Genomic DNA, 55,570 nt, shown 5'->3' with positions numbered 1-55,570 from the left:
CACAACAAGCAGGCCAAGGGCGACCACTACCTGCTGGAGGTCGACAAGCCGCTGGTGCTGCCGACCGGCGCCAAGGTGCGCTTCCTCGTCACCTCCGCCGACGTGATCCACTCCTGGTGGGTGCCGGCCTTCGCGGTCAAGCGCGACGCCATCCCCGGGTTCGTCAACGAAGCCTGGACACGCATCGACAAGCCCGGCCTCTACCGCGGCCAGTGCGCCGAGCTGTGCGGCAAGGATCACGGCTTCATGCCCATCGTGGTCGACGTGAAGGAGAAGGCCGACTACGACAAGTGGCTCGCCGAGCGCAAGGCCGAGGCCGCGCAGCTCAAGGAGCTGACCAGCAAGGAATGGACGCTGGACGAGCTCAAGGAGCGCGGCGACAAGATCTACCACACCACCTGTGTGGCCTGTCACCAGGCCGAGGGCCAGGGTCTGCCGCCGATGTTCCCGGCGCTCAAGGGCTCGAAGATCGCCACAGGCCCCAAGGAGGCGCACCTGAGCCTGGTGTTCCACGGCAAGCCCGGCACCGCCATGGCGGCGTTCGGCAAACAGCTGTCGGAAGTCGACATCGCCGCCGTCGTGACCTACGAACGCAACGCCTGGGGCAACAACAAGGGCGACATGGTCACGCCCAAAGAAGTGCTGGAGCTCAAACAGGCGGAAAGCAAATGAGCCGCGCCGCCGCGTCCTCCCGCCAACGTCCGGGGCTGCGCGCCCCGCACGGCCCTGCCCGTCCGCTTGAAGGAGAAAGGCCATGAGCGCCGTTATCGATGACCACGGTCATGCCGACCACGCCCACGGCCCCGCCAAAGGCCTGATGCGCTGGGTGCTGACCACCAACCACAAGGACATCGGCACGCTGTACCTGTGGTTCGCGTTCTGCATGTTCCTGCTCGGCGGCTCGTTCGCCATGGTTATCCGCGCCGAGCTGTTCCAGCCCGGCCTGCAGATCGTCGAGCCGGCGTTCTTCAACCAGATGACCACCATGCACGGCCTGGTGATGGTGTTCGGCGCGGTGATGCCGGCGTTCGTCGGCCTCGCCAACTGGATGATCCCGCTGATGATCGGCGCGCCGGACATGGCCTTGCCGCGGATGAACAACTTCAGCTTCTGGCTGCTGCCGGCGGCGTTCCTGCTGCTGGTCTCGACCCTGTTCACCCCCGGCGGCGGGCCGAACTTCGGCTGGACGTTCTACGCGCCGCTGTCCACCACCTACGCGCCGGAAAGCGTGACGTTCTTCATCTTCGCCATCCACCTGATGGGGATCAGCTCGATCATGGGCGCGATCAACGTGATCGCCACCATCCTCAACCTGCGCGCCCCCGGCATGACCCTGATGAAGATGCCGCTGTTCGTCTGGACCTGGCTGATCACCGCGTTCCTGCTGATCGCGGTGATGCCGGTGCTGGCCGGCTGCGTGACGATGATGCTGATGGATATCCACTTCGGCACCAGTTTCTTCAGCGCCGCCGGCGGCGGCGACCCGGTGCTGTTCCAGCATGTGTTCTGGTTCTTCGGCCACCCCGAGGTGTACATCATGATCCTGCCGGCCTTCGGCGCCGTCAGCGCGATCATCCCGACCTTCGCGCGCAAGCCGCTGTTCGGCTACACCTCGATGGTCTACGCCACGGCGAGCATCGCGTTCCTGTCGTTCATCGTCTGGGCGCACCACATGTTCGTGGTGGGCATCCCGCTGGTGGGCGAGCTGTTCTTCATGTACGCCACCATGCTGATCGCGGTGCCGACCGGGGTGAAGGTGTTCAACTGGGCCAGCACCATGTGGCAGGGCTCGATGACCTTCGAGACGCCGATGCTGTTCGCGGTGGCGTTCGTGATCCTGTTCTCCATCGGCGGCTTCTCCGGGCTGATGCTGGCCATCGCCCCGGCGGACTTCCAGTACCAGGACACCTACTTCGTGGTCGCCCACTTCCACTACGTGCTGGTGCCGGGGGCGATCTTCGGGATCTTCGCCTCGGCCTACTACTGGCTGCCGAAGTGGACCGGCCACATGTACGACGAGACCCTCGGCAAGCTGCATTTCTGGCTGTCCTTCATCGGCATGAACCTGACGTTTTTCCCGATGCACTTCGTGGGACTTGCGGGCATGCCCCGGCGGATCCCGGACTACAACCTGCAGTTCGCCGACTTCAACATGGTGTCGTCGATCGGCGCGTTCATGTTCGGCGCCACGCAGATCTTCTTCCTGTTCATCGTGATCAAGACCATCCGCGGCGGAGCGCCGGCGCCGGCCAAGCCTTGGGACGGCGCCGAAGGACTGGAGTGGAGCGTGCCGTCGCCGGCGCCGTACCACACCTTCACCACGCCGCCGGAAGTCAAATGAACACCGGCCGCCCTGCAGGCGCGAGCCTGCTCGCAAAGAACGATGACGCGCTGTGCCTGCAGCACCGGGTCGTCCGCTTCGCGAACAGGCTCGCGCCTGCAGGGGGCTCGGTGAGGAGCTGAAACCATGGCTGACTCGGTCTCGATGAAAAAACTGGTCACCCGCCTGCTGAGCGTGGTGGTGGCGATGTTTGTCTTCGGCTTCGCCCTGGTGCCGCTGTACGACGTGATGTGCAAGGCCTTCGGCATCAACGGCAAGACCGCCGGGCAATACGAGGGCGAGCAGACCGTCGACACCTCGCGCCAGGTGCGCGTGCAGTTCCTGTCGACCAACACCGCCGACATGCCGTGGGACTTCTACCCCAAGCATGACGAGCTGACGGCCAACCCCGGTGCGGTCAACGAGATGATCTTCATCGCCCGCAACCCCACCGACAAGCCGATGAGCGCCCAGGCCGTGCCGAGCATCGCGCCGAGCAACGCGGCGGCGTATTTCCACAAGACCGAATGCTTCTGTTTCACCCAGCAGGTGCTGCAGCCCGGTCAGCAGATCGAGATGCCCGTGCGCTTCATCGTTGACCGCGACATGCCCAAGGATGTGAAGCACCTGACGCTGTCCTACACGCTGTTCGACATCACCGCCCGTCATCCACCGGTAGCCGCAAGCACTGGCGGTTAAGCGTGCCCGATAAGGAGAACAATAAATGGCGACTCATGAGCACTATTACGTTCCGGCCCAGAGCAAGTGGCCGATCGTGGCGACCGTCGGCATGGTCACCACGGTGTATGGGCTGGCGACCTGGTTCAACGACCTGAAGGCGGCGCGCCCGGAATCCCACGGCCCGCTGATCTTCTTCATCGGCGGCCTGCTGCTGGCGTACATGCTGTTCGGCTGGTTCGGCGCGGTGATCAAGGAAAGCCGTGCGGGGCTGTACAGCCCGCAGCTGGACCGCTCGTTCCGCTGGGGCATGAGCTGGTTCATCTTTTCCGAGGTGATGTTCTTCATCGCCTTCTTCGGCGCGCTGTTCTATGTGCGGCACGTGTCGGGGCCGGCGCTGGGCGGCGAAGGCACCAAGGGCATCGCCCACATGCTGTGGCCGAACTTCGAGTTCGTCTGGCCGCTGCTGAACAACCCGGACTCCAAGCTGTTCCCGCCGCCCAAGGAAGTCATCAGCCCCTGGGGCCTGCCGCTGATCAACACCATCTTGCTGGTGAGCTCCAGCGTCACCGTGACCATCGCCCACCATGCCCTGAAAAAGGGCCACCGCGGCGCGCTGAAGCTGTGGCTGGCGATCACCGTGCTGCTGGGCTGCGGGTTCCTCGCGCTGCAGGCCGAGGAGTACATGCACGCCTACCACGAACTGGGCCTGACCCTGGGTTCGGGCATCTACGGCGCGACGTTCTTCATGCTCACCGGTTTCCACGGCGCCCACGTGACCATCGGCACGATCATCCTGTTCGTGATGCTGGTGCGCATCATGCGCGGGCATTTCGACGCCGAGCACCAGTTCGGCTTCGAGGCGGCGAGCTGGTACTGGCACTTCGTGGACGTGGTGTGGATCGGCCTGTTCGTGTTCGTTTACGTGCTCTGAGGCTCACCAGGGCGCATGCGAGACCAGTTGGCCGCTCCAGAAGCCCCAGGCGATCAGGCCGACGGTGGCGGCGGCCAGGGTGACCCGAACGCTCAAGGCGATCACCAGACGGTTCGAGCCGCTGTCGTCCTTGACCAGAAAGAACAGGCCGCTGAACAGGCTGATCACCGTGGCGATCAGCATCAGGACGATGGCTGCCTTGAGCATCATGGCAAGACTCCGGGGGGACAGGCGATGCAATTGAGTATAGCGGTCGCACGCACCGGCTCCGGGGCACGGCCATGAAGCGCTTCCGGCCCGGCGTCGTGCCGACGGTGGCGGTGGTTCTGCTGCTGCCGCTGATGGTGTCGCTGGGTGTCTGGCAGCTGGGCCGCGGCGCGGAGAAGACCGCCTTGCTCGCCAGCTACGCCGAACGCCGCGCCGCCGAACCGATGGCCGCCGCCGAACTGCTGCACAGCGCCGATCCGGCCTTCCGCCGGGTGCACCTGCACGGCCGCTTCGATGCCGACCACAGCCTGCTGCTCGACAACCGCCAGCGCGACGGCAAGGTGGGCGTCGAGCTGCTGCAGCCGCTCCAGGACCGGCGCACCGGCCAGTGGCTGCTGGTCAACCGCGGCTGGCTGCCGTGGCCGGATCGGCGCCTTGCCCCACAGTTCACGACCCCGGCCGACGCGGTGGACATGGATGCCTGGGTCTACGTCGCCCCCGGGGCGACCTTCCAGCTGCATGCCGATCCGGTCAGCGACGCCTGGCCGCAGACCGTCACCGCCGTCGAGCCGGCGCGGCTGTGGAAAACCCTCGACCGCGACGGCTTCGCCTATGAAGTGCGCGCAGAACCCGGCCCCGCCAGCTACGTCACCGACTGGCCGGTGGTGGCGATGGGCCCGGAAAAACACCTCGGCTATGCCGTGCAGTGGTTCGCCATGGCCACCGCCCTGCTCGGCCTTTACCTGTATCTCGGCTGGCACAACGCAAAGGAGAAACACCATGGGAGCGGCCATGAATCCACCCAGCATGTCTGAAGCCAAGCCGGCAGCCGGTCGCCGCCGCGGACGCATCCAGCTGCTGCTGATCGTGCTGGGCGTGGTCGGCCCGATGATCCTCGCCACCGGCATGTACAAACTGCAGTTCTGGGTACCGGAAGGCCGCAGCTACCACGGCGAGCTGATCGGCAACGGCCAGACCCGCGCCGACCTCGGCGTGAAGGCCGACGAGGAGCGCTGGCAGATGCTGGTGACCGCCCCCGGCGATTGCGCCGCGGACTGCCAGCAATTGGTGTACCTGGCGCGGCAGATCCAGATCGGCCTGGGCCGCGACGCCGGGCGAGCCAGCCACGCCCTCGCCGCCGCGCAGCCGCTGGGCGCCGACTACGAAGCCCGGCTGGCCCGCGACTACCCGCAACTTCAGCGCTACCCGCTGGACACCGCCGGCCTGCGCAAGACCGCCGGGGACGCGTCCGCGCCGCAGCTGTGGATCATCGACCCCCACGGCAACCTGGTGCTGCGCTACGGCCCGGACGTCAACGGCAAGGATCTGCTCAACGATCTGCGCCACCTGCTGAAACTGTCGAACATCGGATAGGGACATCGTCATGGCCAAACCCGGATTTCGCCTTGCGCTGTTCGCCACCCTGCTGGCGCTGATCGTGGTGCTGCTCGGCGCCTACACCCGCCTGACCCACGCCGGCCTCGGCTGCCCCGACTGGCCGGGCTGCTACGGCTTCATCAGCGTGCCCAAGAGCGAAGCCCAGCTGGCCCATGCCGAGCTGCACTTCCCGGACTCGCCGGTGGAGGCGCACAAGGGCTGGAACGAGATGATCCACCGCTATTTCGCCGGCACCCTGGGCATGCTCATCGCTGTATTGGCCGGGCGGGCGTGGGTCGATCGCCGGCACCCGGGGCAACCGCTGAAGCTGCCGCTGTTCCTGCTGGCGGTGGTGTTCGCCCAGGCGGCGTTCGGCATGTGGACGGTAACGCTGAAACTGTGGCCGCAAGTGGTCACCGGGCACCTGCTGGGCGGCTTCGCGACCTTGAGCCTGTTGTTCCTGCTGACGTTGCGGCTGTCCGGCGTGCTGCCGGCCCTGAGCGTGCCGCGTCGCCTGCAATATTGGGCGACCGCAGGCCTGGTGCTGGTGATCGGCCAGATCGCCCTCGGCGGCTGGGTCAGCTCCAACTACGCGGCGGTGGCCTGCATCGACTTCCCCACCTGCCACGGCCAATGGCTGCCGCCGGCGGACTTCGCCAACGGCTTCCACCTGACCCAGCACATCGGCCCCAACTACCTGGGCGGGCAACTGGACAGCGACGCCCGCACCGCCATCCACCTGACCCACCGCATCGGTGCCCTGCTGGTGACCCTGGTGCTGCTGGGGCTGGCCTGGCAACTGAAGGCGGTGGGCATGACCCGCCTCGCCGGGCTGGTGCTGGCCGCCCTCGCCGCGCAGATCACCCTGGGCGTCAGCAACGTGCTGTTCCATCTGCCGCTGCCGGTGGCCGTGGCGCACAACGCCGGCGGCGCCGCGCTGCTGCTGACGATGGTGCTGGTCAACTATCACGCGCGCACCGCCCTGGTGCGGATCAAGCGGCCGATGCCGGCCGGCTGGCGCCTGAACCCGCGCAGGCACCCTGCCGCGCCGGTCACCCTCAAAGGAGAGACGCCATGGCGATTCTGATCGGCGAACGCCCTGCCCAAGCGCTGTGGCGCGACTACCTGGAGCTGACCAAACCGAAGGTGGTGGTGCTGATGCTCATCACCTCGCTGGTGGGCATGTTCCTGGCGACCCGGGCCGGCGTGCCGTGGACCGTGCTGGTGTTCGGCAACCTGGGCATCGCGCTGTGCGCCGGCGGCGCGGCGGCGGTCAACCATGTGGTGGACCGGCGCATCGACGCGGTGATGGCCCGCACCCACAAGCGGCCGCTGGCTGAAGGCCGGGTGGCGCCACTGGCGGCACTGACGTTCGCCCTGGCGCTGGCGCTGGCCGGCCAGGCCCTGCTGCTGGCCTTCACCAATGCCCTGACCGCCTGGCTGACCCTGGCCTCGCTGCTCGGCTACGCGGTGGTCTACACCGGTTTCCTGAAACGGGCGACCCCGCAGAACATCGTCATCGGCGGCCTCGCCGGCGCCGCCCCGCCGCTGCTGGGCTGGACCGCCGCCACCGGCCACGTCAGCGCCGAACCTCTGCTGCTGGTGCTGATCATCTTCGCCTGGACGCCGCCGCACTTCTGGGCCCTGGCCATCCACCGCAAGGAGGAATACGCCAAGGCCGACATCCCGATGCTGCCGGTCACCCACGGCGAGCACTACACCAAGGTGCACATCCTGCTGTACACCTTCGCCCTGCTGGCGGTCAGCCTCCTGCCTTACGTGATCCACATGAGCGGGCTGCTGTACCTGATCTGCGCGCTGGGGCTGGGCGCCCGGTTTCTGCAATGGGCCGTTGTGCTGTACCGTGGCACTCGGCCGCACGCGGCGATCAACACCTTCAAGTACTCTATTTATTACTTGTTCCTGCTGTTCATCGCCCTGCTCGTAGACCACTACCTATTGTTGAACCTATGACTCGAACCCAGAAAACCGTCTTCATCCTCGTCGCCGTGATCGCGCTGATCCTCGGCCTGACCGTCAACAAGGTGCTGAGCGGCAAGGGCCAGGGCGACCCCACCGCGCTGATCGACGCCGGCATCATCCTGCTGCCGCAGAGCCGCAGCCTGCCGGACGTGACCATGACCGACCAGGACGGCAAGGCCGTCACGGTCAACGAGCTCAAGGGCAAATGGAGCCTGCTGTTCTTCGGCTACACCTTCTGCCCGGACATCTGCCCGACCACCCTCGCCCAACTGCGCCAGATCAAGAGCGAACTGCCCAAGGACGCGGTCGACAAGCTGCAGATCGTCCTGGTCAGCGTCGACCCCAACCGCGACAACCCGAAACAGCTCAAGCAGTACCTGGGCTATTTCGATCCGCAGTTCATCGGCCTGACGCCCAAGTCGGTGGAGGAACTGCAGAAGGTCGCCAACGCGGTGAGCATCCCGTTCATCCCGGCTGACACCAGCAAGCCGAACTACACCGTCGACCACAGCGGCAACCTCGCGGTGATCGGCCCGGACGGCACCCAGCGCGGCTTCATCCGCGCGCCGCTGAACAACGCCAAGCTGGTGGCGCAGTTGCCGGTGATGCTCAACCGGCCGTGAAGCAGGCACAAAAAAAGGGACGCCCGAGGCGTCCCTTTTTCATTGCCGCAGCGATCAGAACGCCGGCAGCACCGCACCCTTGTACTTCTCGGTGATGAATTGCTTCACCTCCGGGCTGTGCAAAGCGGCCGCCAGTTTCTTCATCGCGTCGCTGTCCTTGTTGTCCCCGCGGGACACCAGGATGTTCACGTACGGCGAGTCGTTGCCTTCGATCACCAGCGCGTCCTTGGACGGATCGAGCTTGGCTTCCAGCGCGTAGTTGGTGTTGATCAGCGCCAGGTCGACCTGGGTCAGCACGCGCGGGATGGTCGCGGCTTCCAGTTCACGGATCTTCAGGCCTTTCGGGTTCTCGGCGATGTCCTTGACGGTGGACAGGATGTTCTTCGAGTCCTTGAGCTTGATCACGCCGGCCTTGTCCAGCAGCAGCAGCGCACGGCCGCCGTTGGTGGCGTCGTTCGGGATCACCACGTTGGCGCCGCTCGGCAGCTCGTCGAGCTTCTTGAACTTGCTGGAGTAGGCGCCCAGGGGTTCCAGGTGCACGCCGGCCACGGCCACCAGGCTGGTGCCCTTGGCCTTGTTGAACTCATCGAGGTACGGCTGGTGCTGGAAGAAGTTGGCGTCCAGGCGCTTCTCGGCCACCTGCACGTTCGGCTGAATGTAGTCGGTGAACACCTTCACCTTCAGGTCCACGCCTTCCTTGGCCAGCGCCGGTTTCACGAACTCGAGGATCTCGGCGTGGGGCACCGGGGTCGCGGCCACGGTCAGGGTTTCGGCGGCGTGGGCCGAGAAAGCGGCGGCGGCAGCGAGGGCAACGAACAGTCTTTTCATTCAGCTAACTCCTTGTGGGTATCCGCCGGCGGCGCCTTGACGCCTGCCGGGGAAGGCCGGCTCATGTTTTTCTGTGACAGGATCGATTATTTGCGCGAGAAGTGGACGACCAGCCGGTCGCCCGCCATTTGCAGCACTTGCACCAGGATCAACAGCAGCACCACGGTCACGACCATCACGTCGGTCTGGAAGCGCTGGTAGCCGAAACGGATCGCCAGGTCGCCCAGGCCGCCGGCGCCGACCACACCGGCCATCGCCGTGTAGGACACCAGTGTAATCGCTGTCACCGTAATCGCCGCGAAGATGCCCGGACGGGCCTCCGGCAGCAGCGCGTTGACGATGATCTGCCGGGTGGTCGCGCCCATCGACTGGGTGGCTTCGATGATGCCGCGATCCACCTCGCGCAGGGCGGTTTCCACCAGCCGCGCGAAGAACGGCGTCGCGCCCACCACCAAAGGCGGAATCGCACCGGCCACGCCCAGCGACGTGCCGGTGATCAGCACGGTGAACGGGATCATCACGATCAGCAGGATGATGAACGGCAGCGAACGCAGGATGTTCACCACCAGCGACATGATCGCGTAGACGCCGCGATTCTCCAGCAGCTGGCGCGGGCTGCACAGGAACAGCAGCACGCCCAGCGGCAGACCCAGCAGGACGGTGAACAGCAGCGAGCCGCCGAGCATCATCAGGGTGTCGCCGGTGGCCAGCCAGATTTCCAGCCAGTCGATGTTTTCGAACAGGGACTTGAGCAGTTCCATCAGCGGAGCACCTCCATGTGAACGTCGGCGGCGGTGAAGCGGGCGAACGCCGCGTCCATGTCGCCGCCGGTGACGGCGAGGGTCAATTGCCCGTAGGGAACGTCTTTGATGCGGTCGATGCGGCCGGCCAGGATGCTGTAGTCCACCCCGGTCTCCCGGGCGACGGTGCCCAGCAGCGGCGCGTAGGTCGCGTCGCCCTGGAACGTCAGGCGCACGATGCGGCCCGGCACGTGGGCGAAGTCATCGCGTTGTTCGTTTTCGTCGATCTGCTCGTCTTCCTGGACGAAACGCTTGGTCGTCGGGTGCTTCGGATGCAGGAACACGTCCGCCACCGGGCCTTGCTCGACGATCGTGCCGGCGTCCATCACCGCCACCTGGTCGCAGACGCGGCGGATCACGTCCATCTCGTGGGTGATCAGGACGATGGTCAGTTTCAGCTCGCGGTTGATCTCGGCCAGCAGTTGCAGCACCGAGGCGGTGGTCTGCGGATCGAGGGCGCTGGTGGCCTCGTCGCACAACAGGATCTTCGGCTTGGTCGCCAGGGCGCGGGCGATGCCGACGCGCTGCTTCTGGCCGCCGGACAGTTGCGCCGGGTACTTCTTGGCATGGTCGGACAGACCGACCCGGGCCAGCAGTTCGGCCACGCGGCGGTCGATCTCGCTGCGCGACAGTTCGCCGGCCAGGGTCAGCGGCAACGCGACGTTGTCGGCCACGGTCTTGGACGCCAGCAGGTTGAAGTGCTGGAAGATCATCCCCACCTGCTGCCGGAAACGGCGCAGGCCGTTGGCGTCCAGCGCGGTGATCTCTTCGCCGTCGACGATGATCTTGCCGCCGCTGGCGTCCTCCAGGCGATTGATCAGACGCAGCAGGGTGCTTTTGCCCGCGCCGGAATGGCCAATCAGGCCGAACACCTGACCGTTCTCAATCGACAGACGGGTCGGGTGCAGCGCAGTGATGTCCTTACCGGCGACGCGGTAAGTCTTATGGACGTTTTGAAACTCGATCACGTAGCGAACCTTGTGGGGCGCGTTGAAAAGGGTCAGCGGTTAGCCGGGCGCGCATTTTAGCCTGTCCGTATAGAGGTTCTTAGCATTTATTTCGCAAACAACCTTTCTTTTGGCAATAACGCGATCAAAGGTCATAAAAAAGGAACGGTCCGGCGTCTCGGTCAGTCACTCGAATAACCCCTGGAAATGCCCCATGGCTATCGGCACCGCGCCGGAAAACCTGACGGGCCCCGACCCAAACGAGGAGTTCAAGCCTGATGAGCACCAAAAAACCCGCTGCCGAGAAGAGCCGACTGGCCGGAACGGACACCCCCGACCGCGCCAACACCAACGCCAAGCTCGACCGTCTGGAGCCGTTCCGCTCCGACGCCACCGGCCAGGCCCTGCGCACCAACCAGGGCGTCAAGGTCGCCGACAACCAGAACACCCTCAAGGCCGGCGACCGCGGGCCGTCGCTGCTGGAAGACTTCATCATGCGTGAGAAGATCACGCACTTCGACCATGAGCGCATCCCCGAACGCATCGTTCACGCCCGCGGCGCCGGCGCCCACGGCTTTTTCCAGAGCTACGGGAACCATTCGGCGCTGACCAAGGCCGGTTTCCTGCAGGATCCGGCAAAGAAAACACCGGTGTTCGTCCGTTTTTCCACCGTGCAGGGGCCGCGCGGCTCCGGCGACACGGTGCGCGACGTGCGCGGCTTCGCCGTGAAGTTCTTCACCGAGGAAGGCAACTTCGACCTGGTGGGCAACAACATGCCGGTCTTCTTCATTCAGGACGCGGTGAAGTTCCCCGATTTCGTCCACGCGGTGAAACCCGAGCCGCACAACGAAATCCCCACCGGCGGCTCGGCCCACGACACCTTCTGGGATTTCGTTTCGCTGGTGCCCGAGTCGGCGCACATGGTGATCTGGGCCATGTCCGACCGGGCGATCCCGAAAAGCCTGCGCAGCATGCAGGGCTTCGGCGTGCACACCTTCCGGCTGGTCAACGCCGAGGGCACCTCGCGCTTCGTCAAGTTCCACTGGCGCCCCACCGCCGGCACCTGCTCGCTGGTGTGGGACGAGGCCCAGAAGCTCGCCGGCAAGGACACCGACCACCATCGCCGCGACCTCTGGGAAACCATCGAGACCGGGGACTACCCGGAGTGGGAACTAGGGGTGCAGGTCATCGAGGAACAGCACGAGCACGACTTCGAGTTCGACCTGCTCGACCCCACCAAACTGATTCCCGAGGAGATCGTGCCGATCACGCCGCTGGGCAAGATGACCCTCAACCGCAACCCGGACAACTTCTTCGCCGAGACCGAGCAGGTCGCGTTCTGCCCCGGCCACATCGTGCCGGGGATTGACTTCTCCAACGATCCGCTGCTGCAGGGGCGTCTGTTTTCCTACACCGATACGCAGATCAGCCGACTCGGCGGGCCGAACTTTCACGAGCTGCCGATCAACCGTCCGCTGGCGCCGTTCCACAACGGCCAACGCGACGCCCAGCACCGTTCGACCATCGACAAAGGCCGCGCCTCTTACGAGCCGAATTCGATCGACGGCGGCTGGCCGAAGGAAACCCCGCCCGCCGCGCAGGACGGCGGTTTCGAGAGTTATCCGGAGCGCATCGACGCAAACAAGATCCGCCAGCGCAGCGAATCCTTCGGCGATCACTTCTCCCAGGCCCGGCTGTTCTTCAACAGCATGAGCCCCCACGAGCAGGAACACATCATCGCGGCCTACAGCTTCGAACTGGGCAAGGTGGAGCGCGAGACCATCCGGGCGCGGGAGGTCAACGACATCCTCGCCAACATCGACCTGGAGCTGGCCAGGCGCGTCGCGGAAAACCTGGGCCTGCCGGCGCCGGCCAAAGGCACGGTGGCGGTGCGCAAGACCTCGCTGGAGCGCTCGCCCGCGCTGAGTCAGGCCAACTTGCTGCCGGAAAACATAAAAACCCGAAAAGTGGCGATTCTGGCCGCGAACGGCGTCGATGGTGCAGCCATCGACGCCATGAAGAAAGCACTCAAGGCCGAAGGCGCCCACGGGAAGCTGCTCGGCCCGACCTCGGCGCCGCTCAAGGCCGCCAACGGCAAGACCCTGGCGGTGGACGCGTCGATGGAAGGCATGCCGTCGGTGGCCTTCGACGCGGTGTTCGTGCCGGGCGGTGCGGCGTCGGTCAAGGCCTTGGGCGGTGACGGGGTGGCGTTGCACTACCTGCTGGAGGCGTACAAGCACCTGAAGGCAATCGCCTTGCAGGGCGAGGCCGAACAATTGCTGGACATGCTGAAGCTGGAAAAGGACGCGGGACTGGTGACGGGCAAAGACGCCGGGGCGCTGACCCAGGCGTTCTTTGCCGCGATCGGGCAGCACCGGGTCTGGGAACGGGAAGCCAAGGCGAAGGCGGTTCCTGCATAAGGGATCCCCGGTGCCCATGAGGACGCCATCGCCAGCAGGCTGGCTCCCACAGGATTCGGAACGCCGCAGATCCCTGTGGGAGGCCAGCCTGCTGGCGATGGACTCCGGACTTGGCGCTTAAGGCTTGCGCGGGCTCAAGACCATCTGCGCAGGTACGGTGCGCACGGTCTGCTTGCGGATCTGCAGGTCGAAGCCCGGATCCAGCTTCTTCACGCGCTTGGTCAGCAAGGTCGCCAGCCACGGGTAGTCGGCGGTGCGCGGGGCCTGCAGGGTCACTGCGCAGTCGTAATTCACCACATCGGCGGCGATCGCATCCAGTTGCCGACGCAATTTGCGGCTATCGGTGATGTTCAGCGCCACCGTGGTGCTTTCCGCTGTCGGGTCGATCACCCGCGCCTTGGGCTTGGACTCCGCCGCCTGCAGCGCCGCTTCAGCCTTTTCCAGCTCGGCCTTGCGGGCTTCGGTGATGGCGCCGTTGACGCCGCCGGTCAGCGCCGGGGCCTTGGGCATCAGGGCCCGGGCACGGCTCAGGGCCATGGCGGCGGCGTTCACGTCGCCCTTCTGCAGCACGATCTGGCTGCGGCGCAGGTAGGCTTCGGCCAGTTGCCTCTGGTACTGCTCAAGGGACTGGTCGTTGGGGGTTTCCGCCTGCAAGGCCGCCAATTGGTCTTCGGCGGTGGCCAGTTCGCTGCTGGCCAGGCTTTGCTCCAGTTGTGCGATGGCCGTGGCCCGCGCGTCGGGGGCTTCGGCCACCGGCGGCGTGCTTTGGCAAGCGCCCAGCAGCACGGAAAATGCGACAAGGAGCAGATAACGGGAGGCGAACGGCTTCATTCCTGCGACTCTCTAATTGCGCAAAAAGCGAGCAAGTCTACACCCCTCGACGGGGCAGGACAAAACTGAGCAGAAACAGTGCGGCCGCCGTCACAACGATCGAAGGGCCGGCCGGGGTGTCCTTGAACCAGGACAGCGCCAGCCCGCCGCACACGGCCAGCATGCCCAACAGGCTCGCACCCAGCGCCATCTGCTCCGGGGAGCGGGCGTGACGCTGTGCCGCAGCCGCCGGGATGATCAGCAGCGAGGTGATCAACAGCACGCCGACGATCTTCATCGCCACCGCGATCACCACCGCGATCAGCAGCATCAGCGCCATGCGCAGCCCGGCCACCGGCAGGCCTTCGACCTTGGCCAGCTCTTCGTGCACGGTGATCGCCAGCAACGGCCGCCACAGCGTCACCAGCAACGCCAGCACCGCCGCGCTGCCGCCGAGGATCCAGGCCAGGTCGGTGGGGCTGATCGCCAGCAGGTCGCCGAACAGATAGGCCATCAGGTCGATCCGCACTTCATGCATGAAGCTTAGTACCACCAGGCCAAGGGAGAGCGTGCTCGGCGCGAGAATTCCCAGCAGCGTGTCGGAGGCCAGCGGCTGGCGCTGCTGCAGCGTCACCAGCACCACCGCCAGCAGCAGGCAGCCGACAGTGACCGCCACGGTCGGACTGACATCCAGCAGAAAGCCCAGGGCCACGCCCAACAGGGCGGCGTGGGACAGGGTGTCGCCGAAGTAGGCCATGCGCCGCCAGACCACGAACGAGCCCAACGGCCCTGCGACCACCGCCAGCGCCAGACCTGCAAGCAGGGCGTAGAACAGAAAATCAGCCATGCTTGCAGCCATCTCCGTGAACATGGGGTTGGCCCGCCGGGGCCGCCTTGACCACCGAACCGTGCAGGTCGTGGGCGTGGTCGTGATGGTGGTGATAGATCGCCAGGCTCGGCGCGTTGTTGCCGAACAGCTCGACGAAGGCCGGGTCGCCGCTGACCTGCTCCGGATGCCCGGAACAGCAGACGTGGCGGTTGAGGCAGACCACCTGGTCGGTGGTGCTCATCACCAGGTGCAGGTCATGGGAGACCATCAGCACGCCGCAGCCGTGGCGGTCGCGCAGCCGCGTGATCAGGCTGTACAGCTCGGCCTGGCCGGCCACGTCGACGCCCTGCACCGGCTCGTCGAGCACCAGCAGCTCGGGCTCGCGCAGCAGGGCCCGGGCCAGCAGCACGCGCTGCATCTCACCGCCGGAAACGCTCTGCACCGGGCTGTCGATGACGTGCTCGGCGCCGACTTCCTTGAGCGCCGCCAAGGCCCGCGTGCGGTCGACGCCCGGCACCAGGCGCAGAAAGCGCAGCACCGACAGCGGCAAGGTCGGATCGACATGGAGCTTCTGCGGCATGTAGCCGACCCGCAGCCTCGGCTTGCGCCAGACGCGGCCGCTGTCCGGCTTGAGCAACCCGAGCACGGCGCGCACCAGGGTGGTCTTGCCCGCGCCGTTGGGGCCGATCAGGGTGACGATCTGCCCCGGCTCGACGCTCAGGTGAATGTTGTCCAGCACGCTTTGCCCGGCGAACCGGACCGCGACCTGCTCGAGACGGATCAGCGTGTCGCTCATCAAGCCCCCCGGCAGCCGGAGCAGAGGCCGACCACTTCCACGGTCTGGGCCTCGACGACGAAGCCGACATCCTTGGCGCTGTGGATGATCGCGTCGCTGATGGCCTTCTGCTCAAGCTCGATGGCGGCGTGGCATTGGCGGCAGATCAGGAACTGGCCCTGATGCGCGTGCTCCGGGTGGACGCAGCCGATGAAGGCGTTGAGCGAGGAGATGCGGTGCACCAGGCCGTTCTCCAGCAGGAAATCCAGCGCCCGGTACACGGTCGGCGGCGCGGCGCGACGGCCGTCCTGCTCGCTCAGCACCGCGAGGATGTCGTAGGCGCCCAGCGGCTTGTGGCTCTGCCAGACCAGTTCCAGCACCCGCCGACGCAGCGCGGTCAGGCGCAGGCCCTTGCGTGCGCACAGGGCGTCGGCCTCGGACAAAGCGCTGTGCACGCAATGAGAGTGGTCGTGGGGGCGGCTGGCAATCGGTGTAATGGGCATGAGCGGCGACGAGTTTGGCTAGAGACGTTATTATGTTACCCGTTCTCGCCTCCTTGAGTGGTCATCGTGTCCCGACTTTTTTCTGTTTTTGTCGCATTCGTCACCGGTTTCCTGCTGATCGGCACGGCCCAGGCCGAGGTCAAGGTGCTCACCAGCATCAAGCCGCTGCAACTGATCGCCGCCGCCGTGCAGGACGGCGTGGCGATTCCCGAAGTGCTGCTGCCGCCCGGCGCCTCGCCGCACCACTACGCCCTGCGCCCGTCAGACGTGCGCAAGGTGCAGTCGGTGGATCTGCTGTACTGGATCGGCCCGGACATGGAAGGTTTCCTGCCCCGGGTGCTGAACGGCCGCACGCTGCCGAGCGTCGCCGTGCAGGATCTGCCTGGCCTGAAGCTGCGCCGCTTCGCCGAGGACAGCCACTCGCACGCCGAAGAGGCCGACGAGCATGACCACGACCACCGTCCGGGTACCCTGGACGCGCATTTGTGGCTGTCTCCGGTGAACGCACGGGTGATCGCCGACAAGATGGCCGCCGACCTGAGCGCCGCCGACCCGGCCAACGCCCAGCGCTACCAAAGCAACGCCAAGGCGTTCGACGGGCGCCTCGATGCGCTGGACGCGCGCCTGAAGAAACGTCTGGCCGGCATCGAAGGCAAACCCTACTTCGTGTTCCACGAAGCCTTCGACTACTTCGAAGACGCCTACGGCCTCAAGCACGCCGGCGTGTTCAGCGTCGCGGCGGAGGTGCAGCCGGGCGCACAGCACGTGGCGGCGATGCGGGCGCGACTGCAGGAAGTCGGCAAGACCTGCGTGTTCAGCGAACCGCCGCTGCGCCCACGCCTGGCGGAAACCCTGGTGGCCGGGCTGCCGGTGAAACTGGCGGAACTGGATGCGCTCGGCGGCTACACCCCGGCGACCGCCCAGGGTTACGAGCAAGTGCTGGAAAAGCTGGGCAACGACCTGGCGGGTTGCCTGGAGTCGCTGTAAGCGATCCTGTGGCGAGGGATCTTGCTTCCGTTTAGCGCTCAAGGTTCCGTCGACTGCCCGGAACCTTGAAGGGGCATGGCACCCGATGCGAGCACGTTCGCCCGCCACCCGGTCAGAGCGCGAACGGCAACTGGACGCTGACGGCCTGGCGCTGCGCCAGGCGCTGCTCGAATTCCTTCGGATCGTGGATCAGCACGTCCTGCCCGGCGAACGACTCCGCCGCGATCAAACGCGACAGCCAGAACCGCACGCACGCCACCCGCAGCATCACCGGCCACAGTTCGGCTTCCGCCGCCGTGAACGGACGCAGCGCCGCGTAGGCCCCCAGAAACGCCCGCGCCCGCTGGCCGTCGATCTGCCCGGCGTCGTCGGAGCACCAGTCGTTCAAGGCGATGGCCACGTCGTAGAGCATTGGCCCCGAGCAGGCGTTGTAGAAGTCGATCAGCCCGGTCAGGTGCGTGCCTTCGAACATGGCGTTGTCGCGGAACAGGTCGGCGTGGATGTTCGCCCGCGGCAACGCGAGGATCTTCTCTTTCTGCACGGTGATTTCGTCCAGCGCCTTTTGCAGCAGCGCCCGCGGCTCGTCGCCCAGATGCGACAGGAACTGCGTCCCCTCCTCCAGCATCCAGTCCAGGCCGCGGTCGGTCTTGCGCTTGATCATGTTGGCGCCCTGGGTCGCCAGGTGCAGATGGGCCTGCAGCGCGCCGACCTGCGCGCAGTGCTGGGCGTTGGCCTGCTTGATGTGCTTGCCGGCCAGGCGCGGCTGCAGCAGCGCCGGCTTGCCCTTGAGCTCGCGCAGGGCCTCGCCGTCGGTGGTGCGCAAGGCGTACGGCACCGGCAGGTCGGCCTTATGCAGCACGTCGAGCAGGTCGATGAAGAACGGCATCTCCTGCACCGGGCCGCGCTCGACCAGGGTCAGGACGAACTCGCCCTGTTCCAGGCTGATGAAGAAATTGGTGTTTTCGCTGCCGGCGGCGATCCCCTGGAAATCGAGCAGACGGCCGAGCCCGTAAGGGGCGAGAAAGGTTTCCAGCTCGGGCCGAGCCAGGGGGGTGAACACAGACATGGTCAAAAACTGCTCAGTTCTGGCGCCGGGGTCGGGCCGGCGCCGGGTGAAATTAAGGAACTACTTCCATTCAAAGATCTTCCATGACGGAATCAGCATATCCGGCTGGTCCGAACGGATGAAGTTCGCGTCGGTACCGTCGGCACGCACCAGAAAGTACGGCGGCGCGCCCTTCACGGTGACTTTGATCGCATACAGGAACCCGTTCTGGCGGTACTCCTGGATCGTCCTGTCGCCCTCCGTGCGAATGGTGACCTCCGGATCCGCCGACGGCGCATCATCCGCCGCGATCGCGGCCAGCGGTGAGACAGCGATCAGACTGACCAGCAGCAAGCGATTTAACGTACGCATGATAACCTTGTCCCTTTGTCGTCAACGGTCCCGCTATTCTAGCGCCGGACCCGCCGAAAAGGTTGATCCTGCACATGAGCCAAGCCCCCCTCGTCCTGGTGGACGGTTCGTCCTACCTTTACCGCGCCTTTCATGCGCTGCCGCCGCTGACCACCTCCAAAGGCATGCCGACCGGCGCGGTCAAAGGCGTGCTGAACATGCTCAAGAGCCTGCGCAAGCAATACCCGGACAGCCCGTTCGCCGTCGTCTTCGACGCCAAGGGCGGGACGTTCCGCGACGAAATGTACGCCGAATACAAGGCCAACCGGCCGAGCATGCCCGATGACATGCGCGTGCAGATCGAGCCGCTGCACCAGAGCGTGATCGCCCTCGGCTTCCCGCTGCTGTGCGTCGAAGGCGTCGAGGCCGACGATGTGATCGGCACCCTGGCCCGCAGCAGCGCGGCCGCCGACCGGCCGGTGATCATCTCCACCGGCGACAAGGACATGGCGCAACTGGTCGACGGGCACATTACCTTGGTCAACACCATGTCCGGCAGTTCGATGGACGTGGAGGGCGTTAAGGAGAAGTTCGGTGTCGCACCGGAGCAGATCATCGATTATCTGGCCCTGATGGGCGACTCCTCCGACAACATCCCCGGTGTGCCCGGCATCGGTCCGAAAACCGCTTCAGGCCTGCTGGTGGGCGTCAACGGCGGCCTGACCGAACTCTACGCGCAGCTCGACATCGTGCCGACCCTGCCGATCCGCGGCGCCAAGACCCTGCCGGCCAAGCTCGAAGAGCACAAGGAGATGGCGTTCCTCTCCTATCAGTTGGCGACCATCAAGGTCGACGTGCCGCTGGACATCACTCTCGACGACCTGCACATGGGCGCCGAGGATCCGGCCAAGCTCCTTGAGCTTTACACGCTGATGGAGTTCAAGGGCTGGATCAACGACCTGGAGCGCGACGCCAAGCGCGTCGAACTCAAGGCCGCGGCCGAGCCTGAGCCGGCCGCCGACCTGTTCAGCGCCGCCGAGGCCGAAGCGCCGCAAGCGACCGGCGCAACCCGCTACGAGACCGTCCTCGACCAGGCGCGTTTCGATGTCTGGCTGGAAAAGCTCAAAAGCGCCGAACTGTTCGCTTTCGATACCGAAACCACCGGCATCGACGCGCAACAGGCGCAACTGGTCGGCCTGTCGTTCGCCGTGCAGGCCAACGAAGCGGCCTACGTTCCGCTGACCCACTCCTACATCGGCGTACCGGATCAGCTCGACCGCGACACCGTGCTGCGCGCGCTCAAGCCGATCTTGGAGGATCCGAACAAGCTCAAGGTCGGCCAGCACGCCAAGTTCGACATGAACATCCTCGCCAACTGCGCCATCGGCGGCGACCCGGCCAACGGCATCACCGTGCGCGGGATCGCCTTCGACACGATGCTCGAATCCTACGTGCTGAACTCCACCGCCACCCGCCACGACATGGACAGCCTGGCGCAGAAGTACCTGGACCACACCACCGTGAGCTTCCAGGACATCGCCGGCAAGGGCGCCAAGCAACTGACCTTCGACCAGATCGCCCTGGAACAGGCCGGCCCGTACGCCGCCGAAGACGCCGACGTGACCCTGCGCCTGCACCAGGCCCTGATCGAAAAGCTCAACGCCATCCCGAGCCTGGCCAGCGTGCTGACCGACATCGAGATCCCGCTGGTGCCGGTGCTGGCGCGCATCGAGCGTCAGGGCGCGTTCGTCGACGCCGCCCTGCTCGGCGTGCAGAGCATCGAGCTGGGCGACAAGATGGTCGCTCTGGAGCGCGAAGCGTTCGAGATCGCCGGTGAGGAATTCAACCTGGGCTCGCCGAAGCAGCTGGGCGTGATCCTTTACGAGAAGCTCGGCCTGCCGGTGCTGAAGAAGACCGCCACCGGGCAGCCCTCCACCGCCGAAGACGTGCTGGCGCGGCTCGCGGAGGACGACTACCGGTTGCCGAAGGTGCTGATGGAGTACCGCTCCATGAGCAAGCTGAAAAGCACCTACACCGACCGCCTGCCGGAACAGATCAACCCGCGCACCGGACGCATCCACACCTCCTACCATCAGGCGGTGGCGTCCACCGGACGGCTGTCCTCCAGCGACCCGAACCTGCAGAACATCCCGGTGCGCACCGCCGAAGGCCGCAGGATCCGCCAGGCGTTCGTCGCGCCGGCCGGCTACAAGCTGCTGGCGGCGGACTACTCGCAGATCGAACTGCGGATCATGGCCCACCTGTCCCGCGACGAAGGCCTGATGAACGCGTTCCGCAACAACCTGGACGTGCACACCGCCACCGCCGCCGAAGTGTTCAAGGTCGAACTCAACGAAGTGACCTCCGATCAGCGCCGCAGCGCCAAGGCGATCAACTTCGGGCTGATCTACGGCATGGGCGCGCAGAAGCTGGGCAAGGACATCGGCGTCGACACCAAGACCGCCAAGGCTTACATCGACACCTACTTCGCCCGTTACCCCGGCGTGCGCGAATACATGGAGCGCACCCGTAAGCAGGCGGCCGACCAGGGCTACGTGGAGACTTTCTTCGGCCGCCGCCTGTACCTGCCGGAGATTAACTCCAACAAGCCGCAGGAACGCGCCGCCGCCGAACGCACGGCGATCAACGCCCCGATGCAGGGCACGGCGGCGGACATCATCAAGAAGGCCATGGTGGCGGTGGACAACTGGCTGCAGGCGTCGGGACTGGATGCCAAGGTGATCCTGCAGGTCCACGACGAACTGGTGCTGGAGGTCCGCGAGGATCTCGTCGGTCAGGTCAGCGAAGAAATCCGCACGCACATGAGCGGCGCGGCGAAACTGGATGTTCCGCTGCTGGTCGAAGTGGGTATCGGCAACAACTGGGACGAGGCTCACTGAGCCTTCTGGGACGGGCCTTCGCTGCGGCATGGCGTCGCGGCGAACGCCCGGGAACGGGCTTAGTTCCGATCGCTCTTGGAATTATTCCAAAGCTTTTTGAAAAAAATCTGAACTAATCTTGCGAAGGGCCACTCAGAGTTACTGAATGGCTGGTGAAGCCCTTCGATGCTCCTATGTTGTGTTAAGTGTTGGCAGATATCTGAACCCCGCCCTAGCGGTTCGGAACTTGAACCCCGGAACTTCTCCCTCCCCATATGAAGTCCGGGGCTTTTTTTGCCCGCGATTTACTCGGCCGCCGCTTCGGCGCCCTTGTCCGCAAGCTCCATCCAGCCCGCCAGCACGGTGTAAGCCTCTTCCAGGCCCATGCGCTTGGGCGCGGAGAACAGCTGGATCGAGACCGTATCGCCCCACCCCTTGCGGATCTCCGACTGCACCTTGAGCAGCGTGTTCTTGGCGGCGCCGTAGGTCAGCTTGTCCGCCTTGGTCAGCAGGATGTGCATCGGCATGCCGGCGGCGACGGCCCAGTCGAGCATCAGCCGGTCGAAGTCGGTCATCGGGTGGCGGATGTCCATCAGCAGGATCACCCCCATCAGACTCTCGCGACCGCCCAGGTAGGCCTCGAGGTGGCGCTGCCAGTGCTGCTTGAGCGGGATCGGCACTTTCGCATAACCGTAGCCCGGCAGGTCGACCAGACGGCGTTCATCGTCTAGCTTGAAGAAATTCAACAGCTGCGTGCGGCCCGGGGTTTTCGAGGTGCGCGCCAGGCTGGCGTGGGTCAGGGTGTTCAGCGCGCTGGACTTGCCGGCGTTGGAGCGGCCGGCGAAGGCCACTTCGTAGCCCTGGTCGCTGGGGCATTGATCGACTTTGGCGGCGCTGAGCATGAAGGTGGACTGTTGGCACAGGCCGAGGATGGGGTTCTTGAGCTGCATGGGATTTCCGATGTGGACGGCGCCGGGAATGGGCGCGGCAAGCGAGGTCGCTTCCGTTTCAGTGACGCCAGTATATAATGCCGCAGATTTTGTGTGCGCTTTGTCCCAGCGTAGGATGAAGTTCACGAGAGCGACAGACCTTGATTGCGCAACAGAACGCAGAACGCTCTCAACCCTGAAAAGGTCGTTTTATGACGAAATGGCTGCTGGCTGCCGGGCTTCTGATGCCGCTTCACAGCATTCAGGCCGCACAGGATCCGGAAGCCGTGTACAACCGTGTCTGTGGTGCCTGTCATTCCGGCCAGCTCCCTACGGCGCCCCGCAAGGGCGATCGGGAAGCCTGGACGCCGAGATTGGCCAAGGGCATGGAGACGCTGGTGCAACACGTGACCCAGGGTTTCAAGGCGATGCCGCCGCGTGGTTTGTGCATGGACTGCAGTACCGAGGATTACCGAGCCATCATCCTATGGATGAGCGAGTAAGCCCGGTCCATAACTCTTAACCCTTAGCCGTAGTTGGATTAGCTGATGAACAAACTGATCGTGAGTCTGCTGTTGACCGTGGGAATCTCAGGCTTCGCCCATGCTGCAGGCGATGCCGCCGCAGGCCAGGCCAAAGCCGCCGTATGCGGTGCCTGCCATGGCCCGGATGGCAACAGCATGGCGCCAAACTTTCCGAAACTGGCGGGCCAGGGCGAACGCTACCTGACCAAGCAACTGCACGACATCAAGTCGGGCAAGCGCACCGTCCTGGAAATGACCGGCCTGCTGACCAACCTGAGCGATCAGGACCTTTCCGACATCGCCGCCTACTTCGCCAGCCAGAAAGGCAGCGTCGGCGCCGCCGATCCCAAGATCGTGGCCCGCGGCGAAGCGCTGTTCCGTGGCGGAAACCTTGAAAAAGGCCTGCCGGCCTGCACCGGCTGCCACTCCCCGAACGGCGCCGGCAACGCGGCCGCCGGGTTCCCGCACCTGGGTGGCCAGCACGCCCAGTACATCACCAAGCAGCTGACCGATTTCCGCAAGGAAGAAGCCGGACGCACCAACGACGGCGACGCCATGACCATGCGCACCATCGCCCGCAAGCTGAGCGACGAGGACATCGCCGCCGTCTCCAGCTACATTCAAGGCCTGCACTGAGGCCAGGCTTGCCGGCGTGATCCGGGCGTTGCGCGCAAGGGAATCCCCCGCTACGTTAACGCTCGATTAATCCGCTCAAGCAAGTATAAAAAGGGTGGCCTTGGCCGCCCTTTTTTGTGGCCGCTGCCGTTACACTACAGGACTCATGCCCGCCACGACCTGTCCGCAGACAGGCTGCGCGAGGCGACCCATTTGCCCAGGAGTAAAGCATGCGTAATCTGATCATCAGCGCCGCCCTCGTCGCTGCCAGCCTGTTCGGCGTGACCGCCCAGGCCGCCGAGGCCCCTGCCGCCCCTTACGTCGAACTGAGCAATCCGGTGCCGGTCGCCGTGCCTGGCAAGATCGAAGTGGTGGAGCTGTTCTGGTACGGCTGCCCGCACTGCTACGCGTTCGAGCCGGTGATCAACCCATGGGTCGAGAAGCTGCCGGCCGACGTCAACTTCGTGCGCATCCCGGCCATGTTCGGCGGCCCGTGGGACGCCCACGGCCAGATGTTCCTGACCCTGGAAGCCATGGGCGTCGAGCACAACGTCCACGCCGCCGTGTTCAACGCCATCCAGAAGGAACACAAGAAGCTGACCGACAAGAACGACATGGCCGACTTCCTCGCCACCCAGGGCGTGGACAAGGACAAGTTCCTCGCCACCTTCGACTCCTTCGCCATCAAAGGCCAGATCGTCAAGGCTCGTGAACTGGCCAAGAAATATGAAATCTCCGGCGTTCCGACCATGATCGTCAACGGCAAGTACCGCTTCGACATCGGCTCTGCCGGTGGTGCCGAAGAGGCCCTGAAACTGGCTGACCAACTGGTCGCCAAAGAGCGAGCGTCCAACAAGGCCGCCGCCAACTAAGCGCGGCGACCGCCATGCGCCGCTGGAGAGCCGAACGCCTCGTCGGCCTGCACGATCCGCAGGTCAACGAGCATCACCTGGAGTCCACGGGCCTGCCCGCAGACAGCCGTCTGCGCTTGCTCAGCTTCAACATCCAGGTCGGCATCTCCACCGAGCGCTACCGGCACTACCTGACCCGCAGCTGGCAGCACCTGCTGCCGCACAACGGGCGCTCCGGCAACCTGCAGAAGATCGGCAGCCTGCTCGGCGATTTCGATCTGGTGGCCCTGCAGGAAGCCGACGGCGGCAGCCTGCGCTCGGGCTACGTCAATCAGGTCGAGCACCTGGCCCAGCTCGGCGCTTTCCCCTACTGGTACCAACAGCTCAACCGCAACCTCGGCCGCCTGGCCCAGCACAGCAACGGCGTGCTCAGCCGCTTGCGGCCGTGGGCGATCGAAGACCATCCGCTGCCCGGGCCCAAGGGCCGCGGCGCCATCCTGCTGCGCTTCGGCGAAGGCCCGGAGGCGCTGGTGGTGGTGATGATGCACCTGGCCCTCGGCCCCCGCGCACGCACGCTGCAACTGGCGTACATCCGCGACCTGATCGGCGACTACAGGCACCAGGTGCTGATGGGCGACATGAACACCCACGCCAGCGACCTGCTGCAGCACTCTCCGCTGCGCGACCTCGGCCTGCTGGCCCCGCAGCTTGAAGCGACTTTCCCCAGCTGGCGCCCCCAGCGCTGCCTGGACCATATCCTGCTCAGCCCGACCCTGACCCTGGAAAAGGTCGAAGTGCTGCCGCAACCGATTTCCGATCACCTGCCGGTCGCGGTAGAGATTCGTCTGCCGGGTTCGCTCACGGCCGATGCATTGCCCGCGTTGAGTCCTGCCCTTCGCGGAAGCCCTGAATGAGCGACGAAGCCCAGCGCTGGAAAGAGAAATACCTCAAAAGCATCGAACAGCAGGAAAAGCTCGAACGTCGTTGGGACGCCCGGCTCGACCTGCTGCGCCGCGGCCTGGTGCGCAGCACCCTGGCGGCCGAAGGCACCGACCGGGTGGTCGACCAGTGCATGAAAGAGATGCGTGATGTGGTGCGCACCGACGACATGGACGCCGGCCTCGCCGCCCTGCTGCCGCGCCTGGAAAAGGCCGTGCTCGACTCCGAGCAGCGCCGGGAGACGCGGATCAACCAGGTCAGCACCGCGCTGAATGCGCTGGTCACCCAGTTGCAGGCCTTGCCGCTGCCGCGGGACGTCGCCCGGCCGCTGAAGAAGTTCGCCAAGCAACTCGACGACCGGGTCGGACAGGCCCGGGAAATGCCGCTGCTGCTCAGCGAACTCAGCGGCTTGCAGGGCAAGGCCCTGAGCCAGTTGGAGACGCCGGCGGAACCGGGCCGGCCCGGACTGCTGCAGCGCCTGTTCGGCCATCGCGACAATGACGAGCAGCCGGAGCCGGTGCTGCCGATACCGACGGCTCCGGCTTCCGAGCACACCGAACCGACGCACGCCCCACCGGCCGACCTGCGGCAAGAGACCGCCCCCAGCCCAGTCGCCGAGCCTGAAGAGGCCGCACCCGCCGGCCACCTGCCGGGGGCCAGCCTCGCCACCGAAGCGACGGCGCCCGCACCGCTGCCGAGCCCGGCCAGCCTGCCGGAGCCGGAGCCGGAGCCGGAGCCGGAAGTATTCGCCTTCACGCCGCAGCCACCGGTCGCCGAGCGCACGCCCCAGGCACCCGTTGCGGCGATCACCGAACCGGCCACCCCCGAACCGGTTCCGGCTGCACCAATGCCCGCGCCGGTCGCGGTCAATCCGGACGAGCTGATCCAACCCGGCGAAAACACCGCCGCGATGATCCTCGACAGCCTGCCCCTGCCCGAGCCCATCGCCCTGGCATTGGCGGCCATCGACCCCGAACAGGCCGAGCACGACATCCTCTACGCCCTGCCGGATTCCCCTGAGCCGTCCTACAGCTCGGTGGCTCGGCACATCGAAGACACCCTGATCGGCCTGCTGGACGACCTGACGCTGCCCGAGCGCCATCGCCCGCAAGCCGAGGCAATGCGCGATCGGTTGAAGAACGGCTTGAACTGGTACGAACTGTTGCCGATCCTCGACGATCTGGCGACGTTGATGCTGGCCATCACCGACAGCGGCCAACACGAATTCGAGGTGTACCTGCAACAGCTCAACGAACGCCTCGAAGCGTTCCAGAGCAACCTCAAGGCCGCCAGCGAGGGGCACGCCGACAACAGCTCCGCCGCCCGGGCCATGGACACGCAGATCCGTGAGCAGGTCGACGGCCTGCAGAACAGCGTGCAGGAAGCCGCCGACCTGGACGACCTCAAGCAAGTGCTGGAAAACCACCTGGAAGGCCTGCTCGGCACCATGGATCAGCACCAGAAGCAGCGCGACGCCCGCGAGCAGGAAGTCGCCGCACGCCTCAAGAGCCTGGCCGAGCGCGTGGCCCACATGGAGCAAGAAGCGCTCGGCTACCGCGAGCACCTCGAAGAGCAACGCCAGAAGGCCCTGATCGATCCCCTCACCGGCCTGCCTAACCGCGCCGCCTGGAGCGAGCGGCTCGAGCAGGAAATGACCCAGTGGCAGCAACACGGCAACACCTTGAGCCTGGCCATGCTCGACCTCGACCACTTCAAGCGGATCAACGACAACTACGGCCACCTGGCCGGCGACAAGGTGCTGAAGATCATCGCCACGGTGCTGCGCAAACGCCTGCGCGGCACCGATTTCATCGCCCGCTTCGGTGGCGAGGAATTTGTCCTGCTGCTGCCGGCCACCACCCCGGCGGTCGGCGCCCGGTTGCTGGAGACCTTGCGCGCGGCCATCGAGGCGTGCCCGTTCCACTTCAAGGGGGAGCGGGTCACGATCACCATTTCCATGGGGTTGGCGTCGTTCAGACCGGGAGAACGCAGCGATCAGGTGCTCAAAAGAGCCGATCAGGCGCTGTACCGGGCAAAAAACGCCGGACGCAACCGGGTGGAGATCGGCTGAGGCAATTGTTCCATTTTGTTTAAATCGGGCCGATGGCCGTCTGCGGGCCGGGCAGTACGTTACACTGTTGCATTATTGTCTTGCGTGTACTGCCCTAAACCATGAAATTCCTTGCTCTCCTCGTGTCGCTGCTCGTGCTGGCCGGTTGCGCCAGCGGCCCGCGATTCGACACCAGCCACCCTTCAGCCAACCACGACAGCCGCATCCAATACGTGGTGGTGCACTACACCACCGCCTCGCTGGAGCGCTCGCTGCAACTGCTGACCCACGGCGAAGTCAGCAGCCATTACCTGATCGGCGACGACAAGAAGGCGACCATCTACAAACTGATGGACGAAAACCTGCGTGCCTGGCACGCCGGCGAAAGCGAGTGGCAGGGCCGCACCTGGCTGAACTCAAGCTCGATCGGCATCGAAATCGTCAACCCCGGCTTCCGGGACACCCCGAACGGCCGTGTGTGGTATCCGTACAGCGAAGCCCAGGTGCAGTCGCTGATCGTGCTGCTCAAGGACATCAGCAAACGCAACGGCATCAGCCCGCGCCACATCATCGGCCACAGCGACATCGCGCCGCTGCGCAAGCTCGATCCGGGCCCGCTCTTCCCCTGGAAGCGCCTGGCCGCCGAAGGGCTGGGCCTGTGGCCGAACGAGCAGGCGGTCGCCCAGCGGCAGGCGCAGTTCAATGCGCAGCTGCCGGACATCGGCTGGTTCCAGATGCAATTGGCGCGGCTGGGTTACGCCACCCCGCAGACCGGCGAGCTGGATGTGGCGACCCGCCACGTTCTCGCGGCGTTCCAGATGCATTACCGCCCTTCGCGCTTCGACGGCACGCCGGACGCGCAAACGGCAGCGTTGCTGGTGGTGCTGAACCAGACAAAATAATGACGCCCGCCCGACGGTCAGGGCGAAATCGCAATCAGCAGCTATAACTCATTGGTAATTCTTCGGATATCCATGATGGTAGCTACCCGAGAGACGTTGCGTGGCTGGTTTTATCGCCCGTGGTTTTTGGCGATGCTCGCGGCTGTCCTCAGCGCAAGCCTTTTGATCACCGGCGGGCTGTTCGTGGCGGTGCGCCAGGTCGAACAGAACGAAAGCCAGGAGATGAACGCCCAGGGCGCACGCTTCCTCGCCCGCCTCGAGCAACTGTTCGGCCAGCTGCGCGAAAGCCTCGACGACCTGGAGGCCCAACCCCTGCGCAGCTGCGACGAGGAAATGATCGCCACCCTGCAGCAGGTCACGTTCAATTACCGCTTCGTCTACGAAGCCGCCTACATGGACGCTTCGCGGATCTGCTCCAACCGTCCGCGCCAGGATGCCCTCTCGGTGGTGCGCCCGCCGGACATCAAGGGCCCGACCTACAGCTACTGGCTCAACACCACCACCGAACCCGACGAAAACCGCGCCGCCCTGATGCTCGGCCGCGGCAACTTCCGCGTGGCCACCTCCCGCGGGCACCTGACCGACATGGTCGACCTGTCGCCCGGCAGCAGCCTGCTGGTGGTGCTCGATCACGGGTCGCGGGCGATTCCGGTGCTCGGCGTGCCGCAGGCCTGGCCGCCCACCGACCATTGGCCGCCGAAGAACCCGGACGCGCTGCAGGTGACCCAGACGCGCCTGATCTATCGCATGCCCACCGACAACCCGGAGTACCAGCTGGTGCTGATCACCCCGCGCACCGGCATGCACATCCCGGAGCTCTGGTGGTGGATGGTGCCGCTGTGCCTGATGCTCGGCGCCTTCGTCGGCCTGCTGGTGTTCTGGCTGGTGCGCCAGCGGCAGTCGCTGGACGCCGAGCTGCACGGCGCGATCCGCCGGGGCGAGCTGCAGGTGCTGTACCAGCCGATCTTCGACCTCGACAGCCGCAACTGCGTCGGCGCCGAGGCCCTGTTGCGCTGGCGCCGGCCGGACGGCACGCTGACCAGCCCCGATCTGTTCATCCCGATGGCGGAGAATACCGGGCAGATCCGGCAGATGACCGACTTCGTCCTGCAGCGCCTGCTGGAGCAGCTGGGCCAGCTGCTGCGGGCCAATCCGCAGCTGTACATCTCGGTGAACTTGGCGGCCTGCGATGTGATGGTGCCGCGCATCGGCCAGGTCATGGCCCGGCTGCTGGCCCTGCACCGGGTCGCGGCGCGGCAGATCGCGTTCGAGGTCACCGAACGCGGCCTGATCGACGTGGTGGTGGCGCGGGAGAACCTGCAAGCGCTGCGCGACGTGGGGCATCAGGTGCTGATCGACGATTTCGGCACCGGCTATTGCAGCCTCGCCTACCTGCAGACCCTGCCGGTGGACTGCCTGAAGATCGACAAGGCGTTCATCGATGCCCTCGGTCACGACGCCGCCAGCAGCGGGGTCGCGCCGCACATCATTCACATGGCGCAGGCGCTGGATCTGAAGGTGATCGCCGAGGGCATCGAGCTCGAATCCCAGGCGGCGCTGCTCAGCAGCGAAGGCGTGAAGTTCGGCCAGGGCTGGCTGTTCGCCCACGCCCTGAGCGCTGTGCAGTTCATCGAGCTGATCACCCGTGGCCGGCGCCTGGCCGGGCGTCGGATCGACGACGAAGCCTAGACTGCCAACGCCATGTAGAACTGCGTGCCCTGCCCCGGCCGCGAATAGACGCCCATCCGGCCACCGTGCAGCTGGACGATTTCCTTGCACAGCGCCAGGCCCAGCCCCGCGCCGCCCTTCTTGCGCCCGACCTGAACGAACGGTTCGAAAATCCGTCCCTGCTGACCGTAGGCGATGCCTTCGCCGTTGTCCTCGACGCTGATGATCACCCGCTCGCCGTGGCGCCGGGCCTGAAGGCGGATCAGCCCGTCCCGGGCGGTGTGGCGCAAGGCATTGTCGATCAGGTTGTCCAGCACCCGGTCCAGCTGCGCCTGATCGGCCTGCAGCCGCGGCAACGGCTCCTGCACCTCGACGCTCAGGGTGACGCCCTTCTCGGCCGCCGCGCCGGCAAAACGCGATTGCGCCTGCTCCAACAGATCCCCGATCGAGCACGGCGCCAGCGACAGCTTCTGCAGACCGCTCTGGTAGCGCGAGAAGTTGAGCAGGTCGTTGATCAGTTGCATCAGGCGCTGCATCTCTTCGTTGACCGTGTCCAGCAGATCGGATTCCCGGGAGTCCTCGGCGAACTTCGCCCGCTCGCGGAACAGGCCGAACGCCATGTGCATGCCGGTCACCGGCGTGCGCAGCTCATGGGACGCGCGCAGGACGAATTCACTGCGGACCCGTTCGAACGCGCGCTGCTCGGTCACATCGTGCAGCACCATCACCGCCCCGAGGATATGGCCCTGGGTGTGGCTGACCGGGGTCAGGCTGAACGTCAGCAGCCGCGCCTCGCCGTCGACTTCGACACTCAGATCCTCCGGTGCCCGCTCCAGCGAGCCGCCCCGCAGCACCGATTGCAACTGGACATCCAGTTCGGGCCGGCCCAGCGCCGCGCCCAATCCTTGCCCGCACCGGTCGCTGTCCCAGCCCAACTGCCGCTGGGCCACCGGGTTGAGGTGTTCCAGGCGCCCTTCGCGGTCGATCATCAGCAGGCCGTCATCGATGCTGTCGAGCACCGCCTGCAAGCGCTGCTGGCCGGCCAGCAGCTCGTCGACGTTGGTGGCCTGGTGCTCGCGCAGGGCTTCGGCCATCAGGCCGAAACGCCGGGTCAGCTGGTTCATTTCCAGGGCGGGGGAAATCGGCAGGGTCACCTCGAAATTGCCTTGGCCGATGCTGTCGGCCGCTTTGGCCAGGGCCTCGATGGGGGCGCCGAAACGCCGGGCGATCCCGTGGGCGGTCACAAAACCGATGATCAGCACCGCCAGGCCCACCAGCCCGAGCAGGCCGGCGATCAGCAACGCCCGTTGGCGGGCGGCCTGCTGCACCGCATTGATGTTGTCGAGGGCGCGCTTGTGTTCGGTGACCAAACCGTTGCGCAGAGTGTTGAAGCGTTCGCGCAACTCACCGCTGTCGCTCAAGGAGGTGGCCGACCGGTCATAAGCCTCCATGAAACGCTGGTAATCGTCCTTGGCCTGCTTGAACCCGTACGGGTTGTCGTCGCCTTGGGCTTCGTGGGCGATGCCCTCCTCCAGCAGTTCGCGGTAATGCTGTCGCGAGGCTTCGAACGCCGCAGGGTCGGGCTTTGCCGACAGCATCATGATCAATTGGTCGCCCAGGGTCTGGCGCAGCTTGAGCCCCAGGTCGAGGGTGACAAAGTTGTTGCGCACCAGCGCTTCCTGGCTGCCGGCCATCTGCATGACGCTGACCAGGCCCAGCAGCAGCCCCAGCAGGGCCACGGTGATCAGCGCGGAAATGCTCAGGAACAACCGGGTACGCAACTTCATTGCCAGCTTCATCGTCACCCGCTCACAGGTTGTATTGCTTGCGCTTGCGGTACAGGGTCGAGGCGTCGATGCCCAGTGTCTTGGCCGCCTGGTCGAGGGTGCCGGCGGTGGCCAGCACCGCGCCGATGTGGGCCCGCTCCAGTTCGTCGAGGCTCAGGGCGGCGCCGATCCGCGGCGTATTGGCGGCCGGTTGCTCGGCCATGCCCAAGTGGCTGATTTCCACCCGCTCCTGAGGGCAAATGATGCTGGCGCGCTCGACCACGTTGCGCAGCTCCCGGATGTTGCCCGGCCAGCGGTAGCTGAGCATCGCCTCGCGGGCCTCGTCGCTGAACACCCGGGCCGGACGCGCGTATTCCTTGACGAAACGGGCCAGGAAACGCTCGGCCAGGGTGAGGATGTCCTCGCTTCGTTCACGCAGCGGCGGCAGGTGCAGGGTGATGACGTTCAGGCGGTACAGCAGATCCTCGCGGAAACGCCCGTCACGCACCATGTCTTCCAGGTTGAGGTTGGTGGCTGCCAAGATCCTCACATCGGCGCGCCGAGTGACCGGATCCCCTACCCGCTCGTATTCCTTGTCTTGAATGAAACGCAGCAGTTTCGGCTGCAAGGTCAGGGGAAAATCGCCGATCTCGTCGAGAAACAGCGTGCCGCCGTCGGCCTGGTTGACTCGCCCGAGCGTGCTCTCGCTGGCGCCGGTGAACGCGCCGCGGCTGTGCCCGAACAGTTCGCTTTCCATCAGTTCGGCGTTCAGCGACGGGCAGTTGACCGTGACGCAGGACTTCTTCTCGCGCTTGCTCCAGCCATGGATGGCCCGGGCCAGCTCGCCCTTGCCGGTGCCGGACTCGCCCAGGATCAGGATGTTGGCATCGGTGCCCGCCACTTGGCGCGCGGTCTCCAGCACCACCTTCATTGCCGGGCTGTGGGAGTCGAGGCCGTCCTTCGACTGGCGGATTTCGCCTTCGAGGGCTTCCAGGCGTGCCGAGAGCCGGCGCACTTCCAGTTGCTTGGCCGTGGCCAAGCGCAACTGATCGGGGCTGCACGGCTTGACCAGGTAATCGGCGGCGCCGGCCTGGATCGCATCCACCGCGGTGTCGACCGCCGAATGGGCGGTGACGATCACCACCCGCATCCACGGCGCCTGAACGCGCATCTGCGCCAGGACGTCCAGACCGTTGTCCTCGCCCAGGCGCAGATCCAGAAAGCACAAGTCGAACACCTGCCGCTGCAGCAGCGCATCGGCCTGGGCGGCGCTGGTGGCGGTGGCCACCGTATAGCCCTCGTCTTCGAGGCAATAGCGGAACGTTCGCAGGATGGCGGATTCATCGTCCACCAGCAGAATGCGGCCTTGATGCTCAGTGGCTGATTCCATTTTTCCTACGCTCCATAAGTGAATGTCTTGGTTTAGTCCCGGAAAAATCGGGCAAGTTGCATGGTCGATTCTGATCGATTCCAGTCATGGCAGGGTAGCTCCCTCCTGCCCTTACGGCTAATCCGCTGATTTTTCTGACTTTTGCGGTCGATCACGGATTTCGCCATTACCTCCCGCCTCATTTCTGACATCCGCGCCCCGCCATCCATTCAAAAAGAATGAAATGTCTGTCGGAGCGGTCGTGCAATTCGCACGACGGTGACAGGCGGCATCGTGCAGGATGCGTCGTCATTTTCCTTGATTGATTTTATAACTTATTGATTTTATTGATTATTTTTGATCAAAAAAAGCTGGCATGCGCTCTGCAAAGACTCCCTCAGACCGGGCAGACATCGATCGCCCCAACGAATAAGAGTGAGGACACCAGGATGACTCGCCCAAGCGCCACCACCGCTCGCCTCTCGTCCCTGCAGATCCAGCAAGGCCTGTTCGGCCTGCTCGCGCTGTTGGTCACCCTGATCGCGTGCCAGCAATACCTGCGCTGGGAACAGAGCCAGACGCCTGAACCCCTGATCTCGATCCAACACCCCGTACAGACCCATTTCAGCGCGGCCGCCAGCCGCCAGGCCGAGGACGTCGCGCTGCGCATGGTCGATGTCGACCAGCCGCAGCCGCTGGACCAGGCGCCCCGCGAAGAACGCTGGATCTTTTGAATGAATCTGGGCGTCGAACGCCGAGACGGGCAACACCCTTAAAACAGAAGTGAGGAGAATCATCATGTTGAGCTGGGCAATCACCTTCCTGATCATTGCCATCATCGCCGCCGTGCTGGGCTTCGGTGGTATCGCGGGCACTGCCACGGGCATCGCCAAGATTCTCTTTGTCGTGTTCCTGGTGATGTTCATCGCTTCCTTCATCTTCGGCCGCCGCGGCCGAGGCTGACCATGAGCGTCGTGAAGACACTGGCGGCCGCCCTGCTCATGGGCGGCTGCGCCATGGCGATGGCGGCCAATGATGGCCAGACGCGCGTCAACGAGCTGCTCAATGCCGACCCCCAATACCGGGACACCTGGCAAAAAGTGGTGAAGAAAGAGGAACGCCTGCCGGAATGGGTGATGAACCTGTCCGGAGCGCCGCAGCAGCAAATGAATGCCGTCGAAGAGGATGGCGACCAGTACCTGGTGGGGCCGCTGTGCGAGACCGAGCAGACCTGCCTGAACCACCGCCTGATCGTCGCCTTCAGCTTCGACAAGAAGCAGGCCTACGCCCTGCTGGTCGATGTGCCGGAGGGGCTGCCGGCGGACAAGTCGCCGACGCGGCATGCCACTTACCGATTCCTGGGCAAGCCCGATGAAGGCATGCAGGGACTGCTGACCGAAACGCTGAGGAAGGATCCGAACTGGTATTGAACATGAGGGCAGCGCCAAGCTGCCCTTCATTGCGCCCGCCCGAGGAAGGCCGGCGCATGGCCAAGGGGCCGGGACGTTCTGACTGTTGCAGGGTCGGAGTGACCTACGGGTACAGGGAGTGCCTGCGATGAGGGCCGGGCCAGGGCAATGAAGCTGCGCGCAAGTTCGCCGGCCCGTCCGAGGTCCGACGGACTTGCCGAAAGCTTCGAACGCGCCAAACGTTGATCTAGAGCGTCCTGCTCACCGTTGAATCGTTCAGACTGTGGCGAAAACCGTTTCGCCGTGTTTCGCGGCGACCGTATATCGATAAAGAACCCGATTTCACATCGGGCCTTTTCGTTTTCCGTTGTAGGTTTTTTCCCAAATTTTCTTCCGATTCAGGACACCGTAAAAACAAGCCAGCTACGCTGAAATGGCCGGTTCACGGCGCTTATGCCTGCTTGAATGTCGCAATCGAACCGCTTGGGACGCCAGTTTCAATTGAAAAATCTCATGCCGATTCGGCATAGGGTAGTCGCTTACGGCATTAGACGGCGCAACCCCGCATCGGAATAGTTGCGCCTTTTTTCGCCTGCCGGAGAGCGTAATCATGCGCTCCGGAGCACCTTATACGGAGGCAGATGCACAGACTTTTGCGCCGAGCGCGTTCCAGTTCCTGCATGTGCCTGAGTCAAACGCAAGTAAGGGTAAAAATAATGAAGAAGGCAAAGCTCAGCCTCGCCTGGCAAATCCTGATCGGTCTCGTATTGGGGATTGCCATTGGCGCGTTGCTCAACCACTTCAGCGCCGAAAAGGCCTGGTGGATCAGCAACGTCCTGCAACCGGCAGGCGATATCTTTATCCGTCTGATCAAGATGATCGTGATCCCGATCGTCATTTCCTCCCTTATCGTCGGCATCGCCGGCGTGGGCGACGCCAAGAAGCTCGGGCGCATCGGCCTGAAGACCATCATCTACTTCGAGATCGTCACCACCATCGCCATCGTCGTCGGCCTGCTGCTGGCCAACGTGTTCCATCCGGGTGCCGGCATCGACATGAGCACCCTGGGCACCGTGGACATCTCCAAGTACAAGGCCACCGCCGCCGAAGTACAGCATGAACACGCGTTCATCGAGACCATCCTCAACCTGATCCCGTCGAACATCTTCGCGGCCATGGCCCGCGGCGAGATGCTGCCGATCATCTTCTTCTCCGTGCTGTTCGGCCTCGGTCTGTCGAGCCTGCAGTCGGACCTGCGCGAACCGCTGGTGAAGATGTTCCAGGGCGTCTCGGAAAGCATGTTCAAAGTCACCCACATGATCATGAACTACGCCCCGATCGGCGTGTTCGCCCTGATCGCGGTGACCGTGGCCAACTTCGGTTTCGCCTCGCTGCTGCCGCTGGCCAAGCTGGTGATCCTGGTTTACGTCGCCATCGCGTTCTTCGGCTTCGTGGTGCTGGGCCTGATCGCTCGCCTGTTCGGCTTCTCGGTGATCAAGCTGATGCGCATCTTCAAGGATGAGCTGGTGCTGGCCTACTCCACCGCTTCGTCCGAAACCGTGCTGCCGCGCGTGATCGAGAAGATGGAAGCCTACGGCGCGCCGAAGGCCATCTGCAGCTTCGTGGTGCCGACCGGCTACTCGTTCAACCTTGACGGCTCGACCCTGTACCAGAGCATCGCGGCGATCTTCATCGCCCAGCTGTACGGCATCGACCTGTCGATCAGCCAGCAGCTGCTGCTGGTGCTGACCCTGATGGTCACCTCCAAAGGCATCGCCGGCGTGCCGGGCGTGTCCTTCGTGGTGCTGCTGGCCACCCTGGGCAGCGTCGGCATTCCGCTGGAAGGCCTGGCGTTCATCGCCGGCGTCGACCGCATCATGGACATGGCGCGCACCGCCCTGAACGTGATCGGCAACGCCCTGGCCGTGCTGGTCATCGCCCGTTGGGAAGGCATGTACGACGACGCCAAGGGCCAGCGCTACTGGAACTCCCTGCCGCACTGGCGCAGCAAGGACAAGGTTCCGGCGGCCCAGGCCACCAAGAACTGACACACGCCCTGCTGGCTTCCTGCAGTCAGCGGCCGCACAAACAAACCCCGGATCATTTCCGGGGTTTGTCGTTTTCGGCAGCCCCGCTATCATTCGCCGCATCTTCCGGGGGAATTTGACTGATGCTTAACGGCCTGTGGCTTGGCTTCTTCATCGTGGCGGCCGTGTCGGCGCTGGCGCAGTGGCTGGTGGGCGGCAACGCCGGGATCTTCGCGGCGATGGTCGAAAGCATCTTCGCCATGGCCAAGCTGTCGGTCGAGGTCATGGTGCTGCTGTTCGGCACCCTCACCCTGTGGCTGGGCTTCCTGCGCATCGCCGAGAAGGCCGGCATCGTCGAATGGCTGGCCAAGGCCCTGGGCCCACTGTTCCTGCGCCTGATGCCGGAAGTGCCGCCGGGCCATCCGGCCATCGGCCTGATCACCCTCAACTTCGCCGCCAACGGCCTGGGCCTGGACAACGCCGCCACCCCCATCGGCCTCAAGGCCATGAAGGCCCTGCAGGAGCTCAACCCCAGCGCCACCGTGGCCAGCAACGCGCAGATCCTGTTCCTGGTGCTCAACGCCTCATCCCTGACCCTGCTGCCGGTCACCATTTTCATGTACCGCGCCCAGCAAGGCGCGCCGGACCCGACCCTGGTGTTCCTGCCGATCCTGCTGGCCACCAGTTGCTCGACCATCGTCGGCTTTCTCTCGGTGGCGGTCATGCAGCGCCTGCGCATCTGGGACCCGGTGGTACTGGCCTACCTGCTGCCCGGCGCGCTGATCCTCGGCGGCTTCATGGCGCTGCTGGCGACGATGTCCGCCACGGCGTTGGCCGGATTGTCGTCGATCCTCGGCAATCTGACACTGTTCGGCTTGATCATGCTGTTTCTGGTGATCGGCGCGCTGCGCAAGGTGAAGGTGTACGAAGCGTTCGTCGAAGGGGCCAAAGAGGGCTTCGACGTGGCCAAGAACCTGTTGCCGTACCTGGTGGCCATGCTTTGCGCCATCGGCGTGCTGCGGGCCTCCGGGGCGCTGGACTTCGGCCTCGACGGGATCCGCCACCTGGTGCAGTGGGCCGGCTGGGACACCCGTTTCGTCGATGCGCTGCCGACAGCGATGGTCAAGCCGTTCTCCGGCAGCGCCGCGCGGGCGATGCTGATCGAGACCATGAAGACCTCCGGCGTGGACAGCTTCCCGGCGCTGGTGGCGGCGACGATCCAGGGCAGCACCGAGACCACGTTCTACGTGCTGGCGGTGTACTTCGGCGCGGTGGGCATCCAGCGGGCGCGGCACGCGGTGGGGTGTGCGCTGCTGGCGGAGTTGGCCGGCGTGCTCGGCGCCATCGGCGTGTGCTACTGGTTCTTCGGCTGATCGCCGATCTGAGACGAAAGCCGGACTGCCGGCGATTGCCCGTAGGCCGACAGACCGCCATCGCCAGCAGGGGATCGTGGGTGTGTCCCACGGGATTCTGTGCGGTGCTCAAGGCCGGGGTTGCGATGCGAATCGCTGGCCTTGCTCCACCGCCCACGCCACCACCTTCGCGGTCAGGCGGTCGCTGGCCTGGCCGAACCCGGCGACTGCCGCCGGCACCTTTACATCGCTCAGCGGCTGGCGTTCCTCGAAGCGGCGGCTGGCGAGGATGCGCTGGTCGTAGCCACGCACCAGCAACGCATCCAGGCGCACCACGACGCTGGCGCCGTTGCCCTCATATTCCGTCTGAAACGCTTGCAGGCTGCCGCCCAGCTCCAGGTCCGCCTGGAAGTTGCTGTCGTCGGTGCTCAGCAGCGACACCCGGCCGTCACGCTGGAAGCCGTCGAGCAGGCGGTTGCGCAGCAGCACCGGCGCCGGGTCGCTCCAGCGCGAGGCCTTGTAGGTGCTGATCACGTCGCCCTGAGGGATCACGGCGATGCCCGGCCGGTTCAGCGCTTCGCTGGCCTGCAGTTTGTTCAGGCGCAGCGACCAGTGCTGGACGGCCGCCGGGCCGGTCGGGGCGGGCGTCTGGGCGGCGGGCAGGCGGTAGACGTCCAGCGGCTCCGGCTTGGGCAGGATCGAACACGAAGCGGCCAGCGCGAAACCGGCGAGGAGGGCGAGGCGGGTCGGCTTCATGGGGTGAATTCCTTGTTCTTGTCGTTGCCCAGCAGATAGCCGCTGGGGTTGGCCTCCAGGCGTTGGGAAATGGCGCGCAGCGAGCTCAAGGTCTCGCGCAGTTCGCGCACCGCCGGCGCCAGGCCGTTGAGGCCTTGCAGGCCGCTGTCCAGGGACGTCTGGTTCTTGCTCAGCAGGCCGTTGATCGTGGCGCTGCTTTGCTCCAGGGATTTCATCGCCTGCTCGGCGCTGCCCAGGGCCTGCTTGCCCTGATCGTTGAGCAGGCCGTTGGCGTTGCGCATCAGCGCCGACGTCTGTTCGAGCATGCTGCCGGCCTGCTTGCCCACCGCCGCCAGTTGCTGCATGGCCTGGCGCAGGTCGCCGCGCTGGTCGTTGATCGCGCCGGTGGTCTGTTCCAGGTGGGCGAGGGTGTTGCTGATGCGCTCGACGTTCTGCGCCGAAAACATCTGGTTGGCGTTGTGCAGTAGCTCGTTGACCCCGGTCATCAGGTCGTTGCTGTCATTGAGCAGGCGGGAGATGGGCGAGGGCGTGGCGACGATGGTCGGCAGCTTGCCGTCGCGGCCCTTGAGGTTCGGGCTCTGCGGCGTGCCGCCGCTGAGCTGGATGATCGAGGTGCCGGTGATGCCGGTCAGGGCCAGCTTGGCCAGGGTGTCTTCCTTGATCGGGGTGTCGCCGCCCAGGCGGATCCGCGCCAGCACCCGGCGCGGGTCTTCCGGATCAAGCCTGAGGCTGACCACGTCGCCGACCTTGATCCCGCTGTACTGCACCGCGCTGCCCTTGGACAGGCCGCTGACCGCCTCGTTGAACACCACTTCGTAATCCTTGAACTCGGTGTCGACGCTGGACTTGGCCAAAAACAGGCCGAAGAGCAGGGCGCCCGCCACCACGATCACGGTGAACAGGCCGATCAACACATGATGGGCTCGGGTTTCCATGTCAGACCTCGTTGAGCTGTGAAGCGGCGCCGAGCGCCGAGCGGCCCCGGGGGCCGTGGAAGTATTCGTGGATCCACGCGTCGTCGGTTTCCGAGACCTGGTCGATCGGCCCGGCCACCAGCACCTTCTTCTGCGCCAGCACCGCCACGCGGTCGGTGATGGTGTAGAGCGTGTCCAGGTCGTGGGTCACCAGAAACACGCTCAGGCCCAGGGCGTCGCGCAGGGTCAGGATCAGTTGGTCGAACGCGGCGGCGCCGATCGGGTCGAGCCCGGCGGTGGGCTCGTCGAGGAACAGGATGTCCGGATCCAGCGCCAGCGCCCGGGCCAGCGCCGCGCGCTTGATCATGCCGCCGGACAGGGATGCGGGGTACTTGTCCGCCGCCGACAGCGGCAGCCCGGCCAGCGCCAGCTTCACCGCCGCCAGGTGTTCGGCGTCGTCGCGGCTCAGGCCCGCGTGCTCGATCAGGGGCAGGGCGACGTTCTCGGTCACGGTCAGCGAGGAGAACAGCGCGCCCTTCTGGAACAGCACGCCGAAACGCCGCTCGATCAGCGAGCGCTCGTGCTCCGGCAGGCTCGGCAGGTTCTGGCCGAACACCGTGACGTTGCCTTCGCTGGGCCGGCGCAGGCCGACGATGCTGCGCAGCAGCACCGACTTGCCGCTGCCGGAGCCGCCGACCACGGCCAGGATCTCGCCCTTGTACAGGTCCAGGTCCAGGTTCTCATGCACGCTCTGGCGGCCGAAACGGTTGCACAGGCCACGGACTTCGATGACCGCCTCGGCGGGCGCGCGGGGTGGACGGCTCACCAGCTCATCTCCATGAAGAACAGGGCGGCCACCGCGTCGAACACGATGACCACGAAAATCGACTGCACCACGCTGGAGGTGGTGTGGGCGCCGACCGATTCGGCGCTGCCGCTGACCTTGAAGCCTTCGAGGCAGCCGATCGCCGCGATGATGAACGCGAAGACCGGCGCCTTCACCAGCCCCACCAGGAAGTGCTGTACGCCGATGTCGGTCTGCAGCAGCGACAGGAACATCGCCGGGGAAATCCCCAGCGACACCGCGCAGACCACACCGCCGCCGACGATGCCGCAGAGCATCGCCAGGAACGTCAGCATCGGCAGGGCCACCAGCAGCGCCAGCACCCGGGGCACCACCAGCAGTTCCATCGGGTCGAGCCCGAGGGTGCGGATCGCGTCGATCTCTTCGTTGGCCTTCATCGAACCGATCTGCGCGGTGAAGGCGCTGGCAGTGCGGCCGGCCATCAGGATCGCGGTCAGCAACACGCCGAATTCGCGCAGGAAAGAGAACGCCACCAGATCCACGGTGAAGATGCTCGCGCCGAAACCGGCCAGCACCGTCGCCCCGAGGAACGCCACCACGGCGCCTACCAGGAAGGTCAGCAGGGCGACGATGGGCGCGGCGTCGAGGCCGGTCTGCTCGATATGCGCCACCACCGGGGTGATCCGCCAGCGCTTGGGCCTAAGCAGGCTGCGGGCGATGGTTTCCAGGATCAGGCCGATGAAGCCCAGCAGTTGCAGGGTGTCTTGCCAGACCGTGTCCACCGCGCGGCCGATGCGGGTCAGCAGTTGCACGCTGACGCTGATTTCCGGTTCCTTGACCGGCACGCAGAAGTCGGTCAGCGAGCGGTACACCGTCTGCAGCAACGCACGGTCGGCGTTGGAGAGGGTGCAGTCGGGGTGTTCGGCGGACTGGCCCAGGCGTTCGGAACCGAGCAGTTCCACCAGCAACGAGGCGCCGGCGGTGTCGAGGGCGCCGAGGCCGTTGAGGTCGATGGGGGTGTCGGCGCCGTACTGGCCGCGCAGCGTTTGGCACAGGTGCTTGAGCCCTGCGTAGTGGGCCAGCGTCCAGTCGCCCGTGACCCGCAGGCGGGCAGGGGTGAGCGTGGTGTCCAGCCGGGCGTTGCCGGCCATCGGGCTGCTGGTCATAGGCTCCGTGCGTGTGCGGCTGTTACGGGAACCTACGTAATAGCACGAACCCGATTACTTTTCTTTGGCCGGTGTGCTGTCCGGGACGGTGAAACGCAGCACGCCGATCACCTGGCCGTCCTCGGTCAACACCCGCACCTGCCATTTGCCCGCCGGGTCGGCCGGGAAGTTCTGCTTGTGCGTCCACGCCCGGTAGCCTTCCTTGCGCCCGCCATGGATGTCGAGGGCGATGCGGTCGACCTCTTTGCCGTTGAACTGCCACACGTGATAGATCCGCTCGTCCAGCCCCCGCGGCGCGCTGATCGCGGTGTAGGCGTAGAGCCCGCCGTTGCGGATCTGCTCGACGCTGACCTCTTCGAGGCTGTCGCCGGGGGTGCGGTCCTGCAGTTGGGTGCTGATCGCCACATCCGTCATCCACAGCGTGGCCGGCGGCACCCACGAACGCAGCACCCAGCCGACGGCGCCGATGCCCAGGGTGATGCTGAGGATGGCCAGCGCGTTGCACACGGTGCGGATCGGGAAGATCGACGCCAGGCTGGGGAACGACAGCGCCACGGCGATGCCCAGCGCCCATTTGAAGCTCTGCGAGGTGGTCAGGTGCAGGATCACCGGCAGCGCGGTGAGGAGGGCGGCGAACAGGGTCAGGGTGTGCAGCGCCAGAAACGCCCAGCGCCGCCGCGCCAGCCATTTGTAGTAGAGCGGGTCGGTGATCGAAATGAACGCGGCGATGCTCAGCAGGCCGGTGAACACCAGTTGGCCGCTGTTCCAGGTCGTGGTGATGAAAAAGAACGGCAGGACGAAGAACAGGCTTTCCTGGTGGATCATCTGCGTGGCGTAGCGCAGCAGCGGTTCGGGGATCTCGCGCTTGAAGATCCGGGTGAACAGCTGGGTGAGGCTGTTTTCCAGCATCAGCCAGATCCAGCTCAGCAGCATGATCGTGGCGATCCAGCTGGCCAGCCCTTGCTGGCGGTCCACCAGGATGAAGCTGCCGGCCCCCGAGATGAAACCGCCGAGCGCAATGACCCCGGGATAGCGCTTCATCAGTTCGAGGATGCGCTGGATCAGCTGGGTCAGTTTGAGCATGGGGGCAGTTCGCGGCGGTCGAGGAAAAACTGCGACAGAGTACCGCCCGCCGGGCGCCGTGGCGAGGCTGCCGATCAGTTGGGCGGTGTTTTCCCGTGGCGCAGGCGCCAGCCCAGCACGATCAGCAGCAGGGTGCCCAGGCCGCCGCCCAGCAGCCACAGCACCTGGTCGTCGCCGAGCAGCGGCTTCTCGATCCGCAGGTAGCCCGGTTGCAGCAGCAGTTCGCGCATGGCCTTGTTCGCCGCCGCAAGCGTCACCCCTTGCAGCTCCCGGGCGGGGTCGGCGAAGCGGCCGTCCTCGTAGTCGCCCAAGGCGCTCCAGTAATAGTCGGCCAGCGCGCTGTTGCCCTGCACGGCCCAGGCCTGGTGGGCGATGGCCGCCTGCTTGAGGCGGGCGAAGGTGTCGGGGTCCAGGCCGTCCCTGAGCAGGTCGGCCTTGAGCCCCTCCAGTTCGCGTTCGGCCTGGGCGATGTCGTCGCGGTCCACATCGGCGTTGAGGCTCATGAAGCCGACGCCGCCGAACACCTCGCGCTCGGCCCACGGCCCGTAGGACAGCGCGTGGTCCAGGCGCAAGCGGCGGTACAGCGCCCAGTCCAGGTAGTTCTTGAGCAGGTCGAAGGTTTCGTCGTACTGGTCGTCCAGCACCGGTTCGGGCACCAGCCAGTGCAGCTTGGCGCCGTTGCCGATGAAGCCGCGCATCAGCGTGCGCTCGTGGGCGGCGCTGCTGCTGATGTCCGGCAGCGTCCGGTGCTCGCTGGGGTCGACCGGCTCCAGCGAGCCCCAGGCCCGTTCCAGATAGGCCGGCAGCAGCCGGTCGAGCTCGCCGACCACGATCAGGGTCATGTTGTTGGGCGCGTACCAGGCCTTGCGCACCTTCTCCAGCTGCTCGCGGGTCAGGCCGTCGACCTCGGCCCGCTGCGGGCATTTGAGCCCCAGTTCCACCGCCAGTTGATTGCTCGCGCTGTGGCCCAGGTCCTGGCGGTCGAGCCAGCGCCGCAGGTGCGTGTAATGGCCGCCGTCCTCGCGCTCGACCACGCGCTTGGCCGCGTCGATCGCGTTGTCGTCGATGCGCGTGCGGGTCAGCAGATCCAGCAACAGGTCGAGCACCTTGCGCTGGTTCTTCGCCGGCGCCTCGATGACGAACGTGGTGTCGGCGTTGCTGGTGAAGGCGTTCCATTCGCCGCCCAGGGCCTGCATGCGCTCCTCGAGGCCGCCTTCACCGGTGGCGTCGGTGCCGCTGAACAGCAGGTGTTCGAGCAGGTGCGGCAGTTCCTTTTCGTCGCAGCCGAAATCGTCGATGCCGACCCCGACCACCAGCCGGATCGCCACATGCCCGCGCTCGGTGCCGGGCTTGAGCAACACCTGCAGGCCGTTGGGCAGGGCGTAGCCTTCGACCTGGAAGCGATCCAGGGCCAGGGCGGGCAGGGAACCGAGCAGCAGGCAGGCGAACAGCAGGCGACGCATAACGAGTTTCCGTACGGCTGAAAGGGGGATCCGGGGTGCCTGAAAGGCCCTCACCGCCAGCAGGCTGGCTCCCGCAGGGGGATATGGTTCCAATGAGGGCCTGAAGGCCGGATCACTGTAACTGACTGGCCACGGTTGCAGACGTTCAAGGCGAATGCGTGATGTCCGTCATGTCGTCCACCGCCAGCGCGCCGGTGTCCGACGTCTCCAGTACCACATAGGCGCTGCCGCAGAACAGTGAATTGAGCCGTTTCATGTCCGCGATCAGTTCCAGGTGCAGCGAGCTGGTTTCGATGCTCTGCACGATCTTGCGCTGCAGGCGGCTGACGTGGGCGTGGGCCAGGCGCCGCTCCTGGGCGCGGAACCGGCGCTTCTCCCGCAGCAGTTGGCGCGCGCTTTCCTTGTCGCCGCTGAGGAACACCGACAGCCCCAGCCGCAGGTTGGCGATCAGCTGAGCCTGCAGCCCGGCCAGTTCCTCCAGCCCGTCCTCGGAGAACGAACGGCGTTGGGACGTCTTTTGCTGCTGCACCTTGCGCAGCATGCGTTCGATCAGGTCGGCGGCCAGCTTGAGGTTGATCGCCAGTTCGATGATTTCCGCCCAGCGCCGGCTGTCCTGTTCGCCCAGGTCTTCCCGGGGCATCTGCGCCAGGTACAGCTTGATCGCGCTGTACAGCGCCTCGACGTCATCGGTCAGCCGGCGCACTTCCTGGGTCACGGCGGTCTGCTTGCCGCGCAGCGCATCGAGGGCGGCGTCGAGCATGTTGTCGATCAGGTCGCCCATGCGCAGGGTTTCCCGGGCGGCGTTGGCCAGGGCCAGGCTCGGCGTGGTCAGCGCCGTCGGATCGAGGTGGCGGGGCCGGGCGGTGCCGTTGGCCTGTTCGCGCTCCGGCAGCAGCCAGGCGCACAGCCGCGCCATCGGCCCGACGCTGGGCAACAGCACCAGGCAGCGCACGGTGTTGTAGAGCAGGTGGAAGCCGATGACCATTTCCTGGGCGCTGAAATCCAGGCTGTCCAGCCAGTGCACCAACGGGTCGAGCACCGGAATGATCAGCAGCAGCCCGATCAGCTTGTACAGCAGGCTGCCCAGCGCCACCTGCCGGCCGGCGGCGTTCTGCATGCTGGCGCTCATGAACGCCAGCACGCCGCTGCCGATGTTGGCGCCGATCACCAGGCCGATCGCCACCGGCAGGCTGATCACGTTGGCGCCGGCCAGGGTCGCGGTCAGCAGCACGGCGGCGAGGCTGGAATAGGAAACCATCGCGAACAACGCACCGACCAGGGCGTCGAGCAGGATGTCGCCGGTCAGCGAGGCGAAGATCACCTTCACTCCTTGGGCATGGGTGATCGGCGTGGCCGCCTCGACGATCAGCTGCAGCGCCAGAATGATCAGCCCCAGGCCGATGGCGACCCGTCCCATCTGGCCCAGCCGCGTCTGCTTGCGCGACAGGAAGAAGATCACCCCGATGAAGATCAGCAGCGGCGACAGCCACGACAGGTCGAAGGTCAGCACCCGTGCCATCAGCGCCGTACCGACGTCGGCGCCGAGCATGGTGGCCAGGGCCGGGGTCAGCGCCATCAGACCCTGGCCGACGAAGGAGGTGACGAGCATGGCGGTGGCGTTGCTGCTCTGCACCATCGCGGTCACGACGATGCCGGCGATGAAGGCCAGCCAGCGCTTGGACATGTTCTGGCCGATGACGTGGCGCAGGTTGGAGCCGTAGACCCGCAGGATCCCGGTGCGGACGATGTGCGTGCCCCAGATCAGCAGGGCCACGGCGGAAAGCAGATTGAGCAGGGTGAGCATTGCAGGCCCCCTGTGATGACGGCGCCCCAGAGGGGCAAGTGGACGGTGCCGCGCGTTTTCTACGAGTTGTGTTTAAGCTGTAGTCGGCTAACGGTCTGGGCGCCAGCATCGCACAGCCCAAGCGTCGATTGAAACAAAAGCGTCATGAAACCCGAACCCGGCCCCACCGCAAAAACAGTGGGAGCGAGCCTGCTCGCGATGGGGCCGTCACGTTCGACCGTTGGGTCGACTGACAGACCGCCATCGCGGGCAAACCCGCTCCCACAGGGTATTGCGCGTGACCTGACGGGTTACTGGCCCGGCACGTCCTTGCGCAGCTTCACCGGTTCCTGCTGCTGTTTCTTCCTCGCGATCGCGCCGCGCATCTTGATGTTGATCGCTTCGACGGCCAGCGAGAACGCCATGGCGAAGTAGACGTAACCCTTAGGCACATGCACGTCGAACGCTTCGGCGATCAGCACGGTGCCGACCACCAGCAGGAACGACAGCGCGAGCATCTTCAGCGACGGGTGCTTGTCGATGAACTCGCTGATCTTGCCCGAGGCCAGCATCATCACCAGCACGGCCACGACGATCGCAGCGACCATGACCGGCACGTGGGAGACCATGCCCACGGCGGTGATGACCGAGTCCAGGGAGAACACGATGTCGATGATCGCGATCTGGATGATCGTGTAGAAGAAATTGCCGCCCTTGCCCGAAGGCGCGTCGTCGCTTTCGTCTTCGCCCTCCAGCGCGTGGTACATCTCCTGGGAGCTTTTCCACAGCAGGAACAGACCGCCGAAGAACAGGATCAGGTCGCGGCCGGAAATGCCCTGGCCGAACACCACGAACAGGTCGGCGGTCAGGCGCATGACCCAGGTGATCGACAGCAGCAACAGGATCCGGGTGATCATGGCCAGGCCCAGGCCGAAGATCCGGGTGCGGGCCTGCATGTGCTTGGGCATGCGGCTGACCAGGATCGAAATCATGATGATGTTATCGATCCCCAGGACGATCTCCAGGGCGGTCAGGGTGAAGAAGGCAACCCAGATCTCAGGGTTGGTCAGCCATTCCATGTGTATTCCTTTGAGCGAGTGTTAAACCACGACGCCAGCATGGCGCTGGCGGCGTGGAAGTTTGGTGCCGTTGCAGTTACAGAGTGCTGAACAGCGGAAAAGTCCCCAACAGCAACGCGGCCGCCAGTATGCACAGGCAGACCAGCACTGCCCACTTGAGCGTGAAGCGCTGGTGGTCGCCGAACTCGATCCCGGCCAGGGCCACCAGCAGGTAGGTGGACGGCACCAGCGGGCTGAGCAGGTGGACGGGCTGGCCGACGATCGAGGCACGGGCCATTTCCACCGCGGTGATGCCGTAATGGCTGGCCGCTTCGGACAGCACCGGCAGCACGCCGTAGTAGAACGCGTCGTTCGACATGAAGAACGTGAACGGCATGCTCACCAGCGCCGTGATCACCGCCAGGTAAGGGCCCAGGAAATCCGGGATCACCGCCAACAGGCTCTTGGACATGGCGTCGACCATGCCGGTGCCCGACAGGATACCGGTGAAGATGCCCGCCGCGAAGATCAGGCTGACCACTGACAGCACGCTGCCGGCGTGGGCCGCGACACGGTCCTTCTGCTGCTGCAGGCAAGGGTAGTTGACGATCATCGCGATGCTGAACGCCACCATGAACAGCACCGGCAGCGGCAGCAGACCGGCGATCAGGGTGCACATCAGGGCCAGGGTCAGCAGGCCGTTGAACCAGATCAGCTTCGGACGGCGGGCGTCCGGGAACTGCGAGACGCTGATTTCGCTATGGTCGATCTCGTCGCCGACCAGGTGCAGCTCGCCCAGGCGCGCCCGCTCACGCTTGCCGTAGAAGTAGGCGATGACCAGGATCGCCACCACGCCGGCGGCCATGGCCGGGATCATCGGCACGAAGATGTCCGACGGATCCACGTGCAGCGCACTGGCGGCACGGGCGGTCGGGCCGCCCCACGGGGTCATGTTCATCACGCCGCCGGCGAGGATGATCAGGCCGGCCATGATCCGCGGGCTCATGCCGATGCGGCTGTACAGCGGCAGCATGGCGGCCACGCAGATCATGTAGGTGGTCGCGCCGTCGCCGTCCAGGGACACGACGAGCGCCAGGACGGCGGTGCCGACCGACACCTTCAGCGGGTCGCCCTTGACCAGCTTGAGGATCTTGCGCACGGCCGGGTCGAACAGGCCGGAGTCGATCATCAGGGCGAAATACAGGATGGCGAACATCAGCATCACGCCGGTCGGCGCAAGCTTGGTGATGCCTTCGAGCATCATCGGGCCGATCTTCGGCGCAAAGCCGCCGAACAGCGCGAACAGGATCGGGATGATGATCAGGGCGATCAGCGCGGACAGGCGCTTGGTCATGATCAGGAACATGAACGTGATGACCATGGCGAAGCCAAGGAAAGTCAGCATGGGAATACTCCAGGCGTAGCGCGGCTAGGGAATGGGCGGACCTTGGGGGATCAGCGCAGAACGGGAAGCACGGAACGTACGGGCGGAGTGACAGCGAGGAGGCGGGTTGCAGAGGACATCAGAATCACCATTGTTGTTGTTAATTGGGCCGGGCGGGCGAGGTTGCGCACGCATTGGCCAGCCGGTCTGGTGCCGGCAGTGGGGGCGATACTAATCGGGGAAGCTTTCAGTCAGCTTTCGCCGGCGAAAGCTTTGGGCGAACGGCCAACCGGCCGTCGGAAGCGGCTAGAGTCAATGGATCCGGGCACGGGAGGGAAGGGCCATGAACGAACTGCACCGCGGCGGCTGCCACTGCGGACACATCCGCTATCAAATCAGCGGGCCCTTGCATGACATCGCCCACTGCCATTGCTCGATCTGTCGGCGGGTCAGCGGCGGCATCGTCACCACCTGGCTGACGGCACCGGCGGCGAACTTCCGTTGGATGGCCGGCACGCCGGCGCGCTACGCGTCGTCGGACACCTGCACGCGGTTCTTCTGCCCGCAGTGCGGGGCGCAATTGGCGCTGGCGACACAGCTGAGCCCCGCGAGCATCGACGTCACCGTCGCCACCCTCGACCACCCGGAACAGGCACCGGCCGACCGGCACATCTGGACCGACAGCCGGCTGCCGTGGCTGCACCTGGACGAGCACCTGCCGGGGGAGCCGGAAGAAACCCTCTGATCAAAAAATGGACAGATCCAGCGGCCGCATCGCGCCCATCCAGATCGCGTGCTCGGTGTGGTCGAGCAGGTCGTCGCCGGTGTCGGGGTGCAGGAACACCACCAGCCCCTTGCGGTTGAGCGCCAGCCACGGCAGCACATCCCCCAGCAGCTCGGGGCCGAACGCCAGTTGGCAGCTCCAGTCCGGGTGCGGGCCCACCGGGCGCTCGTGCATCCGGCCCATTTTCAGGGGAAACCGTTGCGCGGCCTGCTCGCACAGGGCCCGGGCCTGCTCGATCGTGCCGGCATCGTAGTAGATGTGGGCGTGATAACCCTTGATCTGTTGCATCTGCAATCCTCTGCATCGAAATTGAAAGCCGCTCACACCGCCACCGACGGCAACGCCAACCCGTTCAACGACTGGGCGCTGTCGGCCTGCTCGGCCATCAGCCAGTCGACGAACCGTTGGATCAATGCCCCACGTCGTTTGCGCGGCGGCAGCACCACGTAATAGCCGAGCCGCGACAGGGTGGTCTCGGCGATGGGCCGGCACAGCAAGCCCTGGCTCAGCAAGTTATCCACAAGGTGGCGCCAGCCGATGGCCACGCCCTGGCCGCCGATGGCCGCCTGGATCAGCAGCGTGTAGTTGTCGAAACGCAATTGCCCCGGCGCCGGCGGGGTGGTGAGGCCGAGCTCGCGGAACAGTCCGCTCCAGTCGAACCAGCGGCTGCTGTTCTCGCCCCGCAGGTGCAGCAGCGGAAACTCCAGCAACGCCTGGGGCGACAGGGGAAGGGCGCGGTCCTTGAGCAGTTGCGGGCTACACACCGGAAACACTTCTTCGCTGAACAGCCAGTGGCTTTCGCCCTGCTTGAAGCGCCCGTCGCCGAACAGCACCGCCACGTCGATGTCGGTGCGCAGCATGTTGTGGCTGCGCTCGCTGGTGACCAGGCTCACGTCCACCTGCGGATTGGCCGCGTGGAAGCGGTGCAGGCGCGGCATCAGCCAGTAGGCGGCGAAGGCGAAATCGGTGGCGACCTGCAACACCTCATGCTGCTGTTGTGCGCTGATCGCGCTCAATCCTGCGTCGATGTTCTGTAAACCGAGGGCAACCTGCTCGAACAGCAACGCACCGACCTCGGTCAGGCCGATGCCTCGGTAGATCCGGTCGAACAACCGCGCGCCGAGCTGCTCCTCCAGCCGCTTGATCTGCTGGCTGACGGCCGGCTGCGTGGTGCCCAGCTCCACCGCCGCAGCGGTGAAACTGCGGTGACGGGCCGCCGCCTCGAAGGCGCGCAACAGGTCCAGCGAAAGGTCGCCAAGGGCTTCATACATAAGCGATGCTTATCCTAGTCATTGTTCGGCACGGGCTTTACCGAACGGGGCATGGAATCCATGCTCAATCGCAGCAATGTCGCATAACTCTCCACTATGGAATGCCGCGATCACATGAAGCGCAAGAACATTCTTTTCATCATGGCCGATCAGATGGCCGCGCCCATGCTGCCGTTCTACGGCCCGTCGCCCGTCAAGCTGCCGAACCTCAGCCGTCTCGCCGAGCAGGGCGTGGTGTTCGACGCCGCCTACTGCAACAGCCCGCTGTGCGCGCCGTCGCGCTTCACCCTGGTCAGCGGCCAATTGCCCAGCAAGATCGGCGCCTACGACAACGCCGCCGATTTCCCCGCCGACGTCCCGACCTACGCCCATTACCTGCGCCGCCTCGGCTACCGCACCGCGCTGTCGGGCAAGATGCACTTCTGCGGCCCGGACCAACTGCACGGCTACGAAGAACGCCTGACCAGCGACATCTACCCCGCCGACTACGGCTGGGCGGTGAACTGGGACGAGCCAGACGTGCGCCCCAGCTGGTACCACAACATGTCCTCGGTGCTGCAGGCCGGGCCGTGCGTGCGCACCAACCAGCTCGATTTCGACGAAGAAGTGGTGTTCAAGGCCCGCCAGTACCTGTACGACCACGTCCGCGAGGACGGCGACCGGCCGTTCTGCCTGACCGTGTCGATGACCCACCCGCACGACCCGTACACGATTCCCAAGGCGTTCTGGGACTTGTACGACGATGCCGACATCCCGCTTCCGGTCACCCCGGAGCAACATTCGCTCGACCCGCATTCCCAGCGACTGCTCAAGGTCTACGACCTGTGGGACAAGCCGCTGCCTGTGGATAAGATCCGCGACGCGCGCCGGGCCTACTTCGGCGCGTGCAGCTACATCGACGACAACGTCGGCAAGCTCCTGCAGACCCTGGAGGAAACCGGGCTGGCCGACGACACCGTCATCGTGTTCTCCGGCGACCACGGCGACATGCTCGGCGAGCGCGGGCTCTGGTACAAGATGCACTGGTTCGAGATGGCCGCCCGGGTGCCGCTGCTGATCAGCGCCCCCGGCCAATTCGGCGCCCGCCGGGTCAGCGCCGCCGTGTCCACCGCCGACCTGCTGCCGACCTTCGTCGAACTGGCCGGCGGCAGCCTGGAACCGGGCCTGCCGCTGGACGGCCGGTCGCTGGTGCCGCACCTGCAAGGGCAGGGCGGGCACGACGAAGTGTTCGGCGAATACATGGCCGAAGGCACCGTGAGCCCGTTGATGATGATCCGGCGCGGCGCCTATAAATTTATCTACAGTGAAGACGACCCTTGCCTGCTGTTCGATGTGGACAATGATCCGCACGAGCTGGAAGAACTCAGCGCATCGCCGCAGCATCGCCAGCTGTTCGACGATTTTCTCGCCGAGGCGCGGGCCCGCTGGGACATCCCGGCGATCCACCGGGACGTGCTCGCCAGCCAGCGCCGGCGGCGCTTCGTCGCCGGGGCGCTGACCCTCGGCACGCTCAAGAGCTGGGATCACCAGCCGCTGGTGGACGCCAGCCAGCAGTACATGCGCAACCACATCGACCTCGATGACCTGGAGCGCAAGGCCCGTTATCCACAACCCTGCCAAAACCAATAACGCAAAGGGGAAGTCCATGGTCAAGTTATCCACAATCGTGACGGTCGGCCTGATCAGCCTGGGCAGCGCCCAGGCCTGGGCCGAGGCAAGCTGCGAAACCGTGAAGATGGCCGACCCCGGCTGGAGCGACATCGCCGCCACCAACGCCATCACCGGGTTCCTGCTGGACAGCATGGGCTACAAGCCCAAGGTCGACACCCTCGCGGTGCCGATCACCTTCGGCGGCCTGAAGGACGGCCAGGTCGACGTGTTCCTCGGCAACTGGATGCCGGCGCAGCAGGGGTTCTACGACAAGTTCGTGGCCACCGGCGACGTCACCCAACTGGCGAAGAACCTCGACGGCACCGAGTTCACCCTGGCCGTGCCCGACTACGTGTGGGACGCCGGCGTGCATGACTTCGCCGACCTGAACAAGTACGCCGACAAGTTCGACAAGAAGATCTACGGCATCGGCTCCGGCGCGCCGGCCAACATTTCCTTGCAGGAGATGATCAAGAAGGACGACTTCGGCATGGGCCAGTGGAAGCTGATCGAGTCCAGCGAACAGGCGATGCTCGCCGAAGTGTCGCGGGCGGTGAAGAAGCAGAAGTTCGTCACCTTCCTCGGCTGGACGCCGCACCCGATGAACGTGCAGCTGAAAATGCATTACCTCAAGGGCGGCGAGAAGTACTTCGGCGACACCGGCAGCGTGCACACCCTGACGCGCAAAGGGTATGCCGAGGCTTGCCCGAACGTGGGCCGGTTGCTGACCAACCTGTCGTTCACCCAGCAGATGGAGAACAGCATCATGGCCGAGGTGGTGAACAAGAAGATCAGCAACGCCGACGCGGCCAAGGCGTGGATCAAGGCCAACCCGGCGGTGCTGGAGAAGTGGCTGGACGGGGTGAAGACCGTGGACGGCAAAGACGCACTGCCTGCGGTCAAGGCCCGGCTCTGAACGCTGTGGCGAGGGCGCTTGCTCCCGCCGGGCTGCGCACTCCAGCGGGAGCAAGCGCCCTCGTCACAAGCCACAAGCTAAAACTGCAAGCCACCCGTGAGGGTGTGTGCCTGATACCCTTGCGCAAAATCCCGTCCGAGAGGATCCATGGCCCTCCCCAGCCGCCGCTCACTGCTGCCCTTCCTGACCTGGCTGCCCCGGCAAACCCGCGCCAGCGTCGGACGCGACCTGATCGTCGGCCTCAGCGGCGCGATCCTCGCGCTGCCCCAGTCGGTCGCCTACGCCCTGATCGCCGGGCTACCGCCGGAGTACGGGCTGTATGCGGCGATCGTCCCGGTGCTGATCGCCTGCCTGTGGGGCTCCTCCTGGCACCTGATCTGCGGACCGACGGCGGCGATCTCGATCGTGCTGTACGCCAGCGTCAGCCCGTTGGCCGTCCCCGCCTCGCAGGACTACGTCACCCTGATCCTGCTGCTGACCTTCCTGGCCGGGATCTTCCAGTGGCTGCTCGGCCTGCTGCGCTTCGGCGCCCTGGTGAATTTCGTGTCGCACTCGGTGGTGCTCGGCTTCACCCTCGGCGCGGCGGTGGTGATCGCCGTCGGCCAGTTGCCGAACCTGCTGGGCCTGGACCTGCCCGCCAAGGCCACGGCGCTGGCGAGCCTGACGGATCTGCTGAGCCACCTGGGGGCTGTGGATAAGCCGTCGCTGGCCCTGGGCCTGGCCACCGTGGGGGTGGGCGCCATGCTCAAGCGCCTGCTGCCGCGCTGGCCGACGTTGTTGATCACCCTGGCGCTGGGCAGCCTGCTGGTGTGGCTGTGGCCGGCGATGTTCGGCCATGTGCGCCTGGTCAGCGCGTTCACCGGCAGCCTGCCGCCGTTCAGTGCGCTGCCGCTGGATCTGGACCTGGTCCTGCGTCTGCTGCCCAGCGCAGTGGCGGTGGGCATGCTCGGGCTGGTCACCAGCCTGTCGATCGCCCGCTCCATCGCCGCCCGTTCGCAACAGTTGCTCGACGCCAACCAGGAAGTCCGCGCCCAGGGGCTGTCGAACATCGTCGGGGCGTTCTTTTCCGGTTCGCTGTCCGCCGGGTCGTTCACCCGCTCGGGGCTGAGCTACGAGGCCGGCGCCTGCTCGCCGCTCGCCGGGGTGTTTTCGGCGGTGTGGGTGGCGCTGTTCGCGCTGTTCGGCGCCGCGCTGATCGCGCACATTCCGATCCCGGCCATGGCCGGCAGCATCCTGCTGATCGCCTGGGGGCTGGTGGACCATCGCGGCATCCGCGCCCTGCTGCGGGTCAGCCGCGCCGAGTTCGCGGTGATGGCCCTGACCTGCGCCGCCACGCTGCTGCTGGAACTGCAGACGGCGATCTACGCCGGGGTGCTGGCGTCGCTGTTCTTCTACCTCAAGCGCACCTCGCAGCCGCGGGTGCAGCATTGGCGCGACGGCGAGGACGATGTGCTGCGGGTCGGCGGCTCGATTTTCTTCGGCGCCAGCCACTACCTGCAGGTGCGCCTGCAACGCCTGCACGGCGCCCGGGTGGTGATCGAGGCGCAGCAGATCAACTTCATCGATTACTCGGGGGTGGAGATGCTGCACCAGGAAGCCCGGCGCCTGCTGAGCCAGAACCGTTGCCTGACGTTGCGCCGGGCGCGGCCGCAGGTGGTGGAGGAGTTGCTCAAGCTGGAAGGGCCGCAGAAGTGCCCGATCCGCTTCGAGGATTGACCGCAGAGCCCGCTGGGGGAGCGGACCTGCTCGCGATGGCGGTCTGTCTGTCACAGCGATGCTGGAGGTGACGCCTTCATCGCGGGCAGGCTCGCTCCCTCAGGGTCATTGCGCCAATTGGCGGCGCAGTTCGGCCAGCACCGGCGCGGTGTCGGGGCGCACCCCGCGCCACAGGAAAAACGCTTCCGCCGCCTGCTCGGCGAGCATCCCCAGCCCGTCCATGACCACCCCGGCGCCGTGTTCGCTGGCCCAGCGGCAGAACGCGGTGGGTTCCTTGCCGTACATCATGTCGTAGCACAGGGTCTTGCCCGGCTCGATCAGGCTCGGGGCGATCGGCGGCACGTCGCCGGTGAGGCTGGCCGAGGTGGCGTTGATGATCACGTCCACCGGCTCCTGCAGCCAGTCGAAACCGCTGGCCGACACCGGCCCAAGGTCGCAGAACAGTTCGGCCAGCAGCTCGGCCTTGTCCACCGTGCGGTTGGCGATGATCACCGACGCCGGCCGCTCGGCCAGCAACGGCTCCAGCGCGCCGCGCACCGCGCCGCCGGCCCCCAGCAGCAGGATGCGTTTGCCGGTCAGGCTGAAACCGGCGTTGACCGTCAGGTCGCGCACCAGCCCGGCGCCGTCGGTGTTGTCGCCCAGCAGGCTGCCGTCGGCCTGCCGGCTCAGGGTGTTCACCGCACCGGCCCGTTGCGCGCGGGCGGTCAGGCTGTCGGCCAGACGATAGGCCTCTTCCTTGAACGGTACGGTGACGTTGGCGCCGCGTCCTTCCCGGAAGAACGCCGTGGCGCAGTCGCTGAAGCCGTCCAGCGGCGCCAGCAGGGTGCTGTAGTCAAGCTGCTGGCCGGTCTGCCCGGCGAACAGCGAGTGGATCATCGGCGATTTGCTGTGGCCGATCGGGTTGCCGAAAACGACGTAACGGTCCATCGACACTCCTCAGGCCTGAGCCAGCCAGTCGCGGTCTTGCAGGAAGTAGTCGGTCAGGCGCGCCTCTTCGCTGCCCGGCTCGGCTTTCCAGTCGTAGGCCCAGCGCACCTGTGGCGGCAGCGACATCAGGATCGATTCGGTGCGCCCGCCCGATTGCAGGCCGAACAGGGTGCCGCGGTCGTACACCAGGTTGAACT

At 65.5% G+C, this 55,570-nt stretch carries 54 protein-coding genes (2 of these 54 running past the window's edge); 28 read left to right on the top strand and 26 right to left on the bottom strand.

Features of this window, described 5'->3' with window-relative positions:
* From coxB to CAG33_RS13305, 4 genes are all read left to right on the top strand, one after another.
* Nucleotides 1–672 carry the 3' portion of a cytochrome c oxidase subunit II gene (gene coxB, locus CAG33_RS13320; RefSeq protein WP_085579434.1) on the top strand. 456 nt of this gene lie to the left of the window's left edge, so 672 of the gene's 1,128 nt are visible here — the last part of the coding sequence; its start codon lies off the left edge, out of view; it ends in the stop codon at nt 670–672.
* Between the two features lie 82 nt (nt 673–754).
* Nucleotides 755–2,341, top strand: a complete 1,587-nt coding sequence (gene ctaD / locus CAG33_RS13315) for a cytochrome c oxidase subunit I (RefSeq protein ID WP_085579432.1) — start codon at nt 755–757, stop codon at nt 2,339–2,341.
* Nucleotides 2,342–2,467: 126 nt separating this feature from the next.
* Nucleotides 2,468–3,019 (top strand): cytochrome c oxidase assembly protein, encoded by a 552-nt coding sequence (locus CAG33_RS13310; protein ID WP_085579430.1) that lies wholly within the window; start codon nt 2,468–2,470, stop codon nt 3,017–3,019.
* 25 nt (nt 3,020–3,044) lie between these two features.
* Nucleotides 3,045–3,932, top strand: coding sequence for a cytochrome c oxidase subunit 3 (locus CAG33_RS13305; protein WP_085630398.1), 888 nt, complete (start codon nt 3,045–3,047; stop codon nt 3,930–3,932).
* 3 nt (nt 3,933–3,935) lie between these two features.
* On the opposite strand, the gene CAG33_RS13300 is transcribed toward CAG33_RS13305, so the two are convergent.
* Nucleotides 3,936–4,139: a twin transmembrane helix small protein gene (locus CAG33_RS13300; protein WP_085579525.1), complete on the bottom strand. Its 204-nt coding sequence runs from the start codon at nt 4,137–4,139 to the stop codon at nt 3,936–3,938.
* Between the two features lie 74 nt (nt 4,140–4,213).
* Here CAG33_RS13300 and CAG33_RS13295 point away from each other — a divergent pair, with 74 nt between their 5' ends.
* Genes CAG33_RS13295 through CAG33_RS13275 form a run of 5 tightly spaced genes read left to right on the top strand, consistent with a single transcriptional unit; the run spans nt 4,214 to nt 8,122 of the window.
* Nucleotides 4,214–4,954, top strand: coding sequence for an SURF1 family protein (locus tag CAG33_RS13295; RefSeq protein WP_085638771.1), 741 nt, complete (start codon nt 4,214–4,216; stop codon nt 4,952–4,954).
* Complete coding sequence (locus tag CAG33_RS13290) at nt 4,920–5,513, top strand: hypothetical protein (protein WP_085638768.1); 594 nt, start codon at nt 4,920–4,922, stop codon at nt 5,511–5,513. Before CAG33_RS13295 ends, CAG33_RS13290 begins: the two co-directional genes overlap by 35 nt.
* A 10-nt stretch (nt 5,514–5,523) precedes the next feature.
* Entirely contained in the window at nt 5,524–6,603 is a 1,080-nt protein-coding gene (locus CAG33_RS13285) for a heme A synthase (RefSeq protein ID WP_085638763.1), read from the top strand.
* On the top strand, nt 6,591–7,490 hold the full coding sequence (gene cyoE, locus CAG33_RS13280) for a heme o synthase (protein WP_085579419.1): 900 nt from the start codon (nt 6,591–6,593) through the stop codon (nt 7,488–7,490). The genes CAG33_RS13285 and cyoE overlap by 13 nt, the downstream gene beginning before the upstream one ends.
* Nucleotides 7,487–8,122 carry an SCO family protein gene (locus tag CAG33_RS13275; protein ID WP_085579417.1) on the top strand — a complete coding sequence of 212 codons (636 nt, stop codon included), beginning with the start codon at nt 7,487–7,489 and terminating at the stop codon, nt 8,120–8,122. Before cyoE ends, CAG33_RS13275 begins: the two co-directional genes overlap by 4 nt.
* Nucleotides 8,123–8,176: 54 nt before the next feature.
* Here the strand turns inward: CAG33_RS13275 and CAG33_RS13270 are convergent, their stop codons facing one another.
* The 3 genes from CAG33_RS13270 to CAG33_RS13260 form a co-directional block, all read right to left on the bottom strand.
* Nucleotides 8,177–8,950: a MetQ/NlpA family ABC transporter substrate-binding protein gene (locus tag CAG33_RS13270; protein ID WP_085638760.1), complete on the bottom strand. Its 774-nt coding sequence runs from the start codon at nt 8,948–8,950 to the stop codon at nt 8,177–8,179.
* A gap of 86 nt (nt 8,951–9,036) precedes the next feature.
* On the bottom strand, nt 9,037–9,711 hold the full coding sequence (locus CAG33_RS13265; RefSeq protein ID WP_085638757.1) for a methionine ABC transporter permease: 675 nt from the start codon (nt 9,709–9,711) through the stop codon (nt 9,037–9,039).
* On the bottom strand, nt 9,711–10,718 hold the full coding sequence (locus CAG33_RS13260; RefSeq protein WP_085579410.1) for a methionine ABC transporter ATP-binding protein: 1,008 nt from the start codon (nt 10,716–10,718) through the stop codon (nt 9,711–9,713). Before CAG33_RS13260 ends, CAG33_RS13265 begins: the two co-directional genes overlap by 1 nt.
* 257 nt (nt 10,719–10,975) lie before the next feature.
* Here CAG33_RS13260 and katE point away from each other — a divergent pair, with 257 nt between their 5' ends.
* Entirely contained in the window at nt 10,976–13,117 is a 2,142-nt protein-coding gene (katE, locus tag CAG33_RS13255; RefSeq protein ID WP_085638754.1) for a catalase HPII, read from the top strand.
* Nucleotides 13,118–13,234: 117 nt separating this feature from the next.
* On the opposite strand, the gene CAG33_RS13250 is transcribed toward katE, so the two are convergent.
* From CAG33_RS13250 to CAG33_RS13235, 4 genes are read right to left on the bottom strand one after another with little or no spacing between them, the layout of a single operon-like run.
* The gene (locus CAG33_RS13250; protein ID WP_085579406.1) at nt 13,235–13,948 is read right to left on the bottom strand and encodes a PA5502 family lipoprotein; all 714 of its coding nucleotides are present in this window, start codon (nt 13,946–13,948) and stop codon (nt 13,235–13,237) included.
* Between the two features lie 37 nt (nt 13,949–13,985).
* On the bottom strand, nt 13,986–14,774 hold the full coding sequence (gene znuB / locus CAG33_RS13245) for a zinc ABC transporter permease subunit ZnuB (RefSeq protein WP_085579404.1): 789 nt from the start codon (nt 14,772–14,774) through the stop codon (nt 13,986–13,988).
* The gene (gene znuC / locus CAG33_RS13240; protein ID WP_085638811.1) at nt 14,767–15,552 is read right to left on the bottom strand and encodes a zinc ABC transporter ATP-binding protein ZnuC; all 786 of its coding nucleotides are present in this window, start codon (nt 15,550–15,552) and stop codon (nt 14,767–14,769) included. Before znuC ends, znuB begins: the two co-directional genes overlap by 8 nt.
* Nucleotides 15,552–16,034, bottom strand: a complete 483-nt coding sequence (locus tag CAG33_RS13235) for a Fur family transcriptional regulator (RefSeq protein WP_085579400.1) — start codon at nt 16,032–16,034, stop codon at nt 15,552–15,554. The genes znuC and CAG33_RS13235 overlap by 1 nt, the downstream gene beginning before the upstream one ends.
* Before the next feature lie 57 nt (nt 16,035–16,091).
* On the opposite strand from CAG33_RS13235, the gene CAG33_RS13230 reads away from it, so the two are divergent.
* The gene (locus CAG33_RS13230) at nt 16,092–17,021 is read left to right on the top strand and encodes a zinc ABC transporter substrate-binding protein (RefSeq protein WP_085579398.1); all 930 of its coding nucleotides are present in this window, start codon (nt 16,092–16,094) and stop codon (nt 17,019–17,021) included.
* Nucleotides 17,022–17,133: 112 nt separating this feature from the next.
* On the opposite strand, the gene CAG33_RS13225 is transcribed toward CAG33_RS13230, so the two are convergent.
* The gene (locus tag CAG33_RS13225) at nt 17,134–18,087 is read right to left on the bottom strand and encodes a homoserine kinase (RefSeq protein ID WP_085638808.1); all 954 of its coding nucleotides are present in this window, start codon (nt 18,085–18,087) and stop codon (nt 17,134–17,136) included.
* Between the two features lie 60 nt (nt 18,088–18,147).
* A complete protein-coding gene (locus CAG33_RS13220) occupies nt 18,148–18,438 on the bottom strand; it encodes a DUF2782 domain-containing protein (protein ID WP_085630392.1) in 291 nt (96 codons plus the stop codon).
* 74 nt (nt 18,439–18,512) lie between these two features.
* On the opposite strand from CAG33_RS13220, the gene polA reads away from it, so the two are divergent.
* Complete coding sequence (gene polA / locus CAG33_RS13215) at nt 18,513–21,317, top strand: DNA polymerase I (RefSeq protein ID WP_085630390.1); 2,805 nt, start codon at nt 18,513–18,515, stop codon at nt 21,315–21,317.
* A gap of 284 nt (nt 21,318–21,601) precedes the next feature.
* Here polA and yihA read toward each other — a convergent pair whose 3' ends face one another.
* On the bottom strand, nt 21,602–22,246 hold the full coding sequence (gene yihA, locus CAG33_RS13210) for a ribosome biogenesis GTP-binding protein YihA/YsxC (RefSeq protein ID WP_085630388.1): 645 nt from the start codon (nt 22,244–22,246) through the stop codon (nt 21,602–21,604).
* Nucleotides 22,247–22,437: 191 nt separating this feature from the next.
* On the opposite strand from yihA, the gene CAG33_RS13205 reads away from it, so the two are divergent.
* From CAG33_RS13205 to CAG33_RS13170, 7 genes are all read left to right on the top strand, one after another.
* Nucleotides 22,438–22,728, top strand: a complete 291-nt coding sequence (locus CAG33_RS13205; RefSeq protein ID WP_085579389.1) for a cytochrome c5 family protein — start codon at nt 22,438–22,440, stop codon at nt 22,726–22,728.
* Nucleotides 22,729–22,773: 45 nt separating this feature from the next.
* Entirely contained in the window at nt 22,774–23,385 is a 612-nt protein-coding gene (locus CAG33_RS13200) for a cytochrome c (RefSeq protein ID WP_085579387.1), read from the top strand.
* Between the two features lie 209 nt (nt 23,386–23,594).
* The gene (locus CAG33_RS13190; protein ID WP_085579383.1) at nt 23,595–24,236 is read left to right on the top strand and encodes a thiol:disulfide interchange protein DsbA/DsbL; all 642 of its coding nucleotides are present in this window, start codon (nt 23,595–23,597) and stop codon (nt 24,234–24,236) included.
* Nucleotides 24,237–24,250: 14 nt separating this feature from the next.
* Nucleotides 24,251–25,129 (top strand): endonuclease/exonuclease/phosphatase family protein, encoded by an 879-nt coding sequence (locus CAG33_RS13185; RefSeq protein ID WP_085579381.1) that lies wholly within the window; start codon nt 24,251–24,253, stop codon nt 25,127–25,129.
* On the top strand, nt 25,126–27,225 hold the full coding sequence (locus CAG33_RS13180; protein WP_085630383.1) for a GGDEF domain-containing protein: 2,100 nt from the start codon (nt 25,126–25,128) through the stop codon (nt 27,223–27,225). The genes CAG33_RS13185 and CAG33_RS13180 overlap by 4 nt, the downstream gene beginning before the upstream one ends.
* Before the next feature lie 101 nt (nt 27,226–27,326).
* Nucleotides 27,327–28,106 (top strand): N-acetylmuramoyl-L-alanine amidase, encoded by a 780-nt coding sequence (locus tag CAG33_RS13175; protein WP_085579377.1) that lies wholly within the window; start codon nt 27,327–27,329, stop codon nt 28,104–28,106.
* 72 nt (nt 28,107–28,178) lie between these two features.
* Nucleotides 28,179–29,795: an EAL domain-containing protein gene (locus CAG33_RS13170; RefSeq protein WP_085579375.1), complete on the top strand. Its 1,617-nt coding sequence runs from the start codon at nt 28,179–28,181 to the stop codon at nt 29,793–29,795.
* Here CAG33_RS13170 and CAG33_RS13165 read toward each other — a convergent pair.
* Nucleotides 29,792–31,573 carry a KinB sensor domain-containing domain gene (locus CAG33_RS13165; protein ID WP_085630381.1) on the bottom strand — a complete coding sequence of 594 codons (1,782 nt, stop codon included), beginning with the start codon at nt 31,571–31,573 and terminating at the stop codon, nt 29,792–29,794. The two genes, CAG33_RS13170 and CAG33_RS13165, sit on opposite strands and share 4 nt — an antisense overlap.
* A gap of 10 nt (nt 31,574–31,583) precedes the next feature.
* Nucleotides 31,584–32,930 (bottom strand): sigma-54-dependent response regulator transcription factor AlgB, encoded by a 1,347-nt coding sequence (gene algB / locus CAG33_RS13160; RefSeq protein ID WP_085579371.1) that lies wholly within the window; start codon nt 32,928–32,930, stop codon nt 31,584–31,586.
* A 428-nt stretch (nt 32,931–33,358) separates the two neighbouring features.
* Between algB and CAG33_RS13155 the strand changes: the two genes are divergently transcribed.
* From CAG33_RS13155 to CAG33_RS13135, 5 genes are all read left to right on the top strand, one after another.
* Nucleotides 33,359–33,643 carry a hypothetical protein gene (locus tag CAG33_RS13155; RefSeq protein ID WP_085638751.1) on the top strand — a complete coding sequence of 95 codons (285 nt, stop codon included), beginning with the start codon at nt 33,359–33,361 and terminating at the stop codon, nt 33,641–33,643.
* Between the two features lie 64 nt (nt 33,644–33,707).
* Nucleotides 33,708–33,872 (top strand): DUF1328 domain-containing protein, encoded by a 165-nt coding sequence (locus CAG33_RS13150; protein ID WP_085579366.1) that lies wholly within the window; start codon nt 33,708–33,710, stop codon nt 33,870–33,872.
* Between the two features lie 2 nt (nt 33,873–33,874).
* Nucleotides 33,875–34,339 carry an inhibitor of vertebrate lysozyme family protein gene (locus CAG33_RS13145; protein ID WP_085579364.1) on the top strand — a complete coding sequence of 155 codons (465 nt, stop codon included), beginning with the start codon at nt 33,875–33,877 and terminating at the stop codon, nt 34,337–34,339.
* Between the two features lie 695 nt (nt 34,340–35,034).
* Nucleotides 35,035–36,366 (top strand): glutamate/aspartate:proton symporter GltP, encoded by a 1,332-nt coding sequence (gene gltP / locus CAG33_RS13140; protein WP_085579362.1) that lies wholly within the window; start codon nt 35,035–35,037, stop codon nt 36,364–36,366.
* A gap of 122 nt (nt 36,367–36,488) precedes the next feature.
* Nucleotides 36,489–37,718, top strand: a complete 1,230-nt coding sequence (locus tag CAG33_RS13135; RefSeq protein ID WP_085579360.1) for a nucleoside recognition domain-containing protein — start codon at nt 36,489–36,491, stop codon at nt 37,716–37,718.
* Between the two features lie 108 nt (nt 37,719–37,826).
* Here the strand turns inward: CAG33_RS13135 and CAG33_RS13130 are convergent, their stop codons facing one another.
* From CAG33_RS13130 to CAG33_RS13090, 9 genes are all read right to left on the bottom strand, one after another.
* Nucleotides 37,827–38,453, bottom strand: a complete 627-nt coding sequence (locus CAG33_RS13130; RefSeq protein WP_085638749.1) for an ABC-type transport auxiliary lipoprotein family protein — start codon at nt 38,451–38,453, stop codon at nt 37,827–37,829.
* Entirely contained in the window at nt 38,450–39,388 is a 939-nt protein-coding gene (locus CAG33_RS13125) for an MlaD family protein (RefSeq protein WP_085579356.1), read from the bottom strand. The genes CAG33_RS13130 and CAG33_RS13125 overlap by 4 nt, the downstream gene beginning before the upstream one ends.
* A gap of 1 nt (nt 39,389) precedes the next feature.
* Nucleotides 39,390–40,193, bottom strand: coding sequence for an ABC transporter ATP-binding protein (locus CAG33_RS13120; RefSeq protein WP_085579354.1), 804 nt, complete (start codon nt 40,191–40,193; stop codon nt 39,390–39,392).
* Nucleotides 40,190–41,338 carry an ABC transporter permease gene (locus CAG33_RS13115; protein WP_085579352.1) on the bottom strand — a complete coding sequence of 383 codons (1,149 nt, stop codon included), beginning with the start codon at nt 41,336–41,338 and terminating at the stop codon, nt 40,190–40,192. The genes CAG33_RS13120 and CAG33_RS13115 overlap by 4 nt, the downstream gene beginning before the upstream one ends.
* Before the next feature lie 54 nt (nt 41,339–41,392).
* Complete coding sequence (locus tag CAG33_RS13110; RefSeq protein WP_085638746.1) at nt 41,393–42,421, bottom strand: DUF5924 family protein; 1,029 nt, start codon at nt 42,419–42,421, stop codon at nt 41,393–41,395.
* Nucleotides 42,422–42,495: 74 nt separating this feature from the next.
* A complete protein-coding gene (locus tag CAG33_RS13105; protein WP_085638743.1) occupies nt 42,496–43,884 on the bottom strand; it encodes a pitrilysin family protein in 1,389 nt (462 codons plus the stop codon).
* 145 nt (nt 43,885–44,029) lie between these two features.
* The gene (locus tag CAG33_RS13100; RefSeq protein ID WP_085638740.1) at nt 44,030–45,688 is read right to left on the bottom strand and encodes a Na/Pi cotransporter family protein; all 1,659 of its coding nucleotides are present in this window, start codon (nt 45,686–45,688) and stop codon (nt 44,030–44,032) included.
* 290 nt (nt 45,689–45,978) lie between these two features.
* The gene (locus tag CAG33_RS13095; RefSeq protein ID WP_085579344.1) at nt 45,979–46,746 is read right to left on the bottom strand and encodes a TerC family protein; all 768 of its coding nucleotides are present in this window, start codon (nt 46,744–46,746) and stop codon (nt 45,979–45,981) included.
* A gap of 76 nt (nt 46,747–46,822) precedes the next feature.
* Nucleotides 46,823–48,130: a CitMHS family transporter gene (locus CAG33_RS13090; protein ID WP_085579342.1), complete on the bottom strand. Its 1,308-nt coding sequence runs from the start codon at nt 48,128–48,130 to the stop codon at nt 46,823–46,825.
* A gap of 322 nt (nt 48,131–48,452) precedes the next feature.
* Between CAG33_RS13090 and CAG33_RS13085 the strand changes: the two genes are divergently transcribed.
* Nucleotides 48,453–48,854: a GFA family protein gene (locus CAG33_RS13085; RefSeq protein ID WP_085638737.1), complete on the top strand. Its 402-nt coding sequence runs from the start codon at nt 48,453–48,455 to the stop codon at nt 48,852–48,854.
* On the opposite strand, the gene CAG33_RS13080 is transcribed toward CAG33_RS13085, so the two are convergent.
* Together CAG33_RS13080 and CAG33_RS13075 are read right to left on the bottom strand one after the other, a co-directional pair.
* Nucleotides 48,855–49,181, bottom strand: a complete 327-nt coding sequence (locus CAG33_RS13080) for a DOPA 4,5-dioxygenase family protein (RefSeq protein ID WP_085638734.1) — start codon at nt 49,179–49,181, stop codon at nt 48,855–48,857.
* 32 nt (nt 49,182–49,213) lie between these two features.
* Complete coding sequence (locus tag CAG33_RS13075) at nt 49,214–50,164, bottom strand: LysR family transcriptional regulator (protein WP_085630371.1); 951 nt, start codon at nt 50,162–50,164, stop codon at nt 49,214–49,216.
* Nucleotides 50,165–50,278: 114 nt separating this feature from the next.
* Here CAG33_RS13075 and betC point away from each other — a divergent pair, with 114 nt between their 5' ends.
* From betC to CAG33_RS13060, 3 genes are all read left to right on the top strand, one after another.
* Nucleotides 50,279–51,793, top strand: coding sequence for a choline-sulfatase (betC, locus tag CAG33_RS13070; protein WP_085630369.1), 1,515 nt, complete (start codon nt 50,279–50,281; stop codon nt 51,791–51,793).
* A 16-nt stretch (nt 51,794–51,809) separates the two neighbouring features.
* The gene (gene choX, locus CAG33_RS13065) at nt 51,810–52,730 is read left to right on the top strand and encodes a choline ABC transporter substrate-binding protein (protein WP_085638728.1); all 921 of its coding nucleotides are present in this window, start codon (nt 51,810–51,812) and stop codon (nt 52,728–52,730) included.
* 147 nt (nt 52,731–52,877) lie between these two features.
* A complete protein-coding gene (locus tag CAG33_RS13060) occupies nt 52,878–54,446 on the top strand; it encodes a SulP family inorganic anion transporter (protein WP_085638723.1) in 1,569 nt (522 codons plus the stop codon).
* Nucleotides 54,447–54,551: 105 nt separating this feature from the next.
* On the opposite strand, the gene aroE is transcribed toward CAG33_RS13060, so the two are convergent.
* Nucleotides 54,552–55,373, bottom strand: a complete 822-nt coding sequence (aroE, locus tag CAG33_RS13055) for a shikimate dehydrogenase (protein ID WP_085638720.1) — start codon at nt 55,371–55,373, stop codon at nt 54,552–54,554.
* Nucleotides 55,374–55,382: 9 nt separating this feature from the next.
* A protein-coding gene (gene hemF / locus CAG33_RS13050; protein ID WP_085579323.1) for an oxygen-dependent coproporphyrinogen oxidase crosses the window boundary here: on the bottom strand, nt 55,383–55,570 show its end. The gene runs 727 nt beyond the window's last position; 188 of the gene's 915 nt are visible here — the last part of the coding sequence; its start codon lies off the right edge, out of view; the stop codon is at nt 55,383–55,385.

Origin of the sequence: Pseudomonas sp. B3(2017), from assembly GCF_002113595.1 — a bacterium.
In the GTDB taxonomy this organism is placed as follows: Bacteria; Pseudomonadota; Gammaproteobacteria; order Pseudomonadales; family Pseudomonadaceae; genus Aquipseudomonas; species Aquipseudomonas ekonensis.
Note: the sequence above shows the minus strand (reverse complement) of the source record. Positions and strands in the feature narration are given on the sequence as shown.

Excerpts from the sequence above, each read along its gene's own strand:
- algB (WP_085579371.1), bottom strand. The coding sequence starts at position 32,930 with ATGGAATCAGCCACTGAGCATCAAGGCCGCATTCTGCTGGTGGACGAT.
- znuC (WP_085638811.1), bottom strand. The coding sequence starts at position 15,552 with ATGAGCGACACGCTGATCCGTCTCGAGCAGGTCGCGGTCCGGTTCGCC.
- CAG33_RS13105 (WP_085638743.1), bottom strand. The coding sequence starts at position 43,884 with ATGCGTCGCCTGCTGTTCGCCTGCCTGCTGCTCGGTTCCCTGCCCGCC.
- CAG33_RS13290 (WP_085638768.1), top strand. The coding sequence starts at position 4,920 with ATGGGAGCGGCCATGAATCCACCCAGCATGTCTGAAGCCAAGCCGGCA.
- CAG33_RS13095 (WP_085579344.1), bottom strand. The coding sequence starts at position 46,746 with ATGGAATGGCTGACCAACCCTGAGATCTGGGTTGCCTTCTTCACCCTG.
- CAG33_RS13190 (WP_085579383.1), top strand. The coding sequence starts at position 23,595 with ATGCGTAATCTGATCATCAGCGCCGCCCTCGTCGCTGCCAGCCTGTTC.
- CAG33_RS13250 (WP_085579406.1), bottom strand. The coding sequence starts at position 13,948 with ATGAAGCCGTTCGCCTCCCGTTATCTGCTCCTTGTCGCATTTTCCGTG.
- CAG33_RS13185 (WP_085579381.1), top strand. The coding sequence starts at position 24,251 with ATGCGCCGCTGGAGAGCCGAACGCCTCGTCGGCCTGCACGATCCGCAG.
- choX (WP_085638728.1), top strand. The coding sequence starts at position 51,810 with ATGGTCAAGTTATCCACAATCGTGACGGTCGGCCTGATCAGCCTGGGC.
- CAG33_RS13085 (WP_085638737.1), top strand. The coding sequence starts at position 48,453 with ATGAACGAACTGCACCGCGGCGGCTGCCACTGCGGACACATCCGCTAT.
- gltP (WP_085579362.1), top strand. The coding sequence starts at position 35,035 with ATGAAGAAGGCAAAGCTCAGCCTCGCCTGGCAAATCCTGATCGGTCTC.
- CAG33_RS13090 (WP_085579342.1), bottom strand. The coding sequence starts at position 48,130 with ATGCTGACTTTCCTTGGCTTCGCCATGGTCATCACGTTCATGTTCCTG.
- ctaD (WP_085579432.1), top strand. The coding sequence starts at position 755 with ATGAGCGCCGTTATCGATGACCACGGTCATGCCGACCACGCCCACGGC.
- CAG33_RS13275 (WP_085579417.1), top strand. The coding sequence starts at position 7,487 with ATGACTCGAACCCAGAAAACCGTCTTCATCCTCGTCGCCGTGATCGCG.
- CAG33_RS13115 (WP_085579352.1), bottom strand. The coding sequence starts at position 41,338 with ATGACCAGCAGCCCGATGGCCGGCAACGCCCGGCTGGACACCACGCTC.
- CAG33_RS13295 (WP_085638771.1), top strand. The coding sequence starts at position 4,214 with ATGAAGCGCTTCCGGCCCGGCGTCGTGCCGACGGTGGCGGTGGTTCTG.
- CAG33_RS13265 (WP_085638757.1), bottom strand. The coding sequence starts at position 9,711 with ATGGAACTGCTCAAGTCCCTGTTCGAAAACATCGACTGGCTGGAAATC.
- CAG33_RS13285 (WP_085638763.1), top strand. The coding sequence starts at position 5,524 with ATGGCCAAACCCGGATTTCGCCTTGCGCTGTTCGCCACCCTGCTGGCG.
- CAG33_RS13080 (WP_085638734.1), bottom strand. The coding sequence starts at position 49,181 with ATGCAACAGATCAAGGGTTATCACGCCCACATCTACTACGATGCCGGC.
- CAG33_RS13180 (WP_085630383.1), top strand. The coding sequence starts at position 25,126 with ATGAGCGACGAAGCCCAGCGCTGGAAAGAGAAATACCTCAAAAGCATC.
- CAG33_RS13145 (WP_085579364.1), top strand. The coding sequence starts at position 33,875 with ATGAGCGTCGTGAAGACACTGGCGGCCGCCCTGCTCATGGGCGGCTGC.
- CAG33_RS13135 (WP_085579360.1), top strand. The coding sequence starts at position 36,489 with ATGCTTAACGGCCTGTGGCTTGGCTTCTTCATCGTGGCGGCCGTGTCG.
- CAG33_RS13075 (WP_085630371.1), bottom strand. The coding sequence starts at position 50,164 with ATGTATGAAGCCCTTGGCGACCTTTCGCTGGACCTGTTGCGCGCCTTC.
- aroE (WP_085638720.1), bottom strand. The coding sequence starts at position 55,373 with ATGGACCGTTACGTCGTTTTCGGCAACCCGATCGGCCACAGCAAATCG.
- CAG33_RS13200 (WP_085579387.1), top strand. The coding sequence starts at position 22,774 with ATGAACAAACTGATCGTGAGTCTGCTGTTGACCGTGGGAATCTCAGGC.
- CAG33_RS13165 (WP_085630381.1), bottom strand. The coding sequence starts at position 31,573 with ATGAAGCTGGCAATGAAGTTGCGTACCCGGTTGTTCCTGAGCATTTCC.
- CAG33_RS13220 (WP_085630392.1), bottom strand. The coding sequence starts at position 18,438 with ATGCGTACGTTAAATCGCTTGCTGCTGGTCAGTCTGATCGCTGTCTCA.
- CAG33_RS13100 (WP_085638740.1), bottom strand. The coding sequence starts at position 45,688 with ATGCTCACCCTGCTCAATCTGCTTTCCGCCGTGGCCCTGCTGATCTGG.
- polA (WP_085630390.1), top strand. The coding sequence starts at position 18,513 with ATGAGCCAAGCCCCCCTCGTCCTGGTGGACGGTTCGTCCTACCTTTAC.
- CAG33_RS13170 (WP_085579375.1), top strand. The coding sequence starts at position 28,179 with ATGATGGTAGCTACCCGAGAGACGTTGCGTGGCTGGTTTTATCGCCCG.
- CAG33_RS13225 (WP_085638808.1), bottom strand. The coding sequence starts at position 18,087 with ATGTCTGTGTTCACCCCCCTGGCTCGGCCCGAGCTGGAAACCTTTCTC.
- CAG33_RS13305 (WP_085630398.1), top strand. The coding sequence starts at position 3,045 with ATGGCGACTCATGAGCACTATTACGTTCCGGCCCAGAGCAAGTGGCCG.
- CAG33_RS13150 (WP_085579366.1), top strand. The coding sequence starts at position 33,708 with ATGTTGAGCTGGGCAATCACCTTCCTGATCATTGCCATCATCGCCGCC.
- yihA (WP_085630388.1), bottom strand. The coding sequence starts at position 22,246 with ATGCAGCTCAAGAACCCCATCCTCGGCCTGTGCCAACAGTCCACCTTC.
- CAG33_RS13175 (WP_085579377.1), top strand. The coding sequence starts at position 27,327 with ATGAAATTCCTTGCTCTCCTCGTGTCGCTGCTCGTGCTGGCCGGTTGC.
- cyoE (WP_085579419.1), top strand. The coding sequence starts at position 6,591 with ATGGCGATTCTGATCGGCGAACGCCCTGCCCAAGCGCTGTGGCGCGAC.
- CAG33_RS13060 (WP_085638723.1), top strand. The coding sequence starts at position 52,878 with ATGGCCCTCCCCAGCCGCCGCTCACTGCTGCCCTTCCTGACCTGGCTG.
- CAG33_RS13310 (WP_085579430.1), top strand. The coding sequence starts at position 2,468 with ATGGCTGACTCGGTCTCGATGAAAAAACTGGTCACCCGCCTGCTGAGC.
- katE (WP_085638754.1), top strand. The coding sequence starts at position 10,976 with ATGAGCACCAAAAAACCCGCTGCCGAGAAGAGCCGACTGGCCGGAACG.
- CAG33_RS13235 (WP_085579400.1), bottom strand. The coding sequence starts at position 16,034 with ATGCCCATTACACCGATTGCCAGCCGCCCCCACGACCACTCTCATTGC.
- CAG33_RS13155 (WP_085638751.1), top strand. The coding sequence starts at position 33,359 with ATGACTCGCCCAAGCGCCACCACCGCTCGCCTCTCGTCCCTGCAGATC.
- znuB (WP_085579404.1), bottom strand. The coding sequence starts at position 14,774 with ATGGCTGATTTTCTGTTCTACGCCCTGCTTGCAGGTCTGGCGCTGGCG.
- betC (WP_085630369.1), top strand. The coding sequence starts at position 50,279 with ATGAAGCGCAAGAACATTCTTTTCATCATGGCCGATCAGATGGCCGCG.
- CAG33_RS13125 (WP_085579356.1), bottom strand. The coding sequence starts at position 39,388 with ATGGAAACCCGAGCCCATCATGTGTTGATCGGCCTGTTCACCGTGATC.
- CAG33_RS13300 (WP_085579525.1), bottom strand. The coding sequence starts at position 4,139 with ATGCTCAAGGCAGCCATCGTCCTGATGCTGATCGCCACGGTGATCAGC.
- CAG33_RS13110 (WP_085638746.1), bottom strand. The coding sequence starts at position 42,421 with ATGCTCAAACTGACCCAGCTGATCCAGCGCATCCTCGAACTGATGAAG.
- CAG33_RS13205 (WP_085579389.1), top strand. The coding sequence starts at position 22,438 with ATGACGAAATGGCTGCTGGCTGCCGGGCTTCTGATGCCGCTTCACAGC.
- CAG33_RS13130 (WP_085638749.1), bottom strand. The coding sequence starts at position 38,453 with ATGAAGCCGACCCGCCTCGCCCTCCTCGCCGGTTTCGCGCTGGCCGCT.
- CAG33_RS13270 (WP_085638760.1), bottom strand. The coding sequence starts at position 8,950 with ATGAAAAGACTGTTCGTTGCCCTCGCTGCCGCCGCCGCTTTCTCGGCC.